At 43.5% G+C, this 57,671-nt stretch carries 48 protein-coding genes (1 of these 48 only partly in view); 27 read left to right on the top strand and 21 right to left on the bottom strand.

Annotated features, from left to right (window positions below; all coding sequences use genetic code 11):
- The first annotated feature begins 50 nt into the window (after positions 1-50).
- Positions 51-1,145: a dual-specificity RNA methyltransferase RlmN gene (rlmN, locus tag ACOMA8_RS00755; protein ID WP_161899211.1), complete on the top strand. Its 1,095-nt coding sequence runs from the start codon at positions 51-53 to the stop codon at positions 1,143-1,145.
- A gap of 556 nt (positions 1,146-1,701) precedes the next feature.
- Here rlmN and ACOMA8_RS00750 read toward each other — a convergent pair.
- The 4 genes from ACOMA8_RS00750 to ACOMA8_RS00735 all read right to left on the bottom strand — a co-directional run bounded on the left by ACOMA8_RS00750 (position 1,702) and on the right by ACOMA8_RS00735 (position 5,160).
- Positions 1,702-2,646 (bottom strand): RNA-guided endonuclease TnpB family protein, encoded by a 945-nt coding sequence (locus ACOMA8_RS00750; protein WP_421367571.1) that lies wholly within the window; start codon positions 2,644-2,646, stop codon positions 1,702-1,704.
- Positions 2,647-3,011: 365 nt separating this feature from the next.
- On the bottom strand, positions 3,012-3,584 hold the full coding sequence (gene aac(6') / locus ACOMA8_RS00745; protein ID WP_161899209.1) for an aminoglycoside N-acetyltransferase AAC(6')-Ii: 573 nt from the start codon (positions 3,582-3,584) through the stop codon (positions 3,012-3,014).
- 340 nt (positions 3,585-3,924) lie between these two features.
- Positions 3,925-4,755, bottom strand: a complete 831-nt coding sequence (locus tag ACOMA8_RS00740) for an NUDIX domain-containing protein (protein ID WP_421367567.1) — start codon at positions 4,753-4,755, stop codon at positions 3,925-3,927.
- Between the two features lie 129 nt (positions 4,756-4,884).
- Entirely contained in the window at positions 4,885-5,160 is a 276-nt protein-coding gene (locus ACOMA8_RS00735) for a hypothetical protein (protein WP_161899207.1), read from the bottom strand.
- A gap of 366 nt (positions 5,161-5,526) precedes the next feature.
- On the opposite strand from ACOMA8_RS00735, the gene metG reads away from it, so the two are divergent.
- Positions 5,527-7,533 carry a methionine--tRNA ligase gene (metG, locus tag ACOMA8_RS00730; protein ID WP_161899206.1) on the top strand — a complete coding sequence of 669 codons (2,007 nt, stop codon included), beginning with the start codon at positions 5,527-5,529 and terminating at the stop codon, positions 7,531-7,533.
- A 311-nt stretch (positions 7,534-7,844) separates the two neighbouring features.
- Here the strand turns inward: metG and ACOMA8_RS00725 are convergent, their stop codons facing one another.
- Both ACOMA8_RS00725 and ACOMA8_RS00720 read right to left on the bottom strand, forming a co-directional pair.
- Positions 7,845-9,593 (bottom strand): ABC transporter ATP-binding protein, encoded by a 1,749-nt coding sequence (locus ACOMA8_RS00725; protein WP_421367565.1) that lies wholly within the window; start codon positions 9,591-9,593, stop codon positions 7,845-7,847.
- A complete protein-coding gene (locus ACOMA8_RS00720) occupies positions 9,586-11,331 on the bottom strand; it encodes an ABC transporter ATP-binding protein (protein WP_421367563.1) in 1,746 nt (581 codons plus the stop codon). Before ACOMA8_RS00720 ends, ACOMA8_RS00725 begins: the two co-directional genes overlap by 8 nt.
- A 1,316-nt stretch (positions 11,332-12,647) precedes the next feature.
- Between ACOMA8_RS00720 and ACOMA8_RS00715 the strand changes: the two genes are divergently transcribed.
- The gene (locus ACOMA8_RS00715) at positions 12,648-15,329 is read left to right on the top strand and encodes a calcium-translocating P-type ATPase, PMCA-type (RefSeq protein ID WP_421367560.1); all 2,682 of its coding nucleotides are present in this window, start codon (positions 12,648-12,650) and stop codon (positions 15,327-15,329) included.
- Positions 15,330-15,419: 90 nt separating this feature from the next.
- Here ACOMA8_RS00715 and ACOMA8_RS00710 read toward each other — a convergent pair whose 3' ends face one another.
- Positions 15,420-15,596 carry a hypothetical protein gene (locus ACOMA8_RS00710; RefSeq protein WP_161899202.1) on the bottom strand — a complete coding sequence of 59 codons (177 nt, stop codon included), beginning with the start codon at positions 15,594-15,596 and terminating at the stop codon, positions 15,420-15,422.
- 176 nt (positions 15,597-15,772) lie between these two features.
- Here ACOMA8_RS00710 and ACOMA8_RS00705 point away from each other — a divergent pair, with 176 nt between their 5' ends.
- Positions 15,773-16,204, top strand: a complete 432-nt coding sequence (locus ACOMA8_RS00705; protein ID WP_161899201.1) for a hypothetical protein — start codon at positions 15,773-15,775, stop codon at positions 16,202-16,204.
- 523 nt (positions 16,205-16,727) lie between these two features.
- Here ACOMA8_RS00705 and ACOMA8_RS00700 read toward each other — a convergent pair.
- The 3 genes from ACOMA8_RS00700 to ACOMA8_RS00690 all read right to left on the bottom strand — a co-directional run bounded on the left by ACOMA8_RS00700 (position 16,728) and on the right by ACOMA8_RS00690 (position 18,397).
- On the bottom strand, positions 16,728-16,889 hold the full coding sequence (locus tag ACOMA8_RS00700; RefSeq protein ID WP_202622171.1) for a hypothetical protein: 162 nt from the start codon (positions 16,887-16,889) through the stop codon (positions 16,728-16,730).
- Between the two features lie 33 nt (positions 16,890-16,922).
- Entirely contained in the window at positions 16,923-17,273 is a 351-nt protein-coding gene (locus tag ACOMA8_RS00695) for a hypothetical protein (RefSeq protein ID WP_161899200.1), read from the bottom strand.
- A 101-nt stretch (positions 17,274-17,374) separates the two neighbouring features.
- Positions 17,375-18,397: a lactonase family protein gene (locus ACOMA8_RS00690; protein ID WP_421367555.1), complete on the bottom strand. Its 1,023-nt coding sequence runs from the start codon at positions 18,395-18,397 to the stop codon at positions 17,375-17,377.
- A gap of 450 nt (positions 18,398-18,847) precedes the next feature.
- Between ACOMA8_RS00690 and ACOMA8_RS00685 the strand changes: the two genes are divergently transcribed.
- A complete protein-coding gene (locus ACOMA8_RS00685) occupies positions 18,848-19,222 on the top strand; it encodes a PTS glucitol/sorbitol transporter subunit IIA (protein WP_421367553.1) in 375 nt (124 codons plus the stop codon).
- The gene (locus ACOMA8_RS00680) at positions 19,212-20,414 is read left to right on the top strand and encodes an AI-2E family transporter (RefSeq protein WP_161899197.1); all 1,203 of its coding nucleotides are present in this window, start codon (positions 19,212-19,214) and stop codon (positions 20,412-20,414) included. The genes ACOMA8_RS00685 and ACOMA8_RS00680 overlap by 11 nt, the downstream gene beginning before the upstream one ends.
- Before the next feature lie 162 nt (positions 20,415-20,576).
- On the opposite strand, the gene ACOMA8_RS00675 is transcribed toward ACOMA8_RS00680, so the two are convergent.
- Both ACOMA8_RS00675 and ACOMA8_RS00670 read right to left on the bottom strand, forming a co-directional pair.
- Positions 20,577-20,879, bottom strand: a complete 303-nt coding sequence (locus ACOMA8_RS00675) for a rhodanese-like domain-containing protein (RefSeq protein WP_161899196.1) — start codon at positions 20,877-20,879, stop codon at positions 20,577-20,579.
- 349 nt (positions 20,880-21,228) lie between these two features.
- Positions 21,229-23,088, bottom strand: a complete 1,860-nt coding sequence (locus tag ACOMA8_RS00670) for a DUF2264 domain-containing protein (protein ID WP_421367550.1) — start codon at positions 23,086-23,088, stop codon at positions 21,229-21,231.
- 209 nt (positions 23,089-23,297) lie between these two features.
- Between ACOMA8_RS00670 and ACOMA8_RS00665 the strand changes: the two genes are divergently transcribed.
- Positions 23,298-24,131: a hypothetical protein gene (locus ACOMA8_RS00665; protein ID WP_421367548.1), complete on the top strand. Its 834-nt coding sequence runs from the start codon at positions 23,298-23,300 to the stop codon at positions 24,129-24,131.
- Positions 24,132-24,181: 50 nt separating this feature from the next.
- Positions 24,182-25,858 carry a heparinase II/III domain-containing protein gene (locus ACOMA8_RS00660; protein WP_421367545.1) on the top strand — a complete coding sequence of 559 codons (1,677 nt, stop codon included), beginning with the start codon at positions 24,182-24,184 and terminating at the stop codon, positions 25,856-25,858.
- Between the two features lie 239 nt (positions 25,859-26,097).
- On the opposite strand, the gene ACOMA8_RS00655 is transcribed toward ACOMA8_RS00660, so the two are convergent.
- A complete protein-coding gene (locus ACOMA8_RS00655; protein ID WP_161899192.1) occupies positions 26,098-27,144 on the bottom strand; it encodes a LacI family DNA-binding transcriptional regulator in 1,047 nt (348 codons plus the stop codon).
- Between the two features lie 187 nt (positions 27,145-27,331).
- Here ACOMA8_RS00655 and ACOMA8_RS00650 point away from each other — a divergent pair, with 187 nt between their 5' ends.
- The 7 genes from ACOMA8_RS00650 to ACOMA8_RS00620 all read left to right on the top strand — a co-directional run bounded on the left by ACOMA8_RS00650 (position 27,332) and on the right by ACOMA8_RS00620 (position 34,138).
- Entirely contained in the window at positions 27,332-27,730 is a 399-nt protein-coding gene (locus ACOMA8_RS00650) for a hypothetical protein (protein WP_421367542.1), read from the top strand.
- Positions 27,731-27,792: 62 nt separating this feature from the next.
- Entirely contained in the window at positions 27,793-28,944 is a 1,152-nt protein-coding gene (locus tag ACOMA8_RS00645) for a glycoside hydrolase family 88 protein (RefSeq protein WP_421367539.1), read from the top strand.
- Positions 28,945-29,008: 64 nt separating this feature from the next.
- Positions 29,009-30,280 (top strand): ABC transporter substrate-binding protein, encoded by a 1,272-nt coding sequence (locus tag ACOMA8_RS00640; protein ID WP_161899190.1) that lies wholly within the window; start codon positions 29,009-29,011, stop codon positions 30,278-30,280.
- Positions 30,281-30,407: 127 nt separating this feature from the next.
- The gene (locus ACOMA8_RS00635; RefSeq protein WP_161899189.1) at positions 30,408-31,310 is read left to right on the top strand and encodes a carbohydrate ABC transporter permease; all 903 of its coding nucleotides are present in this window, start codon (positions 30,408-30,410) and stop codon (positions 31,308-31,310) included.
- A gap of 125 nt (positions 31,311-31,435) precedes the next feature.
- Positions 31,436-32,176 (top strand): carbohydrate ABC transporter permease, encoded by a 741-nt coding sequence (locus tag ACOMA8_RS00630; protein WP_237580428.1) that lies wholly within the window; start codon positions 31,436-31,438, stop codon positions 32,174-32,176.
- A 47-nt stretch (positions 32,177-32,223) separates the two neighbouring features.
- Positions 32,224-32,892, top strand: a complete 669-nt coding sequence (locus ACOMA8_RS00625; protein WP_161899187.1) for a DUF624 domain-containing protein — start codon at positions 32,224-32,226, stop codon at positions 32,890-32,892.
- A 217-nt stretch (positions 32,893-33,109) separates the two neighbouring features.
- Positions 33,110-34,138: an aromatic acid exporter family protein gene (locus ACOMA8_RS00620; protein WP_161899186.1), complete on the top strand. Its 1,029-nt coding sequence runs from the start codon at positions 33,110-33,112 to the stop codon at positions 34,136-34,138.
- 79 nt (positions 34,139-34,217) lie between these two features.
- On the opposite strand, the gene ACOMA8_RS00615 is transcribed toward ACOMA8_RS00620, so the two are convergent.
- Positions 34,218-34,736, bottom strand: coding sequence for a hypothetical protein (locus tag ACOMA8_RS00615; protein ID WP_421367535.1), 519 nt, complete (start codon positions 34,734-34,736; stop codon positions 34,218-34,220).
- 284 nt (positions 34,737-35,020) lie between these two features.
- Here ACOMA8_RS00615 and ACOMA8_RS00610 point away from each other — a divergent pair, with 284 nt between their 5' ends.
- The 4 genes from ACOMA8_RS00610 to manA all read left to right on the top strand — a co-directional run bounded on the left by ACOMA8_RS00610 (position 35,021) and on the right by manA (position 38,644).
- On the top strand, positions 35,021-35,431 hold the full coding sequence (locus tag ACOMA8_RS00610; RefSeq protein ID WP_421367533.1) for a DUF4430 domain-containing protein: 411 nt from the start codon (positions 35,021-35,023) through the stop codon (positions 35,429-35,431).
- A gap of 159 nt (positions 35,432-35,590) precedes the next feature.
- Positions 35,591-36,421: a VOC family protein gene (locus ACOMA8_RS00605; protein ID WP_421367531.1), complete on the top strand. Its 831-nt coding sequence runs from the start codon at positions 35,591-35,593 to the stop codon at positions 36,419-36,421.
- 148 nt (positions 36,422-36,569) lie between these two features.
- Entirely contained in the window at positions 36,570-37,604 is a 1,035-nt protein-coding gene (locus ACOMA8_RS00600; RefSeq protein ID WP_421367529.1) for a serine hydrolase domain-containing protein, read from the top strand.
- A gap of 86 nt (positions 37,605-37,690) precedes the next feature.
- The gene (gene manA, locus ACOMA8_RS00595; protein WP_421367526.1) at positions 37,691-38,644 is read left to right on the top strand and encodes a mannose-6-phosphate isomerase, class I; all 954 of its coding nucleotides are present in this window, start codon (positions 37,691-37,693) and stop codon (positions 38,642-38,644) included.
- A gap of 103 nt (positions 38,645-38,747) precedes the next feature.
- Here the strand turns inward: manA and ACOMA8_RS00590 are convergent, their stop codons facing one another.
- From ACOMA8_RS00590 to ACOMA8_RS00575, 4 genes are all read right to left on the bottom strand, one after another.
- The gene (locus ACOMA8_RS00590; protein WP_161899181.1) at positions 38,748-38,945 is read right to left on the bottom strand and encodes a hypothetical protein; all 198 of its coding nucleotides are present in this window, start codon (positions 38,943-38,945) and stop codon (positions 38,748-38,750) included.
- Between the two features lie 159 nt (positions 38,946-39,104).
- Entirely contained in the window at positions 39,105-40,484 is a 1,380-nt protein-coding gene (locus ACOMA8_RS00585) for an MFS transporter (RefSeq protein ID WP_421368242.1), read from the bottom strand.
- A 311-nt stretch (positions 40,485-40,795) separates the two neighbouring features.
- Positions 40,796-41,812 carry a LacI family DNA-binding transcriptional regulator gene (locus ACOMA8_RS00580; protein ID WP_421367523.1) on the bottom strand — a complete coding sequence of 339 codons (1,017 nt, stop codon included), beginning with the start codon at positions 41,810-41,812 and terminating at the stop codon, positions 40,796-40,798.
- 298 nt (positions 41,813-42,110) lie between these two features.
- Positions 42,111-44,381 (bottom strand): glycoside hydrolase family 65 protein, encoded by a 2,271-nt coding sequence (locus tag ACOMA8_RS00575; protein ID WP_421367521.1) that lies wholly within the window; start codon positions 44,379-44,381, stop codon positions 42,111-42,113.
- A gap of 465 nt (positions 44,382-44,846) precedes the next feature.
- Between ACOMA8_RS00575 and ACOMA8_RS00570 the strand changes: the two genes are divergently transcribed.
- Positions 44,847-45,689 carry an endonuclease/exonuclease/phosphatase family protein gene (locus ACOMA8_RS00570; RefSeq protein WP_421367519.1) on the top strand — a complete coding sequence of 281 codons (843 nt, stop codon included), beginning with the start codon at positions 44,847-44,849 and terminating at the stop codon, positions 45,687-45,689.
- 183 nt (positions 45,690-45,872) lie between these two features.
- Here the strand turns inward: ACOMA8_RS00570 and ACOMA8_RS00565 are convergent, their stop codons facing one another.
- From ACOMA8_RS00565 to ACOMA8_RS00555, 3 genes are all read right to left on the bottom strand, one after another.
- Entirely contained in the window at positions 45,873-46,610 is a 738-nt protein-coding gene (locus tag ACOMA8_RS00565) for a type 1 glutamine amidotransferase (protein WP_421367517.1), read from the bottom strand.
- The gene (locus ACOMA8_RS00560) at positions 46,603-47,955 is read right to left on the bottom strand and encodes a MurT ligase domain-containing protein (RefSeq protein ID WP_421367515.1); all 1,353 of its coding nucleotides are present in this window, start codon (positions 47,953-47,955) and stop codon (positions 46,603-46,605) included. The genes ACOMA8_RS00565 and ACOMA8_RS00560 overlap by 8 nt, the downstream gene beginning before the upstream one ends.
- Positions 47,956-48,228: 273 nt before the next feature.
- A complete protein-coding gene (locus ACOMA8_RS00555; protein ID WP_421367512.1) occupies positions 48,229-49,650 on the bottom strand; it encodes a TrkH family potassium uptake protein in 1,422 nt (473 codons plus the stop codon).
- Between the two features lie 373 nt (positions 49,651-50,023).
- On the opposite strand from ACOMA8_RS00555, the gene ACOMA8_RS00550 reads away from it, so the two are divergent.
- The 7 genes from ACOMA8_RS00550 to cas5c form a co-directional block, all read left to right on the top strand.
- Positions 50,024-50,461 (top strand): NUDIX domain-containing protein, encoded by a 438-nt coding sequence (locus tag ACOMA8_RS00550; RefSeq protein WP_421367509.1) that lies wholly within the window; start codon positions 50,024-50,026, stop codon positions 50,459-50,461.
- Positions 50,462-50,594: 133 nt separating this feature from the next.
- On the top strand, positions 50,595-51,215 hold the full coding sequence (locus ACOMA8_RS00545) for a thymidine kinase (protein ID WP_161899172.1): 621 nt from the start codon (positions 50,595-50,597) through the stop codon (positions 51,213-51,215).
- A gap of 112 nt (positions 51,216-51,327) precedes the next feature.
- Positions 51,328-52,404 (top strand): peptide chain release factor 1, encoded by a 1,077-nt coding sequence (gene prfA, locus ACOMA8_RS00540; protein ID WP_421367507.1) that lies wholly within the window; start codon positions 51,328-51,330, stop codon positions 52,402-52,404.
- Positions 52,394-53,284 (top strand): peptide chain release factor N(5)-glutamine methyltransferase, encoded by an 891-nt coding sequence (prmC, locus tag ACOMA8_RS00535; protein ID WP_161899170.1) that lies wholly within the window; start codon positions 52,394-52,396, stop codon positions 53,282-53,284. The genes prfA and prmC overlap by 11 nt, the downstream gene beginning before the upstream one ends.
- 210 nt (positions 53,285-53,494) lie before the next feature.
- The gene (locus ACOMA8_RS00530; protein ID WP_161899169.1) at positions 53,495-54,538 is read left to right on the top strand and encodes an L-threonylcarbamoyladenylate synthase; all 1,044 of its coding nucleotides are present in this window, start codon (positions 53,495-53,497) and stop codon (positions 54,536-54,538) included.
- A gap of 600 nt (positions 54,539-55,138) precedes the next feature.
- Entirely contained in the window at positions 55,139-57,523 is a 2,385-nt protein-coding gene (cas3, locus tag ACOMA8_RS00525) for a CRISPR-associated helicase Cas3' (RefSeq protein WP_421367503.1), read from the top strand.
- A 94-nt stretch (positions 57,524-57,617) separates the two neighbouring features.
- Positions 57,618-57,671, top strand: partial view of a type I-C CRISPR-associated protein Cas5c gene (gene cas5c, locus ACOMA8_RS00520; RefSeq protein WP_421367500.1) — the beginning only. Its footprint extends 672 nt past the window's final position; 54 of the gene's 726 nt are visible here — the first part of the coding sequence; its start codon is at positions 57,618-57,620; its stop codon lies off the right edge, out of view.

Here is a 57,671-nt window from a genome sequence, read left to right as displayed (position 1 = left end):
AACGATGTTTTTACTTGAGCAAAGGCCGCTGAGAATACTTTGCCAATCATATGAAACGAGGGAACGACTTGAATCCATCTATTTACGGAATGACCAAACCTCAGTTGGAGGAATGGTTCATCGATCATCAGGAAAAAAAATTTCGGGCTGCCCAGGTCTGGGAATGGTTATACGAAAAGCGAGTGCAAAGCTTTAGCGAGATGACCAATCTTTCTAAAGGACTGATTGAAAAGCTGACAGAAAACTTTGTTATCAATCCGTTGAAGCAAATCGTAGTGCAAGAAGCCAAAGACGGCACTGTGAAATATTTGTTCGAATTGCCGGACAAAATGATGATTGAAACAGTTTTAATGCGTCAAGAATATGGAATGTCTGTCTGTGTGACGACTCAAGTAGGCTGCAATATCGGTTGTACTTTTTGTGCTAGTGGTCTGCTGCGAAAACAACGGGATTTGACTGCCGGTGAGATTACGGCTCAGATCATGTTGGTACAACGTTATTTCGACGAACGAGGGCAAGAAGAACGGGTTTCTCATGTGGTCGTGATGGGGATCGGGGAGCCTTTCGATAATTACGACAATGTTATGCAGTTTATCACCATCATCAATGATGCGAAGGGACTGGCGATTGGTGCTCGTCATATCACCGTTTCTACAAGTGGCTTGGCCCGTAAAATCCGCCAGTTTGCCGATAATGGGTTACAGGTGAATTTGGCAATCTCCCTTCATGCACCGAATAACGAAGTGCGTTCTTCCATGATGCGCATCAACAAAAGCTACCCAATTGAAACGCTGATGGAGGCGGTAGATTTTTATCTGTCGAAAAATAACCGACGCATCACCTTTGAGTACATCATGCTTCACGAGGTTAACGATCGCGTTGAACACGCGCAACAGTTGGCAGATCTTCTGCAAGACAAAAAGAAACTAGCCTATGTTAATTTGATTCCTTACAACCCCGTCAGTGAACATGACCAATATTCTCGTAGTGACAAAGAAGATGTCCTGAAGTTTTATGATGTTTTGAAAAAGCGGGGCATTAACTGTGTTATCCGAAAAGAACACGGTACTGACATCGACGCTGCTTGTGGTCAACTCCGCAGCAAGCAACTAAAAAAACAAAAGCAAAAAAGAACGGCCAGCTAATGACAGCTCTGACATAGGCTGTGACAATAGTTGAGTCACCGTCCTACGAAGCGAACAATACCAAACGTGAGCCTTCAAAAGCCGACGATCTTCCATTAAAATCATTGGAAGATCGTCGGCTTTTCATTGCTAAAAATTTCAAACACCGACTCACCTTGACTTCATCAAGAAAAGTCAGCCTCATTCACTTCTCTTTACACGTATGGGATTGTTCTCTCTTCGGACTAAGACATCAAGAGGGTCCCAAATTTTCCTCACCCGTATACTTTTTATTAATTGTGATTAAACATCTGCTGCTTAGCACTTGGAAATTACTTAAGTCACCTTCCATTTTTTTGAAAAATCGGTATTGAGTAGTGGTTTTTCTGTTGGGCCGGCAGCAGCTGGCAGTTGGTGAAAACACAAGGAAAGCCGCGAGGGGATCGCGGCTTACTTAAATGGTTTGTTATAATTAGTGGACAGTGATTCCTAGAAACAAAAATACTGTGATTTTTTCTATACCCTAGGCGATCCCTGGAGTCCCTTCCAGTTCATAAGCAACTGCTGATTTATCAGTTCAGGCATTTTTGCTGAGGGTTTGGAGATTGACGGTTTTGCCGTACCAACGTGCTTTGTATTTTAACTTTTGCAGGAACTTTTGCCAATCTGACCAGTTGAAAGCTACAGCTGACTGCTTTGGCTCAAAGCAAATAATAATCTCATCAAAATCTTTGACTAAGGTCAACGAGAGCTCGTCCATATAGGCCTTTTGCCGAGCCCGCTTGTGGCGTTGGAGATCCATGACGCGATTTTTTTGCTTCTGATAATTTTTGGCTTCCTTTAGTTTTACCAATCGGCGGCGGGCGCTGAGGGCTCGAATTGCCAAGCGTCGTTCTTCTTTGAGGAGTTTTTCGGACAGCTCCTTTTGACAAAAGCCAAGACCAGAGAGTGGCGCATCGGCCAAAACCAATTGTTGGGGACAAAAGCGGATACTGATTGTGCGGCTTGTCTTGGGTAGGTGTGCCACTTGCTCTTCGCATAAAAGGGAAACATAGAATTCTTCGAGGTTTTTGGCAGAAATAGTCGCAGACTTGATTTCACCCTTGATTTCTCGATGCAACAGCAGCGGGATCAGTGTTTTGACCTTGGGTAGCTTCAAGCGGCCGGTTTCAATGCGAATTGTCCCTTGTTGATTGTTAGTAGTGTACGATTGCCACATCGCCTTTTTGGTTTTCAATTTGGGATGACTGCAACGACCGGCATAGTAGTTGCGAAAGGCTCGATCCAGATTTCGTTGGGCATTGGCTAACGCCAGACTGTCGGTTTTTTTCAAAAAAGGATGCTTTTGTTTCAGCTTTGCAGGGGTTAACAGCTCGCCAGGATCATCTCGAAGATCACGATATTCCCGATTTTTTAGCAGGGAGTTATACGTAAAACGAACGCATCCAAAGGTTTCGATAAAAAATTGACGTTGCTCAGAAGTCGGATAGATTCGAAATTTATAGGCCTTCAAAACCTTCAAATGGTTCACCCCCGTTATGCTGATTGATTGGCAGCTCAAAGCTTCCAGTGAATTATCTGAAAATTAAATACTTTCAGAGTTGTATAAAATATTAATGAATGTTTATGAAAAAAGCAAGAGGGTTTCGGATATTCTTGATAAAAAAACAGCTGTAAATCGTTTGGAAGTTTCTGGATAATCGCTAAAGATAGCTGTAATAGCCGACTGGATTCGCTAAAAGAGAGTATTCAAATTGCAATAAATAATTTGTGACTTCTTGATTTTTTCTTGTGAAAAATAAGAACCAATTGCTGATAAGGTTAACATAAAAAAGAAAAGGACCAGCTGCTTAAAGAATATCCAGCAGCTAGTCCAATTTCTAGCAATCAGTCCGTTGTGGGCTGTTTTTTATTCAGATCATATGGCGGCTGTAAGATGCGTTTAGCCATCAGAATGTCGGGTTTGTTCCAACCGTTGGCATCCGGGATCACACCGACAATTTTATAGCCCTGCTTTTCATAGAACTCATAAGGATGATGATCGAGATTTTCGATTTTAGAAATCGCAGTCAATGGGTCTTCAAACAGATCCAAATGGCTGAGACTGGTCTGTGACTTTTCATCATCGGTACCCAAATAGACAGTGATGCCGCCGCGAGTCTCAATCTCATCTTCAATAAAAGTCATCAAACGAGCACCGATTCGCTGCTTGCGGTGGCTGTCTCGTACGACCAGTGGATGAATCTCCCAGCCCGTGTTGCCGTATTGCGGAATTGCGCCGACAAAGCCTACCAGTTCATCATTGTCGATAGCAGCGATGGCTAAACGTTCACTGCTCATCAGATGATCGACTTCTGTGGTGGCATTGGCACCGTATGTTTGAGGCCAAGTCAACGCTAGCATGTCTGCTAATTGGACTTTCATTGAAGGGTCTTCCCGATCGAATTCTGTTACGATCATTTCATCACCTGCTTTTTCATTTAGTGCTATTTTACCAGTCTTAAGAAAAAGCCGGTAACGATTCGCCTTTACAGAAGCCGGCTGAAAACTTAAGTAACTAAAAGGGAGTCAAAATTCATATTTTTAAGCGCAAAAGGCAAATCCATTAGTCTATTCAAGGGTGAACACAGGCTTAAAAATTGGGATGCTGTTGGTTTATGATTTGAAATAAGAAAAAGACGACTAGGTGCCACTGATTTTAGTGGCGGCTAGTCGTCTTTTCCTTACAGTTCACATTTACTCGTGTGTGCCTTTATAAGAGGGGGACAGAGTTAGGGTCAACGCGTATGAATTATTCAATTTATCTTCTGCCAGTAAGCACTTCTTTTTTTAGCTGGTAAATCTTGGAAGGACGCCCAATTCCCAATGGCCGTTCACCAATTTCATCAAAGTACTGCAACATGGCCTTTTTGTAATTGGAATGATCAATGGAGCGAAAATCCACGCCCCAGAACTTGGCAAATACTTTGCGGGCTTCGGTGATGGTAAAGGTGTCACCTAGAACTTGCAAAACCAACGGCTCATGTTCCATTTTATTCGCCACGCGTTTGAAGGCTTTCAAGATGATCTGGCTATGGTCAAAGGCCAACGTGTCGTGCCCGGTGGAAACCCCAGTATTTAAGTCCAAAATGATTTCAACACCGCCGGAATTCAAGCACAGCTGATTGCCGCGACGTTCCATATTGAACCAACGAACTTCATTGGCGTCGTCACCTGCGATGAGGGGCTCTTCTCCAATAAAAGCCAGATAACTGACTGTCACGACCCAGCCTCGAGGATCCCGATCAGGAGTGCTGAAGGTGTGGAGTTGTTCGATGTTGTGTTGGCCAATGGTGACGCCGGTTTCTTCTTTGGTTTCCCGAATAACACTGTCATCAGTGGATTCACCTTGTTCAACAAATCCACCCGGTAAAGCCCATGAGTTGCGATATGGATGACTTTTACGACGAATCAGCAAAGTTTTTAATTGATCTTCTTCCTTGTTGTAACACATGAGAACCATGTCAACAGTCAACGAAGGTTTGATGTATTCTGGGTGATCCTGGCGATGATACCAGTCCAAAAATTCTGCTTCTGTGGCAGATTGTTCGTAATATTGTTTTTCGGCTGCTTTATCAGCAAATTCTTTCATGAGAGACCCCCACATTTCTCAGATGGTAGACCCATGGACTGGCTGTTCTTCACGCAGCACCAGGCCTAGTTCTTTCCTATTTCTCATTTATTGTACCATGTTTGGCAAGCAGTGTTCGGTGAAAGGCGACTAACGAAAAATAAATGGAATCACCAGGTTGAACAAAAAGAGGACTAAATAAAAGGGCACAATCTTTTTGGCACGGTCTTTGATGGCGATAAAGCCGCTAAAGGCAATGCCGGTTAAGAAGACGGCACGAATCAGTTGAACAGCGGTTAAAAAGCTGCGCAAGTGATCGTGAGTATTGAAATAGGCGGAAAGCGTCGGGTAGAAGGTACAAAAAACCATATGCACGAAGGTCAATACGGTAATGATTGTAATTAAATAGCGGTGTTTTTTTTCCATAAGCAGCTGCCGAAAAACTGGCAGGGGTCAGCACTTCCTTTTATAGAGAATGGTCACAGCCTAAAAGGCGGACCTCGAATTTTTATTATAGCATTTAATGTTTCCAAGGGCGATGGGCAAAGGGTCCAGCGGGTAAAAAAGCAGTTAAACATCAGGTGATTTGTGGTATACTAGCAAAGAATGAGTGCCAGTCAGAAGGGAATCTCGACAGAAAATCCAGGGTGCCGATCATCTGATAGGACAAGCTGAATCTCTCTTGACAGACTGAACTTACTTATCTGAAATCCCGCAATCTGACGGTTGAGCAATACGCCAGGCCGGCTGAATGCCAAAAAGGATCCAAACGATCATCAAGGAGGAATCAACGTGACTGAAAAGAAAACTTTTTATATCACGACACCAATCTACTATCCTAGCGGGAAACTGCATATCGGTAACGCGTATACGACAATCGCCTGTGACGCAGTGGCTCGCTACAAACGTTTGATGGGTTTTGACGTCTTTTATTTGACCGGTGTCGATGAACACGGCCAAAAAATCGAGAAAAAAGCGGAAGAGCTTGGGGTAGCCCCTAAGGAATATGTTGACCGCATGGCAGCAGATGTCCAGAAACTATGGAAATCTTTGGACATCAGCTATGACAAATTTATCCGCACGACAGATGACTACCATCACGATGCGGTTCAGAAGATTTTTCAACAGCTTTTAGACCAAGGGGATATCTATTTAGGTGAATACGAAGGCTGGTATTCGGTTTCTGATGAGGAATACTTCACTGAAACACAACTAGCTGAAGTTTATCGGGACGAAACGGGCAAAGTCATCGGCGGAAAAGCGCCAAGTGGCCACGAAGTTGAGTTGGTGAAAGAAGAATCTTACTTCTTCAAGATGAGTAAATATGCGGATCGTTTGCTGGAATACTATGAAACGCATCCGGAATTTATTCAACCTGAATCCCGTAAAAATGAAATGGTTAATAATTTCATCAAGCCGGGGCTAGAAGATTTGGCGGTATCTCGGACTACCTTTAAGTGGGGAGTTCCAGTTAAATCTGATCCAAAACACGTAGTCTATGTCTGGATTGATGCTTTGAGCAACTACATCACGGCTTTAGGCTATGGTTCTGACGATGACAGCTTGTTCCAAAAATTCTGGCCAGCGGATATCCACATGGTAGGAAAAGAAATCGTGCGTTTCCATACGATCTATTGGCCAATCATGCTGATGGCATTGGATCTGCCTTTGCCGAAGAAAGTCTTCGCTCACGGCTGGTTGTTGATGAAAGACGGCAAGATGAGTAAATCAAAAGGTAACGTTGTCTATCCGGAGATGTTGGCAGAACGCTATGGTTTGGATGCTTTACGTTACTATTTGTTACGTTCTGTACCTTTTGGCTCAGATGGGGTTTTCACACCGGAAGATTTTGTTGCTCGGGTGAATTATGACTTGGCCAATGATTTAGGAAATCTGCTGAACCGGACCATTGCTATGATCAATAAGTACTGTGACGGCCTAGTACCAGATTACAAATCCAAGGTGACTGCTTTTGACAGTGAGCTGTCCACCACAGCTGCCAATGTTGTCGGCCGCTATCACCAAGCAATGGAAAAAATGGAATTTTCTACTGCCTTAAGCGAAGTTTGGGCGTTAGTTTCCCGGGCCAATAAGTACATTGATGAAACTGAGCCGTGGGTTTTGGCAAAAGACGAAGCCCGAGTGGATGAGTTGAATTCAGTAATGGTTCACTTGGCAGAATCACTGCGAATCGTAGCGATTTTACTACAGCCAATTATGACAGAAACTCCGAAAAAGATTTTCAAACAATTAGGTTTGGATCCGGAAACGATGAACTTGGAGGGCTTGCATTTCGGCGAATTCCCAACTGGTACCAAAGTCGTTGCCAAAGGGACACCAATCTTCCCACGTTTGGAAATGGAAACCGAAATTGCTTATATCCAGAAGAAAATGGCAGAAGGTGCCGGGATTTCCTCTGAGTCTGTCAAATGGGATCCAGAGGCCACCGATTTGACTTCTGAAAAAGGCGAGATCAAGTTCGATGATTTCGAAAAGCTGGACTTGCGAGTAGCCGAAGTTATCGACTGTAAGAAAGTCAAAGGCGCCGACAAGTTGTTGCAACTGCGGTTGTCTGCGGGTGACAATCAAGACCGTCAGATTCTTTCCGGCATTGCCGAATACTATCCAGATCCATCCTCTTTGATTGGCAAGAAAGTCGTTATCGTTGCCAACTTGAAGCCGCGAAAGATTCGTGGTTTGGTCAGCCAAGGCATGGTGCTTTCTGCTGAAGATGACAAAGGCAATTTGAAAGTTGTCGAAGCGCCAAAAGGAATGCCAAACGGTGCGGGTATTGCCTAAAAATTTAAATGAATACTGGATGAATGTTAGATGAATGATACGTACCTTGTGAGCAGTTGTCTGTTCACAGGGTACTTTTTTGTATGAAGAGAAGTACAGGATTCATTGAAACTCGCGTATAAGAATAGAAGCGGGTTTCGCTTCTTTCTATCTGTGGCAAATTTGGCGTAAGCGATACCCGCTAGTTTTGTAAAAGTCCATTATCAAAAAACGCTCCGGCACACAGTTTAACTGGTGCCGGAGCATTTTCGATTGGGCGGGGTACTTTCTTACTTCATAAACAGGCAGCGACGATTCCTGGAAACCGCCGATTACAACTGTTCGGCCTGCATTTGATACATCTGCTGATAGATGCCAGCCTGTTGTAAGAGGGAGTGGTGATTTCCTTGCTCAACGATACGTCCTTTATCTAAAACTAGGATTTGATCGGCTTCTTTAATGGTAGACAGACGATGGGCAATCATGAAGGTCGTCCGGCCTTTTTGCAACACCTGCATCGCTTTTTGAATGATGGCTTCTGTTTCAGTGTCTACGTGACTAGTGGCTTCGTCCAAGATTAAAATCTTAGGATCAAATACCAATGCTCGGGCAAAGCTGATCAATTGACGCTCGCCGCTAGAAAATTCATTCCCCTTTTCTACGACAGGATGATGAATTCCTTGATCATAACGTCCGATCAAATAGCCGGCACCGACTTTTTCTAAGGCGTCTGTCACCATGTCATCACTGATGGCGGGGTCTCCCATGCTGATATTTGTGGCAATAGTCCCAGTAAAAAGATAGGGGTCTTGCAAAACGATAGCCATGTGACGTCTGACACTGTGACGGTTACAGGCTTCAATTACCTGCTCATCAATCACAATTTGTCCAGCTTGAGGATCATAAAAGCGGAATAACAGATTTAAAATACTGGATTTTCCCGAGCCCGTATGCCCCACTAAAGCAATTGTCTCGCCGGCCGCCGCAGCAAAATCAATCTTGTGGAGAACCGGAGTCTTCGGCAAATAGCCAAAGGAAACCTGCTCAAAGCGCACAGCACCGTCCGTGACGACTAATTCAACACCCTCTTGATTTTCAATTGGTTCATCGGCGAATTCAAAGATGCGGGTACCAGCTGCCAGGGACTGCTGGATATTGGCAAAAATTTGGATCATGCCATCGATGGGGTCGAAAAGACGGTTGATATAATCAATAAAAATATACAGCAAGCCGGCAGATAGTGACATACGACCATCTAGAAATAAAGAGGAGAGGGCGTAGATCACCGCCAAAATGGTGCCGTTTCGTAAGACGTTGGCAAAGCCCCAAGCAACTGCTGAATCAAGACGTAGATATTTCTTGCCGGCATCGTGCCATTTTCCAACAGTGTCCTTAAATTCAGCTAACAGCTGCGTTTCCCGTTGGAAGGCCTGGATTACGGGCATGCCTTGTACAAATTCATTCAACTGTCCGCTGATCTGGGAGGTATATTCTCGGATATCCAAGTTATAGCGAGTAGCGTATTTGGTGTAAAATCGCTGCCAAATCAAAAGAATTGGCACCAAAATCAATAACGCTAGACCTAACCAGCGATTTAAGAGGGTGATGGCGATGAAGACGCCGATAATTGAAATCAAATTGCTGAGCATGTTACTCAAGACATTGACGTAAAAATTGGAGCGCAGGACCTCAGTATCATTCGTAATACGGGCAACGATTTTTCCCGCTGGAATACTGTCAAAATAAGACACTGGCAAACGATGCATGTGATCAAAGAGTTCATCCCGCATTTGTTTGACAATCATGTTGGCCATTTTCCGCAAGCGAAGGATACTGATGTAGCGAAACAGTGAACCAATCAGATTGATCAGCAAGTATCCGGATAGCAGCATCACTAAGAGTTGGGTGTTCAATTGGCCAGTTTTAAAAGCAGGAGTCATAACATCATCGAGGGAACGTTTTGCTAAAAGCGGCGAGCAAAGTTCCAAGGCCGCTGCGGTAATTAATAGAACTGTCCCTAAGATGAAGGTTCTTTTATGGTATTTCAGGTAGCTGAAAAGACGGAGAATCGTCTTAAACATGAACGCCACCTCCTTTGATTTGTTGATGATGGTATTGTTCTTGATACCAACCAGGCTGTGTAATCAATTCAGCGTGTCTGCCCCGTTGAATGATGCCGCCGTCTTCTAAGACAATAATTTTATTGGCCTGAGTAATGGCAGACAGACGGTGGGTAATGATTACCAAGGTGGGAGACTGCTCGAGATTTCGTAGATTTTCGATGATGCTTTGTTCTGTTTTGGCATCTACTGCCGACAACGCATCGTCTAACAGCAGAAATTCGCTGTTTCGTAAGAAGGCCCGGGCCAATGATAAGCGCTGTTTCTGTCCGCCGGAAAGTGAAACCCCTTTTTCGCCGACCATAGTTTCCAGACCGTCTTTCATTTCCCGAACTTCAGTGGCAAAACAGGCAGTTTCTAAAGCCTGCCACAGCTGCTCCTCGGTTGCATTGGCGTCTCCGAACAACAGATTTTCGCGAATTGTACGAGAAAACAGTGTGTGTTCTTGAGGCACTTCAGCAAACTTTTGCCGCAGGTCGTCAGTCTGATAATCGGTCAGAAGCTGCTCGTTGATGAAAGGGACTTGATCTGAATAAGGATAATGATGACCAAATTGTCGCAAGAGCGTTGTCTTCCCGCTGCCGGTCTTGCCTACAATCCCGATGATATCCCCTTTAGCGATGGTTAAATCAACAGCATTAAGAACGGGACGGGAGCTTTCTGGATAGCGAAAACTGAATTGTTGGAAACGAAAGGTATCGACTGTGGCAAGTTTATGTTGCCCGTCTTTTTCGAGGCCGTCACCGGTATGAAGAACTTCACTGATCCGGCGCCATGAAGCGGCACCTTGCTGCATCACATTCACCAAATCCCCAGCTGAGATCATCGGCCAAACCACCATACCCAAATAGACTTGAAAGGAAACCATTGCTCCCACGGTAATCTCTTGTTTGGCTACCAAAAAGGCACCAGCACCGAAGCTCATGACAAAACTAATGGCCAATAAAATCGTAATCAAGGGCCCAAAACGGGAGTCGATTTCAGAGACTTCGTTGTTTTTGGCTAAGGTTTCCCCGGTTTTTTCGTTGAATTGACTAGTGGTAGCAGACTCCAAACCGAATGCTCGCACCACGCGAATGCCATCAATGATTTCCAACACTTCGCTGTTCATTTCAGAGACGGCGTTTTGGGCTTCAGTAAATTTGGCATCTACCAATGAACCCCATTTGAAGATGAAATAAGCTAGAAAAGGCATGGGAATCAAGGCAATCAAGGTCAGTTTCCAACTAACTGTGACGGCCATCATCCCCACAATGAACGCCAAGTAGACACTAGTGTTTAAGAAAACCATCAGGCCGTAGCCAATCGTCATCCCCATCACTTGAACATCATCATTGGCTCGAGTCATCAAGTCCCCCGTGCGGAAGCGATGATAAAAAGGCGGGCTCATTTTCAAAAAGTGTCCCATCATCTCGCCCCGGAGCTTTCTTTGCATGTCATAAGAGCCGATAAACAAGTAATAATTCCAGACGAATTCAGTGAGATAAGCCACGAGAATGGAACCCAAGAACAAGCCAGTATAAAAAAGCAGTGTCCCGTGATTGAAGTCGTCTTGCAAAATAGCATCGATAAACAGTCGTATGAGGTAGGTAGGCGCCACATACATGGCGCTGGCCACCAACATAAAGGTCACAACGACTGTGTAGCGCCCTTTGTGCTGTTTAAAATACGACCAGAGATAAGCAAAAATATTTTTCATGATAATAAGTCCTCGATTCGATAAATTAACAGGAAAACTCCTGTGATACATAAATGACAATACCCGGCAGTTTAGTTAGAAAAGCTGGTAAGACTAACGCCATACTCAAAAGCATCAAGTTTTCAAAAAGCTTCACTTTGAAAACAGACAATCTCCACAACAGCCCTCGCCTTTCCGAAAAACCCGTTTTGCAGGAGCCAGGCGTCCATTTCTCTCAACCGCCATACTCAAAAGCACCAAGTTTTCAAAAAGCTTCATTTTGAAAACAGACAATCTCCACAACAGTCCTCGCCTCTCCGAAAAACCAAAAAGACTCCACCCACAAGTGGGTAGAGTCGAAAAAAGGCATAAGTATACCAGTTCATTCAAGCGTCAGTATGCAAGGAGACCTTAAGTAAGCGTAAGAATAGACACTGAGGTCAAAGTGCAGCGTTTGAAAAGACCCATCCAGGTTGTAAGGATAAGGAAGCTGATTTAATTAGGTGTAGATGCAGATTAAAGCCGTTCAGTTTGTTAATGAATTTTTGCATCGTTGCTTCCTCCCTTCCTGATTATTTACCGCTTTTTACGGCTGGGTCAACTAAGCTTGAATTCCCTTTTTATGAGGAAATTGGTTTTATCATAGGCACCTGATTGAGACGGTAGTCAAGATCGGGTGGGTGACAAAACGTTTTCATTTACGAAATCGAGTATACCGAAAGTCATTGTAAAAAACAAGAATTATCTTACAAATTTTCAAAAAATGTTCGGAAAGCAGTTAGATGATTGGCAAATACAAAAAAATCAAACAACACAATTTGATGCTCTTAGCCAAAGAAAAAGAGCTGATTGAATGCGGTTTCTTAACTTTTTTCGGGAAATCTCCTGCGAAAAGGTTTGCTATAAATAACCTACTCCGATATAATGTCAGTTGTACTTATATTGTTTTCATAGGGGAGTAACTGGCAGCATAAGCTGTGGCAACATCACCAGCCGAAAAGTGTCTTTTTCTGGTGTTGCCTTAATTAGTGAGACTTATGTATGTTGTCGCATACACAAGTCTATTTTTTTTACTTTCGGAGTGTATGGTGGGAAAAATAGACGAAAGTAGGCGATGACGAGGACGTTTTACGTTCGCTGCTGCTACACCTCGACAGCCGAGAGCCGACTATCATTTAGAGTTGGGTTTCGATGACCTGGCGTTTCAGCAACACTTACTATTGGAAGTCTCCGATAATAGTACAGCAGAGACAAAGAGTGGAGAAACGATTTTTTCATTCTTCTGTTGTATGGAATCTATTGTAGGCTTGCAGCACACAACACAAGGAGGAAACAAAGTGTCAGAAGAAAGTACAAAGAAACAGCAACTGCAAAAGAAGTTCTATGCGCAAACAGAAGACGTGGTTTTGCAGGAGTTGGGCAGTTCTAAAGACGGCCTAACCAATGAGGAAGCTAAAAAACGTTTGTCTGATTTCGGTCCTAATGAACTGGAAGAAGGCAAGAAAAAATCAATGCTGCAAAAGTTTTTCGAGCAGTTCAAGGATTTGATGATCCTGGTGCTGTTGGTGGCAGCAATTATCTCTGCAGTAGTCAGCCATGAAGTCGTGGATGCGATTATCATTTTGGCTGTGGTAATCATCAATGCGGTGATGGGTGTTATTCAAGAAGCGAAGGCTGAAGAAGCTATCGAAGCGTTACGGGACATGTCAACGCCTGATGCCAACGTATTGCGTGGAGGCCACGCACAAAAAGTCAAAAGTACTGAACTGGTACCCGGGGACATGGTTCTTTTGGAAGCCGGCGATGTGGTGCCAGCAGACATGCGTTTGATTGAAGCCAGCTCTTTGAAGATTGAAGAAGCAGCGCTGACCGGTGAATCTGTACCCGTGGAAAAAGAATTAGGGGTATTGGAAGACACTGAAATCGGAATTGGTGACCGTGTCAACATGGCATTTTCCAACTCCAACGTAACTTATGGTCGCGGGAAGGGCCTTGTCGTTAATACTGGGATGAATACCGAAGTTGGTAAGATTGCCGGTATGTTGGCTGAAGCAGACGAAACAGAAACACCATTGAAGAATAACTTGAACCATCTGGGTAAATTCCTGACTGCAGCTATCATCGTGATTGCTGTGGTGATGTTCTTTATCGGAACAGTCATCAATGACAAAGACTGGACTGAAATGCTGTTGACCTCCATCTCATTGGCTGTTGCGGCGATTCCAGAAGGGCTGCCGGCCATCGTGACCATCATTTTGGCGCTGGGTACTCAAGTAATGGCAAAACGAAATGCTGTGATTCGCAAGCTGCCAGCAGTAGAAACACTGGGTTCTACAGATATCATCTGTTCTGATAAAACAGGGACTTTAACACTGAACCAGATGACAGTTGAAAAATTGTATACCAACGATCGCCAGTATCCTTCTTCACAACATATTCCAGATGGCAATATGGCGTTGAAGATTATGAACTTTGCCAACGATACGAGAATTGGGCAAAATGGCGAACTGATTGGTGATCCGACTGAAACGGCATTGGTAGCTTTCGGTAACGACCAAGGGTTTAATGTAACTGAAAAAGTCAAAGCACAACCACGGGTAGCAGAACTACCTTTTGATTCTGATAGAAAATTGATGTCTACCATCCACCAAGAAGCTGATGGCCGTTACTTAGTAGCTGTCAAAGGTGCACCAGATGTCTTGTTGGGTCGCTGTAATCAAATCCAAATCTTCGATGAAGTCAAAACATTGACCAATGAAGAAGAACAAAAAATCTTGAACAACAACAAAGACATGGCAAAACAAGCACTGCGGGTGTTGGGAATGGCCTTCAAGTATGTGGATGCAATTCCTGAACAGATGGAATCAGAAATCGTGGAAAATGATTTGATCTTTGCCGGGCTTGTAGGGATGATTGACCCAGAGCGCTCTGAAGCAGCTGATGCCGTGAAGGTAGCTAAAGATGCTGGTATTCGACCAATCATGATCACAGGTGACCACCGTGACACTGCTGAAGCAATTGCCGGACGTCTGGGAATCATCAAACCTGGAGACGATGCCGCTGTCTTGACTGGTGCAGAATTGAATCAGATGTCTGATGAAGAATTTGCTAAAAAAGTTGAACAATACTCGGTTTATGCACGGGTATCTCCTGAACACAAAGTCCGTATCGTTAAAGCTTGGCAAAAAGAAGGTAAAGTTGTTGCCATGACTGGTGATGGTGTCAATGACGCCCCTGCTTTGAAGCAAGCAGATATCGGTGTCGGCATGGGGATCACGGGTACAGAAGTTTCCAAAGGTGCTTCTGATATGGTCTTAGCTGATGATAACTTTGCGACAATCGTCGTAGCCGTAGAAGAAGGCCGTAAAGTCTTCTCTAACATCCAAAAGGCTGTTCAATACTTGTTGGCTGCTAACTTGGGTGAAGTACTGACCTTGTTCATCGCAACTATGCTGAACTGGGATACGCTGTTACCAATTCATTTACTGTGGATTAACTTAGTAACTGATACCTTCCCAGCGATTGCTTTGGGGATGGAACCGGCTGAAAAAGATTTGATGAGCCACAAGCCTCGTGGCCGTAACTCGAATCTCTTCTCCGGTGGTGTCTTCAGCTCAATCATCTACCAAGGGATCTTGGAAGCTGCCACAGTTCTTTGGGTTTACTGGTCAGCCATTCAATGGCCGGTTCACGCAGGGTATGATGCTATTCACGCAGATGCACTGACGATGGCTTTTGCAACCCTGGGTCTGATGCAACTCTTCCACGCATTTAACGTGAAATCTGTGCATCAATCCCTTTTCAAAGTGGGACCTTTCAAGAACAAGTCCTTTAACTGGGCGATCTTACTGTCCTTCTTCCTGATGATGGTTATCATCATTGTTCCAGGATTGAACGACATCTTCAAAGTGGCGCACTTGGACTTGTACCAATGGGCAATCGTGGTAGGCTCTTCCTTTGCGATTATCCCAATCGTAGAAATCGTCAAATTCTTCCAACGCAAGATGGGGGCAGAATAAGACATTATCTAACAGTTTACGAAAAAACGCTGACTCGGATTTTTATTCCGGGTCAGCGTTTTTTGATAGTAGATCGAAGAGTAGCTGGTCTCAGCGCTTTTCTTCTCGATTTTCGCGCCGTTTGAGGGCTTTTAGCCGACTGTTGACTTGTGCGTTGGCACCAAACTGGTTGAAGGGAGTATCTACGTGACGATCTCGCTCAGAGGAACGAGTTTTGCGGGATTCCAGATAAAGACGGATTCGTTGGAAGAGAGTTGTTTTTTTCATTGCAATCAGCTCCTGAATTCATTTTAAAAGAGAATAGCTTTCAAGATAAAAGAGGACTTTTCTTTATCATAACAAATTTGAAAGTGAGCAGCGATGTTTATGGTTAGCCAGGGGCTTTTCTTAGTGGATAAAAAACGCTACAATGAAGTTATCTTAATGAAAGTAGGGATCGACAAGTGAGACCAAATCTGGGCTATTATGTACAAACTATCAATGATATCGTTCAGGACACCGAGAAGATCGGCGAAACCATGAATCCTGATTATGAAGTGATCCGCCAGGCGATTAACGATGATAAATTATCGGAAATAACACCGGAAAAAATGGCGACAACTATTGAGAGTTTCCAAGCGGGGACAGCAAAATACAAAACCATGCTGGAAAAAATCGGCAGTTTGCGTCCACCAGCAAAAGTGATGGGTATCCACAAAAAATTCGAACGTTCTTATCAGAAATATGTAGCAGGTTGTGAAGAGATGATCTTGAGCCTGCAGGGGGATGCAATCGATGTAGCTCTTTTTGACAGTTCTGAAAAAAAACAAGATGAAGCGACAGATGAAATCAGCTTTTCTATTCAGCGCATGACGAAATTATTAATGGGTCGTTAAAACGAGAGTTATCTAATTTAAATATAACGTTATTTTTATGACGGAAAGGTTGTTGTCGGTTATATTATATACATAACCAACAACAACCTTTTTATTTTTCATTTTACTCCGTTCGAGAGTAATTACTCCTTTTTCCACCGGACCTAACCAACCCGGTGGTTTTTTTGTGTAGTAAAAACCTTGATTTATAAAGCTTTTGCTGAGGTTCGTCCATATTGTGGTCAACACTGGCACTCCAACTGTGTGGAAGCTAGTTTTCAAATAGATTTTCCAAAAACAGATTTCTACTCATTTTATAGATGATTTTGTTTTTCTATTCTTTTTATATTTGTTATCTATAGTGTTCTTTTGGAAATAGGAGAAACTTATTTAAATCAAAGTCCCTTTAAAATAAGTGTTCATTTATTTAAATAAAAAAACGAATATAAGAAAAAATAAGAGCTTTGATCCTGATCTTCCGGAAACTGGAAGATAGAATCAAAGCTCTATTGTAATCGATTGTGCAATGGGTAACGTGTTGATTTTAGTTTTCTACATTGCGAACGTAGTCTTCGAAGTATTGAAGAAGATCGTTTTTCAATTTTTCATATTCTTCTTCGGTGTATTCTTTTTCCTCCAGCTTGCCTTCAAAACGGGGAATCCCCAGGTCCTTTTTCAAGCGGTCACGAACTTCTTGCGTATTCATGAATGGTTCCTCCTTTGTGCTGCCATCACTGGATCAGATTTCGTTAAAAGAGGCAGTTAAGATTTCGTATTCTGTTTGCATTCTTTTTAGGCTGGTGCGGAAGGTTTCAAAATCATCGTCATCGTGGAACATGATCTGTTTCAATTCAAAATAAAACTCATCAAAAGCGTTGACGAAGTTTGAGACTTCTTTTGTTTGTAATTCGGGATTCTGGTCACAGCGAACATAGGCTTTTTCGGCAATCGCATACCCTTCGGCAGTAGTTAAAATTGCCAAGTATTGATTGTAGCGGCGATTGGTGACCAAATCATAGCAGGATTGACATTTGTTCAGCAGGTTGGAAAAGTCCTTCAATAATAACTCAGTAGGGGTCTTGGTAAACATAGGCTTCCTCCTTAGTCCACAAAATCACGTAGGCCGTCAAGCACTTGACACACTAGGTTTTCTTGCGGGGACAGTTTAAAGTGATAAGAGCTTCTCAAGATTTACTTGGAAACATAGACGCAAACAGCTTCTGGTGCAAAAATATCTTTTTGTATCAGAGATAAAATCCCAGTCTCGACATCGCGACTGTACAATGTCAGGTTATCGCTGTTTTGATTGGCGCAGATCAAAAAGTTTTCAGTTTGATCCAAGTTGAAATCGCGAGGAAAATCTCCTTCAGTTGAGATCAATTGACGACGGATTAAAGAGGTTCCGCCTTCGAAAGTTTCAAAGACTGCGATGGAATTATGGCCGCGGTTGGAGGCATAGACGAACCGACCGTCAGCAGAAATGCGGATTGCTGCGCCACCATTGAATTCATTAAAGTCTTCTGGCAGAGTTGAAAGTTTTCGCAACTGGGTGAAGCTGCCGTCATTTGCATCGTAAGCAAGAACCGTTACTGTACTGTCCAGTTCCCCAAAAAGATAGGCAATTTGGCCATTAGGGTGAAAGGCTAGATGACGAGGGCCAGTTTGGTCTTCAGCAAGATAGATAGCCGCTTCGGATAACTTACCTTCAGAAGAAATGTCGTAAGTATAGATGCGATCTGTGCCTAAATCACAAACAGCAAGGCGACCATCTGGCGTTAAGTCTGTAAAATGAACGTGGGGCTTGTCTTGGTTTTCATGACTTCCGCAAGGTTCATCGTGATAAACGGCATCAGCGGCTTCCAGGCTGCCATCTTCTTTGATACGGTAGACGTTGACTTCGCCTTTATGGTAATTGGCACCATAGACTAACTGGCGCTTTTCGTCCACGGCTACGTAGCACAAGGGAGCCCCTTCTTCTGTGACAGCATTCAAAAAATGCATCTCAGCGTCATAGGCCGAACAACCGCCTTTGTCTTCGACTGTTGTTACCGAGTAAAGACGACCGGCTGCACTCTTAGTCAAATAAGTAGGGCTCTTTTCTGGTACCACTAGCTGTAAGTTTTCCAATGTTTTACTATCAGTATCCAAATCAATCTGATAGATTCCTTGACTTTTTCGGCGGGTATACGTGCCCAAAAGCAATGTTTGTTTCATGTATAAATCTCCTTTTAGTAGTGATGATTTTTGCTAGGCTTTCAGAGTAGATGTAACCATTCTGCCACATAAGACAAACGGTTGAAAAGTCTGCTGGAAAGCCTGCGAAAGCGTTCTTTAATCTTCCATTATTGTAACATACTCTGCAGCATTTGCCTGACATAAGTCTCCTTGTGCTATACTGGATGTAACGTGATGTTCGGTTTTTTTCTTGCTGTTTGGCCAGCGTCAACCGTTTTTTCGAAAGTGAAAACTGTACGCCCTACAGTGAGTGTTTTCTGCGTAAAAAGCTGGCCGACGCGGGTCATAACTAAAAGTGGCTAGCTGCAAGTAGTACATTTACAGAAGGCTACTGTGACCAACAACCGTTTCACAATGAAATGATCTGCTAGGCTGGAGAAGTTCAGTCAAAATGGATCTTTAGGATTTGAATGGAGGAGTGGATTTTTAATGATCGAAGGAAAAATCCTTGAAATAGGACAGCAGGCTTATGATCCGAAAGAGCCACTAGTGATCCTTTTCGGGGAAAAAGTAACAGCCGGATTGCGGCCGTACAGTATTGTGCAGCAGATCCCTCAACGAGAAAAAATCAAGCTGGTAGTCGGTGGCCAATTGCAGATTGGTGAAACACAGTACACTATCGAAAATTTTGGCCGACTGGCAGAGAAAAATCTACATGACTTTTCCCATACGGCCTTGCTGTTTGCACCGCCTGCTGCAGAAGATGAGTTGCTAAATGCAATCTACTTGTCTCCGATGCAGATGCCTCAAATCAAGGTGGGAGATAAGATCAGCTATCCAGGAGGTGACGAAGATGGAGCCTAAAGGGAAGCTTAAACACAGTACCGAAGAACAAGAGCCAAAACGTTTGTCTTGGTTTTGGAAATGGTTTTTGAACAATCAAGTGGTGACAGCACTGCTGATTATTCTTTTGATCCTCTTGATATTGAATGCTTTCACCAAAGTTTCCTATCTCTTTGATCCCATCTGGCAGTTTGCGGCAGTAGTGGGGCTGCCAATCGTATTAGCGGGAATTTTTTATTACCTCATGAACCCGGCTGTGGACTATTTGGAGAAAAAAGGTCTGAAACGAATTTACGGCATCATTCTGCTGTTTTTGGTGGTGCTGGGATTGATTATCTGGGGTGTGGTGGTTATCGTACCGAAAATCAGAGAGCAGAGTATCAGCTTTGCGACGAATTTTCCTGATTACCTGGATACGGTGGACAGCAAAGTGCGGGAAATTCTGCAAGATCCACTGTTTTCACAATTTCAGACGCAGATTGAAAGTTATTCCGACAAGCTTATGAGTTGGCTGACAGATTTTATCCAAAACTTTTCTAAAACGACGATTAATGGTATTGGTCGGTTCGTGGGAGCTGTTGCCACAGTTGTTGTTGCTATCGTAACAGCCCCTTTTATCTTGTTTTACTTACTGAAAGATGGGCGAAAAGTAGCGCCTTATTTTGTAAAATTCTTGCCGAATCATTGGCGCAAGCCAACCCTTGATGTAATCACAGAGATGAACGGCCAGGTTTCTTCGTATATTCGTGGCCAATTGACCGTAGCTTTTGCAGTGGCGATCATGTTCATTATCGGCTTTTCCATCATCGGGTTGGATTATGCAGTTACTTTAGGGATTGTCGCCGGCTTTTTGAATCTGATTCCTTATCTGGGTTCATTTTTAGCGATGATTCCGGCGATTTTTTTGGGAATTGTCGGTGGGCCAATCCTATTACTGAAAGTGATTGTCGTCTTTGTGATCGAGCAGACATTGGAAGGTCGCTTTATTTCTCCTTTAGTATTGGGAAGTCAATTGGCGATCCATCCGGTGACGATCTTGTTAGTGTTGTTGACTTCAGGTAAGCTTTTCGGATTGGTGGGCGTCGTGTTGGGGATTCCCATCTACGCTGCTGCCAAAGTCCTGATTACACATCTATTTGAGTGGTACAAGGAAGTGTCACAGTATTATTATGAGGATGAAAAAACGGTGGAGGATCCGCCTAGTGAAAAATAGGTTTTAGATATGAAGAAGCTTGCCGACGAGTTCAAATCGTCGGCAAGCTTTTTTGCTGTGTAGTCAATGGAAAGCAGCTCACCAAGGCGAGCAAAAAAAGCCGCAAATACCGTGATGGCATTTGCGGCTTTTGCTTATTCAAATTTCTCCCATTTTTGCTGTTTAAGCAGCTGCTTCAATGGTGTTGCGGTAGGCACGCATTCCCCCGATAACGTGCACGGCATTAAAGCCATTGTCTGACAAGAAACTTGCCAAAATTTCTGAACGACGTCCTGAATGACTCAAGACGAAATAAGTTTTACTTTTATCCAGTTCTTGTAAGCGATTCGGTAAGCTTGTTGCCGGCATCGAGATTGCTTGTGGCAAATGTCCTTCTTCATACGCAGTGTGATCGCGGGTATCAAGCACGACAGCAGATGGTTCTTTGAGCTGTGCGGCAAAGTCTTGTACTGAAATTGATGTCATCTTCCATCCCAACTTTCTTATTGTAAGATGCTAGAATTTTATTGCACTTTCGTAAAATATTCAACGATTTTGACTAATCTTAATAAAATAATGAAAGAGAACTTCACACAAATAACAGGAATCGTTTTTGTAACCGTTTGAGAAGATGGATAGAGCGGAGATTCGCAAAAAAAGACGATTATGAGAAGAAGTATCTTGTCTTAAACTGTTGTAATTGTCAGACACAAAAAAATTCAAAAATGAGCAGCATTTTATTGAGAAACAAGCGTTCTTTTTTTGCGAGTTCGCTGTGCGTCGTTAAGTGACTCTGCTGCTTTTGTGATTGGCGCAGCTTTTTGTGCTTGTAATGTTAATTGTTTGTGGCTAATTGGCTCAAAGAAAGGCGATAGTCTTGCTGCCCCATTTGCCACATAAGCTGGCTGCCTTCTAAGCGGGCATTGAGAAGTTGTGGACTGTTGGCAGCATTTCCCCCCTGACCAAGACAAGCCAAAAGAATTACGTGACGACCTGGTGCTAGTTTGTAGGCGGCTTGCGGCAGGACCGTTTTTTCGAAAAGCAGATTGGTATTAGGTTCAGGACGGGTCAATTCGAGTTTGTCCGCCGGAGTAAATATCTTGATTCCGATGGTGCCGACTTTTGAACGGTAGCGGATTTCGTCAATGGATTCTATCAGGCTTTCGCCGTAATCTGGTGCGGAAAAGCTGCCGGCTAACAGATTGACCTTGCGCTTAGTCTCTACGATATGCAGGCGCAGATGCCACGGGTAACAAGGGATGATAAAGCTGTCGATTTGACAGTCTTCCCACGGCTGCCAACGCCCATAAGTATACTCATCGCAAATTTGATAGTCTTCGTAACCAAAAACGGTGCGATAATGCGTCGTGGTTTCCGAGATTGCCAAGGTATTGTCAAAAGCTCCTTGTTTAGGGAGAACGCTGCCTTTTGCCACGCTGAAGCCAAATGTTGCAGAATAGACAAATTTTTCATATTTAGATTCTCCATGGGCGTGCTCATGAGAATGTTGGCCACAGGTAAACGCCTGCAATTCATTACCTGTTTCACTGTGAACCAACAACATACGGCTATAAGGATTACGAGTTTTGGCATCAAAAGTTGGTTGGATGGCTTCAATTTGCCAGAAAGGGTCAGCTTCCGGTAATGCCAAAATGATGAAATTTTTGAGAGCCCAATAGGGAGAACCCGGGGCGTTGTAACCTTCTGCCATTACTAGATTCGGATAATGATAGCCGATTGATAAAAAGCCTTCTTCCGTAAAAATCGGCTGAGCAAACCAATGGCGCATGTTTGCCAGCAGCAGGTATTTGGCTTCTGCCAGTGAAAAATCAGTAAACTCAATATGGGCGAAGGCTGCTGCCGCAAAGTAGGCAGACTGAGCGAAACGATAGGTCTGGCTGCGACCAAAAGGTAAAGCCGCTCCTTGATTTGTAAACCAGTTTTTGAAGTGCTTGGCAAAGATGGCGCCGCGCTTGCGGTAGTTACTAACTGTCGGTGAACTTTGATTGGGTGTTAACACGCTGAATAACAAGGGATAGTATTGCAGTGCAAAGGGAATGTAATAATCAATCTGATTTTCATAGCCGTCAAAGTACCAGCCCTCAGCTAAATAATAGGTCTCGATAGCTGCTAGATCGGCTTGCAGCTGTTCGTGAGGAAAGAGGAGTCCGGCTTGTTGACAGAATGTGTTCACCAGAATGCGGAAAAACAACCAGTTTGTATTGGGAATCTTATGAATGTTAATCTGCATCATCCAACTGTGAAGCTGTTCTTTTTCTAAAACAGACAAGGTGTCCCAAAAATGGTCTTTTGTCAGCAGCAGATACGTCGCTAAAGCGCCCATTTCAACGAAAAGCTGGTCGTAATCCTCCAACTGTCCCCAATAATACGGACTGTTGGGGTTACATCCGGCCAATATTCCTTCATTGGCAGCTGCAAAATATTCGTTGAACTCAGCCGCTTTTTCTTTTGTGGCACACAGCGGGCCAACGCCCCACAACGTGCGCAAAAAACCTTCGATATCTTGACGACTGCGATCATAGACAGCTCCAGAATCGGCGAGATGAAATCGGCCTGGGGTCTTTTGTTCCTTCATGACTTGATAGACAGGAGCAATCAGCGCCAACAATGCTTGTTCCATGTCACGACGGGAATGCAAGGAATTTTTCTTAAGCGCTTGGTTGAATGGATCCATAAAAAATGCCTCCTTTTAGACTGGGGGATAGTCAGTAAAAATAAAAAGCGAAAATTTCTGAAGGTTAAGTAAATCTCTGAATAAATTTTTACTAAAAACTATCTTTAGATTATACATCATTTTCAAAAAAATCAATAGACGGGCTGACATTTTAGCAAGAGAAAGGCTATAATATAAGAAAATAGTATCAGGAAGGAATTGAAGTAAAAATGACGAAAATTTTACTTGAAATACTCGACAAAGAAGGCGTTGTGAAAGCGGGAAAGAATGATTATGAAGGAATCACTCGTCTTATGACTGCTGTTGGCGAAGACTTTGTTGACTTGGCGACACAGGATCTGGCTTTTGAAGAAGGCGATCAGATTCGGGTAACCGTGGATGAAGCCAACTGCTATTTGGCGGCAAAACTAGATGAAACACTGGATACGACGCTGATCTTTTTACCGGAAAAAGTTTGGACCTACATCATCAGCATGACAGCCAATGCCATCGATGCCCGTCCTGACAAGCGCTTTATGAGTAAACGTCATTACCTCAGTGTGCGAACTGCCACAGCTGAAGAGGTGAGCACGTATCGCAATTGGGCGTTGAACCCTCACGATCAAAAAGAGTTCAACGGTGCTTATCCTCACGCCCATGCAAATGTCGAAACAAGAAACGATGCCACTTTCTTTGCTTGCAATGCTATCGACGGAATCTTCGCTAATTTTTCTCACGGCGAATATCCTTACCAGTCGTGGGGAATCAATCGGCAAGCAGATGCAGCCTTGACCATTGATTTCGGTCGTCCGGTCACTTTGGATAAAGTCGGATTCACCTTGCGTAATGATTTTCCTCATGATAGCTACTGGACACAGGTGAGCTTGAGCTTTTCCGATGGTTCAAAAGAAGTTTTCCATACAGAGAAAAAATCACAGCCGCAATATTTCTCATTTGCCAAACGAACCGTAACTTCGGTAACCTTTTCAGAGTTGATCCAAGCAGAAGATGAGTCACCATTTCCAGCGCTGACGGAAATTGAATTGTTCGGACAGAATGCCTAAAGACCTTGAACCAAGTTGTGGAGAAGACCAGTTTTGAGGGGAGTCAAAAAATGAAAACAGACTTAGTGAGAGAAACTGCCCAAGCTGCCCAAGCGTACCTGAAAGCAGGACATGTGGAAGCTTTGCCTTATGAAGGCTACGAAGCCTATCTGCAGCAGGGGAATCGAATCGATTTTGAAAATCATTATTTTGCTCGGCGGCGACAACTGGCTGTCTTGGGACTTGCTATGATTACTGACCCAAAGCCAGAGCTGCTGAAACTGTTAGAACAAGTGATTTGGGAAGTCTGCAATGAATATACGTGGGCGTTGCCGGCACATCTTCCCCTCATTGAAGGACGGTTTGCGCCAGAGAGTCGTACCTGTTTGGATTTGTTTGCAGCTGAAACCGGGGCAACACTGGCAGAGCTTTTCGAACGTTTGGAAGATCAGTTCTCTCCTTTTTTGAAAGAGCGGATGCTACAGGAGCTTGAGATCCGTATTTTGACTAGTTATGAATCTCGGCCCTGGGCTTGGGAGCAAAAAGAAAACAATTGGAGCTCAGTAATAGGCGGAGCTGTCGGGTTGACCGTGCTTTCCGTCGTACCTAAAGGCTCACCACGACAGCTGCAACTGGTGAAACGCTTGGATACGGCCATGCAAAGCTACCTGCGGGGCTTTGGAGAAGACGGCGCTTGTGAAGAAGGTGTCGCTTATTGGAGCTATGGCTTCGGCTATTTTGTCTATTATGCAGATAAACTGGCAAAAACTTTAGGCGATCCCCGCTATATCCAGTTGACAAAGGTGAAGAAGATTGCGGCGTTTCCTTATTATGCCATGATCAACGAAGAGGAATATGTCCCATTTTCCGATTATTCTCAGTCAGAGCTCCCCAGTGGTTTGGTCAGTTGGTGTCATGAGGTAATGGAAGTGCCGATTCCTACTTTAAAAGGAATCAGTTCTTTGGACTTTGACCACTGCTACCGCTTTGCACATTTGCTGCGTAATTTAGAGTGGACGACTGCTGCTGTAAAAGATGCGCATGAAGAAAAGGCCGTCCACTATTTTGACCATGCCCAGTGGTTGACGCTGAGAGACCCGCAACAAAACTTCTATTTTGCAGCTAAGGGCGGAACCAATGTGGAAAGCCATAATCATTTGGATGTGGGACATTTTGTAGTGGGAACGACGGCAGAGTTGTTTCTAACGGATCTCGGTGCTGGGGAATACACCCGTGACTATTTCAATGAGCGCTTGCGATATGATTTCTTTGTCAACGGCAGTGCTGGTCACGGACTTCCCACAATCAATGGAATCAGCCAACAGCCTGGACCGGCAGGCGCAAAGGTAGTGGCTTTTGTGTCTGAAGATGAGCAGCTTCGTTTTGCTTTGGATCTGACAGCAACTTATGGAAAAACGCCTTACCTGACCGAATTTCAGAGGACTTGGCAAGTATCTGCCGCGGAAAAAACAGTTTTGTTAACGGATGACTTTGCTTTTTCCGCGACTGGAAATCAAGTCGAAGAACGTTTTATTACAAGAATTCGGCCCCAGATAAAGGGAACCGAAGTCTTGTTAACGCAAAAATCAGGAGCAACTTGCCGACTGGCGCTGGCTACTGAAGAAATCACCACTGAAGAAATCATATACTCAGATCACGAAGGACGACCGGCGACGGCGTATGTCATCAAAGCCGGTTATCATCTGGCAATGAAGGCTGCTCTCGTAGTAAAAATCACGATTGACTAACTGAGATTAAAGGATCACCACAAAAAGCAGTAATCTGAACTAGGTAAATAGTATTTCAGGTAGCGCCGCTTTTATGAACGATCTGAAAGAAGACCAATAAAGCCCGCTTATTGCACCATTTTGGAAGCAATAAGCGGGCCTTTTTAGCAGGACGAGGAAGCTGATTCATTTTCCCAACGTTTTTTCTATGCAAAACTTGTTGAAATGAAGGATCTCTGTTATATTTCTGGCGGAGCGGACTAGGATTTACGGGGAGCAGCAGTGGAACGTCGTTTGACCAGTTCAGCACCGAAAAAAACACGTCGCGAAATTTCCGGGTTAGTCAGCTGCATATGAAGCAGATCAACCCCTTGTTCACCCATTTCTTCGGTGAATACTCGGACGGTAGACAAAGGCGGCGAAACATAGCGGGAAATTGACAGATCATTGATACCCATCACGCTGATGTCCTGCGGAATACGCAGTCCGGCTTGAATCAAGGTGTGAATTACACCGATAGCTACCGGATCGTTGGCAGCCAAGATGGCAGTGGGCAGTTTTTCGCCCCACTGGTCGAGAGCATTTTTGGCCAAACGTTCGCCGGTTTGAACATCTAAACGCCCATTTTCCTCCACCATGAAATAGTCTGGTTCAAATAGTCCTTTGAAGGTCATGAAGTCAATATAGGTATTGGTAGTCGGTGTCTTATAACGGCGGTAACCATACATATTAGCGGTCTCTTCGGCGCCGAGAAAGGCAATTTTTCTATGTCCAAGATCAATCAGATGTTGAAGTGCTAGTTCGGCTGCTTGAGTGAAATCACTATTGACGGAATCGTAGTTTTCCAACGGGAAATTACTGCCGATGACGACCAGTTTCGGATGTTTGCTGCTGAGGCGATGGAGGGTTTCCTGTTTGAATTTGCCAATAGCGATCAAACCATCTACACTGGCGATGGACTGGTCTTCCAATGTAGGAATCTTCAGCAGATCATAGCCCAGCTCCGCCGCTTTTTTTTCCACACCTAAGCGGATCGACATGTAATAAATATCGTCCAGCTCTTCGTTATCGCTCCGCCACTGAAAAACACCGATTTTTCGATTGTTGGTCGGAGCAGTTTTTTTGCCGGCAGCAGGTGCATTTTTCTTTTTTTTCTTGAACTTTGTGTAATTCAGCTGTTCAGCCGCTTCGAAAATTTTACGTTTCGTATCCTCGGTCACTGACAAGGTAGGATCATAATTCAAGACCCTGGAGACGGTAGAGATAGATACTTCGGCGACCTTTGCGATGTCGGTAATCGTTGCCATACTGCTCACTCCAAACTTTCCATATAGGACATCTAATATCAGTATGCCTATTTTAGTAAAAAAAAGCAAGGGATTCCAGTGCAATCTAGTAAAAACAAATTGAGTTATTTTTACTAAAAGGCTTGTAGTTTTGGTAAAAACAAAGTAAAATAAAAATCAAGAAAGCGTTTTAAAAAAAGGTGACGTCATGAAGAAACGATTTCAGAAATTAGGTATACTTTTATTGGTTGGCTTATTAACCGGGTGTTCTTCCGCTAGTAGCACACTTTCTTCACAAGAAAAAGATTTTACTAAAAACAGTAAAATGAATTTACGTGAAAAAGCCGTTGTTTATTCAGAAGAAGACTTGGTAAAAGATGAGATTCCATTGAACAGTTACATTCGCTGTACTGGGAAAATTCTTCGAAAAGATCGTAAAGGAGATACCCTTGAAAAAGGTGATCGGTTCATTTTGGAAATCGGCGAAGCCAAGATCCAAGTTTTCAATGAACAGTCAGAGGCTTTTAAAGTGGGCCAATATGTAAACGTATACGGTGAGTATTACGGGTTTCTAAAAGGGCAGTTGATTGAAGACGCTGATCGGTAATTTCGAAAGCTTCTATAATTATATGAAGATGATCGCTGATCGTCAAAGGGGAGAAAAAGCACATGGCAAATCAAAGGACGCCTTTCGCATTGGAATGGCTGCCGTCAGAACTTGAGTTTATCCTGAAAAAGATCAGGGAAAACCAAAAAGAATTTACCAATCTGGTACCGCCCGCGGCTTCCGAGAATCTGGTTTATATACCGGAAGAAAATACAGATTGGACAGCCAGCTTTTGGGTAGGAATGTTGTTTTTGGCAAAGGAATACACCGGTAGCAGCGATTTTGATGAGACGATCATGCATCAGATGGCTTCTTTCAAACATCGTCTGGATCATGAGATTGCCTTGGAAACCCACGATATTGGTTTCTTATATGTTTTATCAGCTATTGCCGATTATCAAGTAAATCACAACGAGGCCGCAAAAGAGCTGGCTGTCAAAGCAGCTGACTTATTGATGAAACGTTACTCTCCGAAAGCGGGAATCATTCAAGCGTGGGGCGACCTTAACGATCCCCAGCAACAGGGACGGATGATTATTGATTGCTTGATGAATCTGCCGCTGTTGTATTTTGCGAGTGAAGTGACTGGTGATGAATCCTACCGGAATGCGGCTTATACCCACGCAAAACAAACACAAAAATATATCGTACGAGATAATTTTACTACCTATCACACGTATTATTTTGATGTAACTACCGGTGCTGCTAAATATGGTCGTACGCAACAAGGCTTTTCAGATGACTCTTGTTGGGCTCGGGGACAAGCTTGGGGGATCTACGGATTCACGTTAAGCTGGCTGCACACTGGTGATCGGAGCTTCTTAGAAACAGCGAAACACTTGGCTGATTACTTTATCGATCATTTACCGGCAGATCAAGTAGTTTATTGGGATTTGATTTTCGGCGATGGTAGCGGCGAGGAGCGTGACAGCTCGGCAGCAGCGATTGCGGCCTGCGGTCTTTTGGAACTGTCACGGCAGTTGCCTTTGTCTGATCCGAAGCACGATAGCTATGAAGTGGCAGCCTTGATGATGTTGACAAGTCTGAAAGACAACTACACCACTAAAAACCATCCAGAGTCAAACGGTATCTTGGTGGAGGGAGTCTATGACAAGAAGTCTGACAAAGGTGTTAATGAGTGTATGATTTGGGGCGACTATTATTATATGGAAGCGTTGGTTTGCTTGTCGATCTCCTGGTACAGCTATTGGTAATTTATCAAAAGGCATTTGGGACTGAGAGCCCTTTGTAATCAAAAAAGATATGGAGGAAAAGTAAATGAAGATGTGGAAAAAAGGTTTGACCGCAGCAGCGTTGTTGGCAATGGCAGTAACGATGGGGGCTTGTGGTGGAAAAGACGATTCAACTAAAGACAGCGGCAAAGGCGGTTCTGATTCCAAAGAAGTAACGATTACTACTTGGAACTACGAAACAACACCGGAATTCAAAGCGCTATTTGATGCATTTAAAGAAAAAACTGGTATTACCGTCAAGCAAGTCGATATCTCAGCAGATGACTATGATACAAAAGTAACGACCATGTTGTCTGGTGGCGATCAAACTGATATTTTGACCATGAAGAATCTGCTTTCATATTCCAATTATGCCTTAAAAAATCAGTTGCTGGACTTGACTGACCACATCAAAGACATTGACACTTCAGCAGCTGATGAAACTTATAAAATGTATGAAATCGACGGTAAAACTTATGCTCAACCTTACCGTACCGACTTCTGGGTATTGTACTATAACAAAAAAATGATGGAAGAAGCTGGCATCACAGACGTGTCCAACCTGACTTGGGATGAATACGAAGCAGCCGCTAAGAAAATGTCTAAAAAAGACGGCGAAGTATACGGTGCTTATCAACATACTTGGCGTTCTACAATCCAAGCAATCGCTGCTGCGCAAAACGATGGCAACTTAGTGAAACCAGACTACGGTTTCATGGAAGACTATTATGATCGGGCATTGCGAATGCAAGATGACAAATCACAGATGGACTTTGGTACAGCTAAATCCACTAAAGTGACCTACGCTTCTCAATTTGAAGGTTCTAAAGCTGGCATGATGTACATGGGTACTTGGTACATGGCTGGTGTTATGAATCAGAAGAAAGCCGGCGCCACAGACGTTGATTGGGCGATTGCTCCAATTCCTCAAAAAGAAAAAGGCCAGATTACTACCTTTGGTTCACCAACGGCATTTGCCATCAACAAAAATGCTAAAAACTCAGATGGCGCACAACAATTTCTCGATTTTGCTTCCAGTGAAGAAGGAGCTAAAATCTTAGCCGGTGTCGGGGTTGTTCCTTCCTTCCGTACCGATGAAGTCAATAAGATCTACTTTGGTCTTGAAGGCATGCCTACTGACGAAGTTTCTAAGAAGGCTTTTGAACCAGACACCATTAAATTGGAATTCCCAATCGATGAAAACGGCTCTGCTATCGACAAGATTTTGCAAGAAGAACATGACTTGATCATGACCGGCGACAGCAAACCAAAAGATGGTATCAAAGAAATGGAAAGCCGCGTCAAAGCGGAAGAGTAAGTCTGTTCGCGCCCCGGTTTCGGGTCATCTGAAACCGGGCGTGATCTTTAATCGCCTCAAAAAGAAGGGAGGGCCTGTTGAGGATATTTCCTGAAGATGGTAGGAAGTATCTTGAACAGGAGTATGTATGGAGAATGTACAGAAAAGCAAAAAATCGAAAAGCTTGAAACGTAAAAATACGCTGACGGCCTATTCGTTTATTGCACCGAATTTTATCGGATTTTTCATTTTCACACTGATTCCAGTAGTATTCTCATTGATTTTGGCTTTTATGAAGTGGGATTCTTTTACGACACCGGAATTTGTTGGAATTAAAAACTTTACCAAAATGTTGAGTGATACGACATTTCAAATCTCATTGAAAAACACCTTTTTATATGCCTTCGGGGTCGTACCGCTGACTTTGATTTGCTCGTTGACCTTGGCTATTTTGCTGAATCAGAAGATCCGAGGAATGAAATTTTTCCGGACAGCCTTTTTCTTCCCTTACGTAACTTCGCTGGTTGCGATTGCCGTCGTTTGGAACATGCTGTTTCATCCGACTATGGGACCAATCAATGGCTTCTTGCGACACTTTATCGAAAACCCTCCAGGTTGGACTTCTAGTTCTCACTGGGCATTGTTTGCGATCATTATCGTGTCTGTTTGGCGAGGCATGGGCTATTACATGATTTTGTATCTGGCTGGTCTGCAAAGTATACCAAAGGAATTGTACGAAGCAGCTTCAATGGATGGTGCGGGCAAATGGAAACAGTTTTTGAATGTCACGATTCCATCTTTGCGACCAACGACCTTCTTTGTGACAATCATGTTGGTAATCAACTGTTTCAAAGTATTTGACCTAGTGCAGGTAATGACCGATGGCGGTCCTGGACGGGCAACCAACGTCTTGGTATATCAGATCTATAATGAAGCCTTCAAGAAATTTAACTTCGGTTATGCTTCAGCCATCTCGCTGGTATTGTTTGTGATTGTATTAGGCGTCACTGTGATCCAGTTCAAATGGGAAAGCAGAAATTCAAACGCGTGAGGAGGAGCACAATGGAAGCGCATGTTTCAAAACCAAAATCTCAATCCGGGTTTAAAGTGGGGAAAGCAATCACATTTATCCTGCTGACGCTGTTGGCACTCTTTACTCTGATCCCGTTTTTCTGGATGATCTCATCATCCTTCAAAACAAATAACGAAGTCTTTTCCGTTCCTATTCAATGGATTCCTAAAACTTGGCATCCGGAAAATTATAGTGCCATTTGGGATCGTATTCCGTTGATGACCTTTTTCAAAAATACGGCTATCTTAAGTGTCGCCATCACTTTGATTCAACTGTTTACTTCTAGTTTTGCCGCTTATGGATTCTCAAAAATGCAGTTTAAGGGCCGGGATGTTTTATTTCTGGCTTATATCGGAACTATCGCAGTACCGTGGCAATCTTATATGATTCCACAATTTATCATGATGCGTCATCTGCACCTGACGGACAAATTGCTTTCACTGGTATTGTTGCAAGCCTTTAGTGCATTCGGTGTTTTCTTGATGAAGCAGTATTATAGCAGTATTCCCGACTCTCTTTGTGAAAGCGCCCGGATTGACGGCCTTTCTGAGTGGGGGATCTATCGACGAATCATGTTGCCTTTGACAAAACCGGCGATTGCTTCTTTAACAATCATCACATTTGTCAATACTTGGAACGATTATATGGGACCATTTATCTATCTGTCTTCCACGGAAAACAAGACGATCCAGCTGGGACTGAAAATGTTCGTTGGTCTCTACGATGCTGAGTACGCGCTGATTATGGCGGCATCAGTCGTTTCAATCTTGCCGGTGGCCCTTTTGTTCTTGTCAATGCAAAAGTATTTCGTAGAAGGTATTGCCACTTCAGGGATGAAAGAATAAAGGAGCTTATTGGTTTATCGGTAAAGACCAGGAAAGAAGGAAAGACAATGTTTCGCAGACCGAAGTTTGAAGACAATATCTATATGAAAATGTTTCGTTGGGCGTACATTTTATTGATAGGCAATCTGTGCACACTTTTGGCGGCACTGCCGTTTACGGCTGCTGGGCTATTGTTAGCCATTGATGTCCGCAATCTGCCGGCATTTTTCATATGTGGATTGTTTGCCGGGCCAGCACTGATGGCGTTGTTGGCACTGCTAAATGAGTTCAAAGAACAAGGCGATGTCGAGCCTGTTGTCTTTTATTTCCGCGCTTACCGGCAGTTTGCTGCCCGGGGCTTGCTTTATTGGTTGATTGGCTGGTTCGGAATTTTAGTTTCCCTGACAGATATCTTGTTTTTTGCCTCGCTGCCAAATGGTCAATGGGTAGTGCCTTTCTTTTTACTACTAGGAATTTTGACGACTGCCCTCAGCTTAAATTGCTGGTATTTTCAAGTGCGCAATCCAAATTCCGGGGTTAAGGATGTCTTGCGAATTGCTGCATTCTACACCTTTAAAAAATGGTATTTTTCACTGCTGAATACGGTCTTGTTTGTTGCCATGATTGGCTTGATGTTGCTGAAACCACAATTTGGCTGGCTGTTGACCCCCGCTTTGTTTTTAGGGCTGATTTATTTGAATTGCGGCTTGCTGCATAAACAGACGCAAGTTTCATAAGGGCAATTTGTCAAAAGGGATACCGACTCGTTACTTGACGAAGGTATCTCTTTTTATTTTGGTAGGAAGCTACATGCAGGAAAACGCAGAAAAAAGAAAGCGTTTTACAAAAATCTTTTAATGAGCAAAAAAATCGTGTAAACTAGAAGTATAATGAGAAATCAATCAGTTGCTTTGTCCCTTTTGCAGACCCCCAAAGAAATGGAGGCCTTTTTGTATGAACTTTTTACGACGTTGGACCATTAGTAATCACCTTTTTTATGCATTGAAGATTGGTATTGGTAGTGCTGTTTCGATTTATTTGGCAGAGCTATTGCAATTGGAGTCTTCTTCTTCTGCTGGGATTATCACCTTATTGACTATCGCCGGTACTAAGACGGAGACCTTTCGACTGGGAGTGAATCGCATTGCGACCTTTTTTGCGACGGTGGTGTTGTGCTGGGTGATCCATTTGCTAGTTGGACCGGAATGGATTGGTTATGGAATCGTGATGGTGATTGTGACTTTCTTTTTGAGTCTGCGCAGTTTGTTGACGACGCTTTCAGTCAATGCAGTTTTTGTCAGTCATTTTCTTCGTAACCCTGAGCAAAATATTACTTCTGAACTGGTACTCAATGAGTTAATGCTTTTGCTAATTGGTTTGCTGATTGCCGTTTTGGCAAACTACTTTCAAAATTATGAAAGTCAAAAGCGCTACTTGGATCAGGCCGCAGCGCTTACTGAAGCGAAAATGCGTGCGATTTTTATGAAGCTTTCGGAATATTTAAAGGATCCGGAAGTAAACAATCAAGTATGGGAAGATATTATTCAATTGGAAAAAAATATTCTTTTGCATACCAAATCGGCCTTTCAATATCAGCAAAACCGGCTACCGAACATGGATAATTACTATGTTGATTATTTTGAAATGCGTCTGCAACAGTGTAGTGTTCTACATAATCTACACTACGAAATGAAAAAAATCCGCGTATTTCAAAGTGATTCACAGATTATCGCTGGCTTTTTGGACGATATTATCGATCATCTGCCAAAGATGGATGCTCCAGAAAGTCAGTTGGCCAAATTGGATCAGTTGATTTTGCAGATCCAAGAAGAAAACTTGCCAGGCTCCAGAGAAGAGTTTTTAAGTAAAGCGCGGCTGTATCATATCTTGATGGATTTAGAAGAATTCCTGAAGTTCAAACAGCGTTTTGTTGCTGGATTGGCACTTCCACAAGAGTTGCAACGAATACCTCTAGGGTCATAAAAAAGAGTCGAAAAACCAGCCACTACCGAGAAATATGCTCAGGAAGTGGCTGGTTTTTTTGTGGCTAAATGTATGTGGCTTATTTACGATAGAGTGCCATCACTTTTTTGATAGCCTCCTGATGCGGTGCTTTGGGGATGATTCGAGCGACATAGGTGATGCCGTCTTTTTCAAAAGACAGATCAGACGCAGTAATATCATCGTTATCGTAGCGGGCAATAAAGTCAGCAACATAGGATTCCTGCATCCAAATGATATCTATTTCTCTGGCGGCAAGTTGATTGGCGAAAACTTGCTGTGATTGTGGATCATCTAGATTAGAGATGTCGACTTGGACTTTTTCCTTACCTGCTGGTTTTAATAGATCGTTGTACGCTTTTTCCATTTCCAGAGATATGCCGGCATCTTGATTACTTTCAGTCATGATCTTAACATCAAGGATTACTTCTGTTCGTGAAGCGTAACCAAAATAGACAAAAAGAAGGATGGTAAATGCGACTAAAATACCGATAAAGTATTCTTTATAGGCGTATAAAAAGTAGAGTGCTTTGTCGATTCCCTGTTTTTTTTCAAGTGTTTCTTTAATAATCGGTTTCATAGGCGGGCCACCTTGCTGTTTTTTGCAAATAAAAAAGTTCTTGTAATTAGAGTATTATATCACAAGCAAAGGGTAAAAGGGATTTAGCAGTTGTGAAATATGCGGTAAGTCTGTGTCCACCTCGTGAAATTACGAGATAAAATATCTTTAAGAAGGGAGCTTTGTGCTGACAATTTTAGCTCATCAATGATCGTAGAAAAATAAATCGTCGTATCTTTTTGATTGCTTGTCTGTTCAGCGGCAGCACTTTTCGGTACAATTAGCAAAAAGGGGGCGGCAATAAAATGAAGAAAAAATGGCTAATTGCAGTATCCAGCTTGATTATGGGTGGTGTATTGAGCGCTTGTAGTACCGGGAATGATAAGCAGATGGCAGGTACTTCCCAGGCAGGGACGACGACTACCAGTGAAGCACAAAAACTACTAGTGACGATTGAAATTAAAGAAGACGGAAAACAGCTGGTTGAAAAAAAGATCCAAGTGCCCGTGGGAACTTCGGTGTTTGATGCACTAAAAGACAGCTTTGAAATCAAAGATGATAAAGGGTTTATCACCGCAATTGATGGAAAATCCCAAGACGAAACGGCTGGAAAATACTGGATGTACACTGTTAATGGAGCCGAAGCGACTGTAGGAGCAAAAGATTACGTTCTCAATGACAAGGATACGGTGGTCTTCGAATTAAGTAGTATGTAAGCAGGTTACGACAGCTTTGAATAGGTGGTAAGATGTCTAAGTTTCAAAGTTATTTTACTGTGGCATTTTTGTTGGTAACAGCTTTCGGATAACAAGGGTTAAAAGTTGCCGGATTGTCCTTTTCTCAGTAAAATGAAAAAGAAGAGGGGCGTGGAGAACTTGAAATTCAAATTGGGGAAAGAAACGCAGCTTGAAACAGTTGCAATCCGAGTAAAAAACCGAGATGCGATGATCCAGTTTTACCGTGATGTCATTGGCTTTACTCTGAAGCGAGAAGAAAATGAATTAGCCATCATGGGCAATAGTAAAAACAAAAACGAAAGTCTCTGGCTGGAAGAAAGTCCGCGGGCAGAAGACTATTTCGGCGAGGTAAAAAAACTGCGCCGAATCTGTTTGGTGATTCCGTCTGAAGGAGAAATGGCGGATGTTCTAAGTCGGATTGATGGGGCTGGTTGGCCCATCATTGATGCCTTATATGACGAAGGTGTGATGGGTATCTTGCTAGAGGATCCTGAAGGCAATCAGTTAGAGTTGTACTACGGTGCAAATCAACAGCCGGTGTCAGGTAAGCCTGAGCCGTTGAACCGCAAAAAGTTATTGGCAAAAGCAGCGGGAGAGTTCCCAGTGCTGTCTGATTGTGTCTTTTTTGATAAGCTCCATCTAAATACTGCTGTGTTAGAAGATGAAAGCCGCTTTTTAGCAGAGGTGTTGGGATTTGAAGTACGAGACGAAACAGCTGGCATCCATGTGCTTAATGAAGGGTTATTTCACATTGGCCTTACTGAAGCTCGTGGTGGTACAGTAGAGTTGCCGACAGATAAAGTTCTAGGACTGGACTTTCTAAAATTCCGTCTCAGTCAGGAAGATCTTGAGGCGCTGGCGGCTCATTTGGAAGCTCTAGGGCAAAGCTTTTATAAAGATAAACGAGGAAGTATCGTGACTGTTTACGATCCTACTGGTCTTGAATGGTGGTTCGTCAGAAAAAAATAATCAGTAAACTGTTGTCGAAAAAACGGCAGCAGTTTATTTGTGCTGCCTCATTTTTGAAACTGTGGAATTTGAGATAGTGGCAGTGGTGTAAAAGATGAGAACAAAGAAAGTGGTCGATTTTTAATAAAGAAGGAAAGAGGACGGTCTTTTGTATAAACAAACACAACAACTGATTATGACTAAACGTCTAAGTGGTATCTATCCCGGCGTGGTATATGGTTTTATTAATCAGCAAGGAGAAGAGGTAAAAGCTCAAGGGCTAGCCCAGGTGTTTCCAACGGAAGAAAAAATGACGCCTAACAAACGTTTTGATGTCGCTTCTCTGACGAAAGTTGTCTGTACGACGACAGTGTTGCTTAAGCTTTGGGAGGCAGGGGCTATCGATTGGGATCACCCTTTGCAACGATATCTTCCGGCATTTAAGAATCAAAGAATCACACTTCGACATCTGCTGACCCATACCTCGGATATTCGGACGTGGATTGCAAATAGAGATCGTTTGTCAGCAGAGGACTTACGCGAGGCATACCTGGCACTAGAACCAGGGAGTAGCTTGGGACAAGTGGTGCAATATACTGATGCGGGGACAATTTTATTGGGATTTATGCTGGAAGAACTTTATCAGCGGCCGGTAATTGAGGTCTTTCGTCAAGAAGTATTGGTGCCTTTGGGGATGGACCATAGCGGATTTCTTCCCGAAAAAGGGGAGCTGACTGATATCGTGCCAACTGAGCGACTATCAAAAAATCAAGTGTTGCGGGGAGTAACGCATGATCCCAAAGCGAGAATTTTAGGAGCACATGCCGGAAATGCTGGGCTTTTCACGGATGTCGAAGATTTGTTGATTTTTTGTCGGATGCTTTTAGCCCACGGAAGAGCAGCGGATGGGCGATCGTATTTACAACCGGAGACAGTGGCACTGCTGCAACAAGACCAGACGCCTAGTGGTCTTGGCCATCGCAGCCTGGGGTGGGACTTGCGCCCAGGTGCATCAAAAAAGGCAACACCTGCTTTGTTTCATACTGGCTATACCGGTACTTTTTTATTAATTGATGTCGCCGTTGGAGAGGCTTTCGTGTTTTTGAGCAATCGCGTTCATCCGACAGACCATCGAGAAGTTTACTTGAAAGAGCGGGATGAACTTATTGATGTGTACCAAAAAGAACGGGGTGCAGACTCGTAAAAAAATGTTATAATATCTTCGATCGTGATTAAAACGTTTGCGTCCTGGATTTTTCAGGACGAATCTGAAAGGAGCTTTCTACGTACATGGAACCATTATTTATGAAACCTGTTTTCCAAGAGAAGATTTGGGGCGGAAATAAACTGCATACAGTCTTCAATTTTGACTTGCCCTCTGACAAAATTGGTGAGGATTGGGCGATTTCGGCGCATCCCCACGGTGTTAGTGTGGTGGAGAATGGTGAGTTTGCCGGCAAACAGCTGGATGACCTATGGAAAAATCATCAAGAACTCTTTGGGCATCAATCAGAGCCGGTCTTCCCGCTGTTGATTAAGATTTTGGATGCGGAAGATGATCTTTCTGTCCAAGTCCATCCAGATGATGCTTACGGCTTGAAACACGAAGGTGAGCTTGGTAAAACAGAATGTTGGTATATCATCGATGCTGAACCAGGAGCAGAGATTATTTATGGTCATCATGCCCAAACCCGAGAAGAATTGGCAGAAATGATCAATGACGGTCGTTGGGATGATTTGTTGACGAGAGTACCTGTTAAAAAAGGTGATTTCTACTATGTACCATCAGGAACAATCCACGCGATTGGCAAAGGAATCATGATTTTAGAGACTCAACAAAGTTCTGATACGACTTATCGGGTCTACGACTATGATCGAACAGACGATCAGGGCAATCCGCGGGAATTGCATATCCAACAGTCAATCGATGTTACCACCGTTCCAGCGCTGACACCAGAAACCAATGTGACTGAAGTGAAACACGGTTCGTCAGCTGTTGTGACTTATTTGAAGACTGATTTCTTTAACGTCTACGAATGGCAAGTCCGTGGTTCATTGGATTTGAAAGCTGGCGCCGCTTATACACTAATGACTGTGATTGATGGCTTTGGCAAGTTGATTGTAGACAATAAGAGCTATGACATGGCCAAAGGAACCAGCTGCATCATTCCAAACGGCATCAGCCAATGGCGAGTGGAAGGTGATTGCGATATTATCGCTTCTGAACCAGGCACTAAAGAGTAAACTGAGCTTCTGAACGGTAAATAAAACGTCTCAGTACCGCAAGCTTTCAACAAGCGGTACTGAGACGTTTTTGTTTGGTATAAGGTCATTTAAAAGCTGACAATCAATCTTCTGAGGGGCCTTTTTTAGAACGGGTCAAAATCAGCATGTAGTGGACAAAGGCAATGGCAGACGCGATGGCTAGTGTCATGAATACTGGGTCCCAACCAATCTCTCCTTTTGTGACCAGTTGATAAATCAGGAGCAGAGCTAGCGCAGCGAACAACAAATAATACAAGTAGGGTAGGATCCGTATTTTCATTTTGAGCACTCCTTTCTGCTGGAAGAGCAGTCGGCAAGTTCAACTATCAGATACAAATACAGGGACTCTTTCCTCAAGTTTATTATAAACGCTAATGCATAAAAAAAGAAACGATGGCCCCCGACAAGTCGTTGTAAGGAGCCGACTTGTCGGCAAAACTCAAGAATATTTTTTGACGGAGTCGCTAGCGTTGTGGAAATAACGTAGAACCGCTACTAGGATGAAAAGCAACAGGATCAGTAGAAAAGCTGCTGCTAGTTGGGAGCCTAAAATTGTTCCGTTGCGGTAGTCCGCAGAATGGTGTTGGACTTGATTGATGATAGTCGCAGCAATGGCTGTAGAAACTGCACCGGAAAACTGCTGGAGCGTATTGAAAATCGCATTGCCGTCGGTGTATTGCGATTGCTCTATGGCGTTCATCCCGGTAGTCATCATGTTGCTGTAGGATAAGCCGATTCCAATCATATAAAAAACGTGTCCTGCCACAAAGCCAGCTAAAAGCGGCCATTGCAAAAATAGCGTCAATGCTAGCCAACCGATTGCAGCCAGTAAAAGACCGATAGTAATCGGTTTTTTCGCACCGATAGTATCCAACAATCGTCCGGACAACGGAGCTAAAATCGCCCCGGTAGCTGCCCCTGGTAACATCATCAAACCGGCTACAAAGGCATCCTTACCCATGACAATCTGAACATAATTCGGCAAGATAAAGCTGATCCCCAAAAGCAGAAACTGACACACGAGAAAGCCAGCCAAAAAGAGCCGGTAGCTGCTGTTTTTCAAAACTTCCAGTCGAATAAGCGGTTCTTTAGCGGTACGGGAGCGGCGGTAAAAGAGATAAAAGCCCGCGATTCCTACTAGCAGTGCTATCATTCCGGAGACCGAAGTGATTTGATCCAAGAACAGCAGAAAACCGCTGAACATCAATGTGATTCCCGCCAAGCTTATCCAATCCAGCGTGCCGCCACCAGCAGCCGGCATCTCGGGAATCGCTTTGAGACCAAGAATCAAAGAAATAAATAATACCGGAATCAAAAACAAAAAGATATAGTTCCAGCCCGTCGTTGAAGTGAGAATCCCGCCATAAGTAGGGCCGATAGCCGGGGCAATGGAGGTCGTCAAATTACCCACGCCAATCATTGCTCCTCGTTTTTCTATAGGGGAGTAAGTCAAAATGATATGGAACATCAATGGCAAGGCGATCCCCGTACTGATTCCTTGCGCCAAGCGTCCCAAGAGGAGAATTGCAAAACTAGGAGAAAGAAAGTCAATCAGCAAGCCGGCGATGAAAAAGAGATTAGCGGCTAAAAACAAGCGGCGCAAAGAAAAGTGTTTCAGTAAATAAGTCGACAAAGGGACGATCACAGAAATCACCAGTAGATAAATCGTGGTGACCCATTGGACTTGTCCGGTGGTAATCCCGAATTCAGTTATCAGTGTCGGGAAGGTGACATTCATGGCGGTTTCGATCAGAACACCGGCAAAAGACATGATTCCAGTAGCCAGGACCGCCAATAATAATTGTGGTTTTTTGTGCATCAGTTTCACTTCCGTTGATTCAAATTTCGTACGATCTGGGGTGAACCAGCAGACAAAAAAAGAGAGAGTGGTTTCTATTTTCATAGAAACCGCCTCTCTCTCGACATCGCCTCAAGACAAGGGGATGTTATCTGTACGATTACGTTTGCTATTCTATTAAATTTTTCGGAGTTGGTCAAGAAAGAGTCAACTTTTTTTGAAAACTTTCCGAAAAAGGAAGCTTTTTTTACGGGTGCGGCCGTTTTTTAGCTGGAGTCAGCTATTCCGTCAAAAAATGACAAGCAGCTCAGCCCCTTGCTCATTATCCAGGATCACTCTTTTTCATTTTGGATGACTGTTTCTCGGACAATTAATTTATGAGGGACGATGACTTTGATACCATCTGTCAGCTGGTGATTGATCTGATCCATCAGTTTCTGGGTAGCTAATTTTCCCAAGCGAGCGACATCCACGTCGATGCTGGTGATATAAGGATGAGTTAAAGTGGAAAAGATGGAGTTATTGAAGCTGATGACTGACAGATCATCAGGTACCTTATAGCCATACATGTTGGCCAACTGCATGATACGAACGGCAAATAAATCATCGATGACCACTAGGGCCGTGGGACGATCTTTTTTGAGGATTTCTTCAAAAAAGACGAAATCAGCCGGTTCTTCAAATTTGACGGCTGGATATGTTGGTAAACCAGCCATCATCAGCGCTTTTTGATAGCCAAAGTAACGCTCAAAGTAGAGATTTTCCCGAGTAGTATTAGTGGCAAATAAAATCCGCTGGTGGCCTCGTTGGATCAAAAACTCTGCCGCTTGCTTGCCTAAAAGCTGGTTGTCATTGTCTACAAAGACAATTTTTTCTTCATGCTTGTAGGGTTGTCCAATCAATGTGAAGGGAATCTTATGGGTAAACAAGTAGTCAATGACTGGGTCGTGATTGTCGGAATACGTCAAAATAAACCCGTCCACTTGTTTTTGCAAATGCATGCGCGAGACGTTGGCCAGTAAAGTCTCAAAATCCGGTGCGGAGGCGACTGCCACCGACATTTGGAAAAGACTGGCCTCTTCGTTAATGGCTTCGATAGTTTCCAGATAAAAGGGGTTACCTAGCCGTTCTTTCGTATCCAGCGGTGGTAAGATGACCCCAATGGAGCTGGCTTGTTGCTTACCTAGGTTGCGGGCGGCAACATTGGGAACATAGCCCATCTCCTCCATCACTTTGCGGACCTTGCGCTTGGTCTCTTCGGAAATACTAGGATGGTCATTGATTACCCGCGAGACCGTGGAAGTTGCAACGCCGGCTTTTTTGGCAACATCTTTAACGGTGATGCTCATGAAACTTCACCTCTTTTCAACATGTTTCTGAAGGTTCCCGTTGAAGTGACGGGAGTGGAAAAATGGGAAGGAAGAGGCTCGTCAATGCCTGTTTGAGGGCAAATGGGGGCGTTTTCGCTTCCAAACTCTTTTAATAATAGCAAAACCTGTGACAAGTTACTACTGCAACGAGAAATAATCTTTGGTGTTCGTTGATCTAAAAAAGTAGTAAAAAAGAGCAGTGCAACGTCCGGAATATGAAAATGAGGATACCGATCAATCTAGCAACCTGCTAAAAGAGGATCGGTATCTCTCGGTGTTAAGCGTGCTTATTTTTTACCTGAATGCTGTCAGTTAAAGTCATTTTTTCGTCGTACAGACGCAGCTCCAAGGAGTCGCCGGTGACCAGCTTCAGACTGATTTCATCTGCTGAGACTTTGACGAATAAAAGCCGTCCGCGATAGTTGACGTGGAAGCTGTAACCAGACCAGGCTTTCGGTAAGAATGGTGCAAAACGCAACTGACCATTGTCGGTTTTCATTTGAGCAAAGCCTTGAACGATAGCCAACCAACTGCCGGTCATGGAGGTGATGTGCAGGCCGTCTTCTGTATCATTGTTGTAGTTGTCCAAATCGAGACGAGCGGTGCGTTCGTACATTTCCATCGCCTTGTCTTCCATTCCCAAATCAGCTGCCAAAATTGCGTGAACAGAGGCGGAAAGGGAAGATTCATGGACAGTCATAGGTTCATAGAATTCATAGTTGCGGCGCTTTTCTTCTTCTGTGAATTCATGGCTCAAGAAGTAAAGACCCTGCATGACGTCTGCTTGTTTGATAAAGCAGGAGCGTAGGATATGATCCCAAGACCAATGCTGATTCAAAGGCAGTTCAGAAGGATCAAGCTCACTTACTGGCATCAAGTCTTTGTCTAGGAAGGTATCGTGTTGAACGAAAATTCCCAATTCAGCATCTTCTGGGAAGTACATATTATCAATGATATCTTGCCATTTGGCTTGTTCTTCTTCTGAGATGTCCACAGTGGTGACTGCTTTGAATTTATTGTAGTTTTCCAACGTGTAACGCAAGACCCAGGTAGCCATGGTGTTGGTGTACCAGTTGTTGTTAACGTTGTTCTCATATTCGTTGGGACCAGTGACACCGTGAATCATGTAGAGTCCTTTACGTTTAGAAAAATGGACCCGATCTGCCCAAAAGCGAGAAATCGCTGTCAAAACTTCCAACCCTTCTTTTTGGATGTAGCTTTCATCACCAGTGTAGTTGGTGTAATTGTAGATAGCATAGGCGATGGCACCATTTCGATGAATTTCTTCAAAGGTGATCTCCCATTCGTTGTGGCATTCAATTCCGGTAAAGGTTACCATTGGATACAATGCCCCTTTTAGCCCTTGCTTGCCGGCATTGATGTGAGCTTGTGGCAATTGGTTGTGACGGTACTTCAACAGATTGCGGGTCACGTTAGGCTCAGATAGCGCCAAGTAAAGTGGAACCGCATAAGCTTCGGTATCCCAATAGGTGGCACCACCGTATTTTTCGCCAGTGAAACCTTTAGGACCGATGTTTAACCGCTCGTCTTCACCATAGTAAGTAGAGAAGAGTTGAAACAAGTTGAAACGAATCGCTTGTTGGCCGGCAGGATCGCCATCAATTACCACATCAGCCAATTCCCAGCGTTTTTGCCAAGCGACTTGTTGTTCGGTTTTCAAAGTGTCATAGTCCGCGCTGTACTCAGCAAACAGCTCTTGAACTTTGGTCACTTGCTGATCGGGTTCAATATCGCGGCTAGTAACGATTATGACCTTTTTTACCAGGCTGACAGTTTCACCAGCCTTAGCATTCAAGGTGAAGGTCTCGCTGACTTTCAAAGGGAATTTTTCATAGTGACCGCCAGTTATGTCATGTTGCATTGCAGCCGTTACAGTGAAACGATCAATCCCAAAATTGTTGGGAATTGTCCGCACAGTCAAGTAATCAAAGGCTTGTTCTTGTCCGGCAGCAATCTCTTCCCAAAATAATTCATCATAATTGCTGTCTTCATTGGTTACGTGAGAATCCAATTTGCTGGTGACTAAGATTTCAGCAGCGCCTGTTAGAACCTCTGCTTCTAAATGGATGAGTCCCAGCTCTTTTTTCACAATGGATAAGAAACGCTGGAAGGTAAAGCGGACTTTCGTGTCGTCGAATGTGACGGTGAAATTGCGGGTCAAAATCCCTGACTGCATATCCAACTCCATGTAAAAGTCTTCGTAAGGGACTTTAGCCAAATCGATGGAATGACCATTCACTGCGATATCCATGGCGATGAAATTCACCGCATTGATGACTTTGCCGAAATAGTCCGGATAACCGTTTTTCCACCAGCCAACTCGAGTTTTGTCTGGATACCAGACACCAGCGAGATACGTGCCCAGATGATGATCGCCGGAATAACTTTCTTCAAAGTTGCCTCGCATTCCCATATAGCTGTTGCCGATAGCCGTCAGTGACTCTTGCAGCCGCCGATTTTCTTTGTCTAAGGTTGTCGTAGCGATCTTCCAAGGATCGATGTCGAATAAACGTTTAATCTGATTCATAAATTTACCTCCTGCGCTTGCGCTGTTTTCGGTGGCAGTGGCTGTAAAGGCCGCTGTCGGAGCGAACTTTGTTTTCTTTCTTCTCCATAATAAACGCAATCGATTGCATTAGTCAAGTGGCTTGTTGCGAAAGGCGTTGCAAAAATAGTAAAAATAAAGAGGTTGCTATCAGAAAGACAGATGTTCAAAGGAAAAGCTGCCCTTAAAAATACAGGGAACAGATATAGGAATATTTTACAACATCAGAATGAGATAGTGTAGGTAAAATAATTTGACGGAACCGATTGCGCAAAACAGACTTCTTTTGTGCAAATTCTTAGCCTCTGGTATGATAAGAAGGCGCAGAAAAGCTAAAGCCTGTATTTGCTTGATTATTGGGGGAGAAGACTAGATTAAGCAATACTTTGCGGAGATCAGCTTGCAAAGACATGTAGCCTGAAATAACGCTTTAGGAAAGGGATATGTATGAAAATATTGACATTGAATTGTTACAGCTTAGTGGAAAATGAAGGGACCCAGCAAGTAGCGGATCTTTCAAAAAAAATTGCGGAAGATCAATATGATTTGATTGCACTGCAAGAGGTTAACCAGACATTTGATGCCCGCGCTGCGGTGTTGGACGGCTTCTTTTGCCCGCCTACGACAGATCAGCCAGTAAAAGAGGATAATTTTGCCCTGCAGTTGATTGAAGCACTCCAGATTTTGGATCTGGAATATTATTGGACCTGGGCGTATACCCACGTAAGCTATGGCCGCTTTGAAGAAGGAGTGGCATTGCTGAGTAAAGCACCTTTGATTGCAGCTGACCATTCAGTAGCTCCAATTGCGCATTCTAATCCAGCCACAGACAACGTCCGCCGCATCCTCATCGGTTTGACGGAAGCTGATGGAGAATTGGTTCGCTTGGTCAGCACGCATTACAACTGGTGGGATCGGGGATTTGCCGAAGAATGGCAACGGACAGAAGAATTGTTGTCCGCGTCTGAAAGTAGCGGAAGTGACTATCCGCTAATTCTTTGTGGTGACTTCAATCAGCCGGCAGAAACACCTGGCTATCAATTGGTGCAAAAATCACAGCTGGAGCTGCAAGATGCCTTTTTGACTGCTACTCAGGTGACCGGAGGAACGGCTACCATTCCTGGAGCTATCAACGGTTGGAATGACAGTCCTTCACCCAAGCGAATCGACTATGTCTGGCTGTCTCCCAGCTTTAGCGTGGCTGCTTATTCGGTAACCTTTGATGGGAAAAATGGCGTACAAGTCAGCGACCATTTTGGCATCACGGTCACAGCGACACTGGAAGATTAGCGATTTGACAGGCAAAAAATCCGATTTTGTCAGTGTTTAAAAGTGTAATTTGTAACAATAAAAGACAAGCAGCTTCCACCGTTTCTTAATGGAGTTGCTTGTCTTTTTATTGTGGTTCATAGTTGGTAGTGTTCACTTTGGAAGCCGTGCAAGAGGAATGCCACCACAGTGAATGGTGCTATTTTATTGCTCCGGTCCACTGACGGCTTGTTGCGTTTTGTCAGCAATTGCATCGTATGTTGGCAGGTCTGTCAGATTGGCGGCGCCGTATTTTTTCTCCAGCGCGGTTTTCAATAGGCGATAAGCCAAAATTTCGTTTCGTGCCAGGATCGGCCCGTGGAAGTAGGAACCGTAGACGTTTTTGTAGATGACGCCTTCAGAACTGTCTTCATTGTTATTGCCATGCCCTTGTTGGACTTTACCTAAAGGGCGTTCGCCGTCACCTAAAAAGGTGCGGCCGTTATGGTTTTCAAAGCCGTAATAGGTTTCGTTGAATTCTTCGTTATGGATCACAATATCACCGATGTAGCGATTATTGTCTTGACTCAGTGTGTAGTGATCCAGTGCGCTGATGCCAGGGATTTTTTCACCACCAGCACCCATGTAATAGTGGCCCAACAGCTGATAGCCCCCACAAATCGCCAGCATGACCCCTTCGTTTTCGATATAACGGGTGATGGCTTCTTTTTTATCTTGAATGTCCTCAGAAACGATCAGCTGTTCAAAATCTTGACCGCCACCGAAGAAGACCAGGTCGTATTTGTCAGCATCAAACTCTTGATGAATACTGACAATTTCCGTGGTGAGGGCAATCCCCATTTTTTTTGCAAGGTAGCCAAGCATTAACAGGTTGCCATTGTCTCCGTATGTGTTTAATAAATTACCGTAAAGATGTGCTAGATGCAGCTCGTATTTAGCCACGATCCATGCCTCCTTTGATATACCCTTTATCTGCCAGTTTTTTGCGTAGCTGTAAGACAGCGGTGTAAGTTGCTAAGATATAAACGTGTTCGGTTGGCAGTGTGGGAATTGCTGTGATAACGGCATCCAAATCGGGGATTTCCGTCAATTTATCCTGTGAAATACCAGCGACTTTCAACCGCAGCGCCATATCTGTATGACGATCGCCACCGGCAATAACCGCAGGAATATTCATGTCAGCGAATGCCTCGTGATTGCCATCCCAAATCCAACTGACATCCACGCCGTCCGCATAATTGGCATTCAGCAATGCCACCAATGAGAAAGGATAGGGGGACAGACCGATCATATCAATCACCTGATTTAGACCAACAGGGTTTTTTACCAGTACCAAAGTACATTTTTTTCCATCAATTTCAATGACTTCTTGGCGTCCAAAAACTTTTTCATCGTAAGCCAGGCCGGCACGGATTTTTTCCGGAGCGACGTCGTACATTTCCGCAACTGCAGTAGCAGCCAATGCATTATAGACATTGTACATGCCGCCGACTTCGATTCCGTATGGCTGACCGTCAATTACAAAATCAGCCGAAGTATTGTCCATAGCGGTCATCGCTGTCAATTTGTAGTCCAGCTCTGGTCGCGCAAACCCACAGTTTGGACAGTAATAATTGCCTAGATTGGCGTAAGTGATCATCTTGTAATGCAGGATGTGGTGACAGCGAGGGCACAAGACGCCATCGGTATTGTAATGAGCCAATTGTTCTTTGTCCGGCAGGTGATCGAAACCGTAATACTTGCGAGGGTTCACCGTATCCAAAGAATTGAAGATTGGTGAATCCCCATTGGTTAAGATCGTTGCCGCAGGTGATTTAGCGGCACCTTCAACAATCAGGCGATATGTCGTGTAGATCTCACCATAGCGGTCCATTTGATCGCGAAAGATGTTGGTAAAGACGAATAGCTCTGGTTTGATGTATTCTGTGACCTTCGACAGACTAGCTTCATCAATCTCAAGAACGGCGAAGTTTTTCTGATTTTTCTTAGGCTTAGCCGATAAAAAGGTGGAGACGATTCCTTGTACCATATTGGCACCAGTGGGATTAGTCAGCACTTCGTCGTATTGCTGTCGCAAGATATTTACCGTTAAAGCAGTGGTGAGGGTTTTGCCGTTGGTGCCGGTAACCACCACTACCTCGTACAAATCAGAATAGTGATCTAAAACTTGCGGATCAATCTTCAGCGCCAATTTTCCCGGAAAACTGGATCCGCCTTTCATAAATGTTTTTAAAAACCATTGGGCACTTTTGCCACAAGCAATGGCAATGTGACTACGTAAACTCATACAGGTCGAGCCTCCAATAACGATTGTCAAACGGCGTGTGATTTTTCAATTGGAAAACCACAAGGCAAAAGTGCCGAGGAATTTCTTCATCAAAAACCAGCCGCCTATTATCAGGGATTTCCTGATAAAATTCCAACTTATCATACCATAGGAATAAAAAAACGAAAAATACCTTTGCTGATTCTTTAATTTTTCCTTTGTATCGAAGATGGATTCTGTCATCACGTAGTAAAAGGCGCCTGATGAGAAAAATCTCGCCAGACGCCTGCGTAATCAGCCAATGATGATTTGTTCAGTAGGATATTCGTAACCTAAATCTCGTGTTTCCTTTGGTACAAATAAGAGCAATGTGTACAACATGCCGATTCGCCCGATAAACATTAATGCTGCAATTACGGCTTGCCCCACACTAGAGAGATCACCGGTGATTCCCAGTGAAAGACCAGTGGTTCCAAAAGCCGAGCAGACTTCCACAATGATGGCAATCAGAGGCTGTTCTTCGGTGGCAGTTAAAAAGATAATAGAGAAAAAACACATGCTCATTGACAACATAAAGACGATTACAGACTTGCGGATATCAGCTTCCGGGATGCGACGGCCGAAAATATTGATATTGTCTTCACTCTTCAAAAAGGAATACATGTACAAACCGATGATGGCCATTGTCGTTGTTCGAATGCCGCCTCCCACTGAGCTGGGGGAACAGCCGATAAACATCAAGATTGAAAAAATAATTAATGTTGTGACCTGAAAATCGGTGAGGTTATGAATTTGGAGGCCGGCATTACGGGTTGTCATGGAGTAAAAAGCGCTATTGACCCAAGCCCCGAAGCCGGAGAGGCCACTGAAAAGATGATTTTTTTCTAACAGCCAGATAATGACAGTTCCTCCGATAAATAAAATCACAAATGCCAAAACTGCAATCTTGGTGAACAACGAAAAGCGAAATGGCAGGCGCCGAAGTCCTTTTTTTGCTTGAAATTTATAATGAATCCATTCATGGAAATCCATCAATACGGGAAAACCAATGCCACCTAGAAAGATCAAAAACATGATGCAAATCAAAAAGAAATAATCGTTGGCAAAAGGTGTGATGGAATCGCCGGTGACGTCAAAACCGGAGTTAGTCACAGCAGATATGGCTTGATAGAAGCCATAAAAAATAGCATCTCGCCAACTGTGATAGTGACCCCGGAGCATGAAATAAACAGAAAAGAAAATGCCAAAAATCAATTGGGCGGCTAAGAGCATGGAAAAGGTGATGCGAATTAGTCGCACGATTCCCGAAAGCCGGGGCTGATTCATATCCGTCATAATCAGTTGCCGTTGTTTCAGCGTGATCCGTCGCTTGGAGACAATGAAAAAAAACGTGGAAATCATCATAATTCCCAAGCCACCGATTTGAAACAAGACCTCCAGCAAGACGACTCCGTGATCGTTGAACACGCTATTGATGTCAAAGGTAGACAAACCGGTAACCGAAACAGTGGAAATCGCCATAAACAACATATCCATAAAGCTGACTTTGCCATAAGACTCTGCTTCTCTAAAAAAGGGCAGGTAGAACAAAATGAGTGAAATCACAGTCATTAAAACATAATAACTAACGATGATTTGGATAGAACTGACATTGTTGGAGACAAAATGCCGCCATTTGCGGATCTTCAGTTCCCAAAAACGTTTGAAAATATCCATAATAGCTGAACCCTCGAATCTATAGTTGGTAGTGTGCCGGCTGCCCATGAATCTAAAATTATTTACGAGAAAAAAGAATGCAAACAGTCAAAAAACAGCTGGCTGGCAACACTGTAAAATCTTTCTTAAGTATATCAGAAGAAAAAGGAAATGGTACTTTCAAACAGACGTCATGTTTTCTTCATAAATCCTCGTTATGATACTTTCATACCAACCAAAACCCTTTTTCAAAACTCCATTTTTTCCTTTTTCTCTCTTAAACATTCCTGAGTCGTCGGTGCAAAAAATGCCGATGCTTCAGGAATGTTTTTTTGTGGAACAGATTCTGGCAGAAAAAACATGGTAGGATAGAGAAAAAGAAAAAGGAGACGGTATGGACAAAACACAAGGTGCCTTTACGATTGTGACTGATCAGCAGCTGCGAGTTTTACTAGTCAAACGGCAAGATTTACCGATTTGGGATTTGCCTGGCGGGAAAATGGAAAATGACGAAGAACCTTGGGAGACGGCACAACGAGAATTATTTGAAGAGACAGGTCTCAGAACGGAGCATCTGTTGGTATTAGGACGTTATGAATTTTCCCAGCGAGCTGATCGCCAGTGGCTGTTTATCGCAACGGATGCGACAGGTATGTTACAGGTGCCAAATGAAGAAGTTCGTCAGGTAGGTTATTTTTCGTTACAGCATCTGCCGATAAATCTCGTACCAGAACGGCGGCAGCAGTTGCGAGACTTTGCAGCCGGAGCGGGAGATGTCCGCAAAACATTGACCGATCCTCGCTGGCTTTGCCTGTTGAAGAAATTTTTATAAAATCTGTCAGACTGTCTGTTACCAACGGCCACTTGGAAAATAGAGGTTTCTTGCAGGGCTTTACAGAAAGTTTCACTATAAAAAAAGGCCGCTTTCCGCTATAATGCTCTAAGAAGAAACTGGAGGTTTGAACATGGCACAATTGTTTTTCAAATATGGCGCGATGAACAGCGGCAAGACCATCGAGATACTGAAGGTCGCACATAATTACGAAGAGCAGGACAAACCGGTAGTAATCATGACTAGCGCGTTGGATACTCGTTCTGGAATGGGCAAGGTTTCCAGTCGAATCGGCTTGGAGCGTCCGGCAATTCCCATATTCGAGGAGACGGATATTTTTCGCATGATTGTTGAGATGGAATACAAGCCTTATTGTGTCCTAATCGATGAAGCTCAATTCCTAAAAAAAGAGCACGTCTTGGCATTTACTCGGATTGTAGACGAATTGGATATTCCGGTGATGGCATTCGGACTGAAAAATGATTTTCGCAATGAACTCTTCGAAGGCTCGCAATATTTGTTGCTGTATGCGGATAAGATTGAAGAGATGAAAACTATCTGCTGGTTCTGCCATAAAAAGGCCAGTATGAATCTCCATTATATCGACGGCCAACCTGTTTATGAGGGGGACCAGGTTCAAATCGGTGGCAATGAAGCCTATTATCCTGTCTGTCGCAAACATTACTTCCACCCGGAAATTAAGGGCCATGACCTAGTCGATCCTAAGAAGGATTGCGCCCATGCCCATCACTAAAAAGATTGACTGCTACTGCAATTTTACTATTTGAATCGATTTGTTGGCGGCTACTCTTTTTCTTTTGCAAAAGGCAGCTGTATCCAATGATCACCTACAGAAAGGAACCCACATGTACGATCAATTACAATCCATCGAAGACCGTTACGAAGAATTAGGGGAGCTGTTGAGCGATCCGGCTGTTATCTCTGACACCAAGCGCTTTATGCAGCTATCAAAAGAAGAAGCAAATACCCGCGAAACGGTAGAAGTCTACCGCCGTTATAAAGAAGTTGTGCAAGGAATCAAAGATGCCGAAGAGCTGCTTGGCGAAAATCTCGATGCCGAGCTGGCCGAGCTGGCAAAAGAAGAGCTTTCCGATCTGAAAAAAGAAAAAGAAGATTTGGAAGAACAGATTAAAATTCTGTTGCTGCCAAAAGATCCCAATGACGACAAAAATATCATCATGGAGATCCGTGGAGCCGCTGGCGGGGATGAAGCAGCTTTATTTGCCGGCGATCTTTTCAACATGTATCAGAAGTATGCCGAGTCTCAAGGTTGGAAAACTGAAGTCATGGATGCCAACGTTACTGGGATTGGCGGCTACAAAGAAGTCATCATGATGATTACCGGCGACAATGTCTATTCCAAACTAAAATATGAATCCGGCGCCCATCGAGTGCAACGCGTTCCTTCAACGGAATCTCAAGGACGAATCCATACCTCTACAGCAACGGTAGTGGTGATGCCGGAAGCCGAAGAAGTCGAGGTGGACATCGAGGACAAAGACATTCGTACTGATATCTACCATGCTTCCGGAGCTGGTGGTCAGCACGTCAACAAGACAGCTTCTGCGGTTCGCTTAACCCACTTACCGACTGGAATCGTTGTAGCGATGCAAGACGAACGTTCTCAGCTGAAAAATCGTGAAAAGGCCATGAAAATCTTGCGAGCACGGGTCTATGACCAAATTCAGCAAGAAGCGCAAAGTGCCTACGACTCAGAACGAAAATCAGCAGTGGGTACAGGGGATCGTTCTGAGCGAATCCGAACTTATAATTTCCCGCAAAACCGTGTGACTGATCACCGAATTGGTCTAACGATCCAAAAGTTGGATCAGATTCTAGCCGGCAAAATGGATGAAATCATCGACGCCTTGATTATTTATGATCAAACTGAAAAATTAGCGGAGATGCAAAATGGCTACTAGACCTACCTTGCGAGAAGTCCTTGATAGGGCTTCTTCTTTTTTAGAATCTGTCGGCGTAGAAGGCTATAGTGTGCTATACGTATTTATGGGACGTATGAACTGGACAAAAACAGACTGGTTATTGCAAATGGGACGACAAGCAACTGCCGCTGAAAGCGCGCAGGTTGAAAAAGATACCCGCCAACTGGCTCAGCATATTCCCCCTCAATATTTGCTGGGATGGGAAGAATTTTGCGGACATCGCTTCAAAGTCACTGAAGCTACCTTAATCCCGCGACCGGAAACAGAAGAATTGGTGATGCGGGCGCTAACGGCATTTCCTGATTCTGAAGAGACGAATGCTGTATGGCGTACCATTTCAGGGAAGCCCCCGCTGGTTGTCGACATCGGCACTGGTACCGGAGCCATTGCCATCTCTGTAAAACTGGCTCGTCCCCAGTGGCAAGTGCGAGCCTCAGATATTTCACCGGCAGCGCTTGCGATCGCCAAAGAAAATGCTGCCAGCCTGGGTGCAGATATCGCGTTTTGTTTAGGAGATACATTGGCCCCTTTTTTGACAGAAACAAACACAGAAAAAATCCAATTGCTATTATCAAATCCGCCATATATCTCCAAATCTGAATGGGACTTGATGGATGAAAGTGTTCGTACCTTTGAGCCTAAAATGGCTCTTTTTGCCGACAATAACGGATTGGCTATCTATCAGAAATTAGCCCGGCAGGCACCCAGCATTTTGGCTGAAGACGGACAGATCTTTTTAGAAATTGGTTTTGCGCAAGGTGAAGCTGTTAGAGGCATCTTTCAAGCAGCTTTTCCTCATAAAAGCGTTGAAATCATCAAAGATTTGGCAGGACAAGACCGTATCTTGCATGTGTTTTGATGGGGAAAAAGAAACCGCCTAGCTGTGGAAAAAAACTTTTTTATTTTGTTTCACAGAATCAAAAGGCGATAATAAGAAGTGTTCCACAGAAAAAAGACTTATCAACATAGTTATACACACTTGACAGATGAGTTGTCCACAGAAAGTGGATAACTACTGCCTGATTGTTGATAAAGTCCGATTCGTTCTGAGAAAGGTTGTGGATAAACTGTGGAAACAAAACGATACGAGGAAGAACAAATCACAGAGGCAGCAGGGATGTTGAAATCTGGCGGCTTGGTAGCATTTCCAACAGAAACAGTCTATGGACTGGGAGCTAATGCGCTTTTGCCAAATGCGGTAGCACAGGTTTTTGAGGTGAAAGGACGGCCGCAAGATAACCCGCTAATCGTCCATGTAGCTGACTTCCAGCAGGTAAACCAATTTGTGGAAAACTTCCATCCTTTGACGGAAAAAATCGTTGAAAATTTCTGGCCAGGGCCGTTAACGTTGATTTTTCCTGTCAAGGAAGGGGCCTTGCCACAGGTAGTCACAGGTGGCTTATCCACAGCCGCCTTTCGTATGCCCGACAGTCCAATGACGTTAGCTTTGATTCGAGAAGCTGGAGTTCCGCTGGTCGGTCCAAGTGCTAACACTTCAGGAAAGCCAAGTCCAACCACCGCTGAACACGTCTTACACGACATGAAAGGGAAAATCAGTGGTGTATTGGATGGAGGGGCCACCGAGATTGGTGTTGAGTCTACTGTGTTAGACCTCAGCACACCGGATGGCATCCCGACTATTTTGCGTCCCGGTGCTATTACTCAAGAAGCTTTGGAAGCTGTCTTAGAAACCCCTATCGCAGTCGATGCTCACTTGGTGAAAGAAAGTGAAACACCCCGTGCGCCAGGCATGAAGTATAAACATTATGCCCCGGATACCCCGGTTTGGATGGTGCGTTCGGAGGATTGGCCGTCAGTTCTCGATTGGATAAAAGCCAGTGGCAAACGAGTCGGTATCATTGCCGGGCCGACAATCTCTGAGCAGATGCGTTACGAGGCCGCAGCCGTATTTATGCTGCCGCAAGATACTGTCGCTCAAGCCGCCAAAGGACTCTTCGCAGGCTTGCGTGCACTAGACGAACCTCAGTTGGGGTTGGATGCTATTTTTGCGGAGACTTTTCCTGAAATAGGTCTAGGTGTCGCCTACATGAATCGACTCAGCAAATCTGCCGCAAAAAGATGGTTTGAAGCGGGAATGAAGGAAAGCAAATGAAAAGACAAACAGCCCCCTGTTGCAGGGGGCTGTTTGTCTGAATTAAATGGTGAGGATGTTGTAATAGTAATTGAAATTAGATAGTTATTGCGGAGATAATTGAAACACAATCAATTATCTATTAAAATGAAATTCTGAGGATCTGAGGATTCTTACAGCAGTCATGCTCAGCATGTGGATTGAAAGATAAGTGTATTTTTGTTAAGACCGGCTCATTTAGACCGGTTTTTTATTTTTATTAATTTTCTATATAAAACAACAATAATACACTTATGAATTTTTATTGATATTTTAGACATTGTATGGTAGCTTTGAGTTACAAAAGAAAGCGCTTTTTTTATGTTTGGATCAATAAATTGAATGAGGAGGATTTCTATCAAAAGATTCTATTTCAAAGCTGAATTGTATTATAGCCATACGGATAATTCTACAGAAAAAACCGGTATTCTGTTGGTTGTCCTGAAAAAGATCAAGGCAATAATATTGAGAAGTTTATCTCTCTTTTTCAGCTAAAAGTGGAGGGGAATTGCTCACTTGTAAAAGTGAGCAGTTTGTTCTCGTAGATCCTTTTGATAGCTATGAATAGTTGGGAGGGAGAAAATGTACATTGCTCATTTTAGGGAATCAGACGGTGCCAAACAAGCACTTGCCGACCATCTGCGGGAAACCGCTGAAATTTCTGAGAGTAACGGGGCTGTTTTAGGCATACCAACAATGTGTCGGATAGCTGGATTGCTTCATGATGCAGGCAAGTTTTCAACAGCTTTCCAGAATTACATTTTGGCAGCTCATGATGGGGAGACAGTCAGGCGGGGAAGTGTAGATCATTCTACGTATGGTGGACAGATGATACAAGCCTGTGCAGTTAAAACAAAATATGAAGCGATGGCACGGGAAATGATTGCGAACGCTATTTTTGCCCATCATAATCCTGGAGGGCTGTTGGATTTTATTTCTGGAGAAGGAGCGGCAGACTCTCCCTATCAGATACGATATCAAAAAGAGCTGGATGAATACGACAAAGTAAAAGAACTTTTCTTTGACACTATCCTGCCAGAAGAGAGCTTACAAAAACTACTTCAAGATTCTGGCAACGAATTGGCGTCATTGATCGGTGACAAACAAATAATAGAACGTACCGATCAGTTTTTTCTGACAAAAATGGTTTACAGTGCCTTGCTGGATGGCGATCGACGCAATACTCAGCTGTTTGAAGAAAAAGGTAAGTATACAAAAATTGAAACAGAACGATTATTCTCAGAGTTGGCGGATCGCTTGGAAGAGACTTTTTCCGAGTTTCAAAATGGTGAACAGACGACAATCAATTACTTGCGGCAAAAAATGGCAGATGCTTGTCTGGTTGCTGCAAATCGTCCGACTGGTATTTACCGATTATCTATCCCAACTGGTGGGGGCAAGACGTTGAGCAGTATGCGTTTTGCGCTGAATCATGCGCTATCAGCAAAGAAGAGGCGAATTATCTACATCATTCCTTTCAGCTCAATCATAGAGCAAAATGCCGAAGTATTCCGAGAAAAACTAGGAATCACAGATGCCGAAATTTTACTGGAGCATCATGCTAATCTGGTAGCAGAAGCAGATGATGAATCTGAAGAAAGTGAACGGAAACAAGCACTGATGCAGGATAATTGGGATAGTCCAATTATCGTGACAACGATGGTGCGTTTTTTAGAAAATGTCTTTGCAGGTTCTACCCGTAACCCTCGCAGAATTCACCAGCTGTTGAACAGTATTCTAATTTTTGATGAGATTCAGTCTTTGCCTCCAAAATGTTTATCAATGTTCACTAGTTTAATCAATTTTTTGAAAAACTATGGGCAAACTACGACTTTGTTATGTACAGCAACCCAGCCTACTTTGGAAAAGCGCAAAGTTGCATTAGAGTCTGCAATAGATTCAGAAATTGTTCCTGATTTAGAGGCAGTGAGCCATGCTTTCGAAAGGGTACAAGTTATTGATAAAACGATTGACGAAGGTTGGAATGCTGATCAATTGGCAGAGTTTGCTTTAGCTATTGCTTCCAAAGAGCAGAATTTACTGATGATTTTGAATACCAAGAAGGCGGTACGCAGTGTCTATCAGAAATTGCTAAACTCTGGGATGACAGTTTTCCATTTATCAACTGCCATGACACCAAATCACAGAAGTTTTGTTTTAGATAAAATACGGGAAGCCTTGAAGCTGAGTGAACCAATCATCTGTGTAACGACTCCATTGATTGAAGCTGGGGTTGATATCAGTTTTTCCTGTGTTATACGCTCACTTTCAGGCTTAGACTCTATTGCACAAGCTGCTGGCCGTTGTAATCGAAATGGAGAATCGGATCAATTACAGCCAGTATATCTGGTGAATCCAGTAAAAGAGTTGGAAAACATCGATAAAATGGCAGAAATCAAAACGAAGGCTGCAATAACCAGAGAATTATTGCAAGATAGGAAGTATCTCAAGGATGAATCTAGTTTGCTAACACCGGAATTGATGATGCGATTCTTTGATAAGTTTTACAGCCGGGTTGAAAAAACCGGTGAATCAGAATATCTGTTCAATCAAGGGTCGCAACAACTGTTTGATTTGATGCAAAAGAATAGTAATCGGCGTCTCTTTTATCAATCGATGAAGAAGCTAAAAGTGCCGACCTATCTAGTTAACAGCCCACAAACAATTGCTAGACATTTCAAAGTTATCGAGCAACAGGGCGAATCAGTCTTGGTGGAATTTGGAGATGAGGGGAAGAAGTTAGTAGCAGATCTTTTGGCAGCCGAAGAAGTTGTTTTTGATAAAGCATGGTATCAAAGGGCGCAAAGAAACAGCTTGAATTTGTATAATCACGAATTTATACGCCTTCAAAAAGACGGCTTGATTTCACTAACGGAAGCAGGAATTTATGTTCTTCATGAGAATGGGTACGATCCTCAATATGGATTGAATTTAGCAGGGGATTCCTTATCCAACTATTCGTTTTAATAACGTTGTATGAAAACGCTTTTCTGATGTTTGAATTTTTGATATAGTCGAATCAGGGATATGCTACAAAATGATTTTGAAAGGAGGGAATTTGTTGAAAAATCAAATTTGTTTTCGTGTTTATGGGAAATATGGATTGTTCACAGAT

This window comes from Enterococcus infantis, assembly GCF_049166715.1.
In the GTDB taxonomy this organism is placed as follows: Bacteria; Bacillota; Bacilli; order Lactobacillales; family Enterococcaceae; genus Enterococcus_C; species Enterococcus_C leclercqii.
The sequence above is the reverse complement of the archived record's forward strand: the minus strand, read 5'-3'. Positions and strand labels throughout refer to the sequence as shown.

Coding starts and splice junctions, on each gene's coding strand:
- ACOMA8_RS00625 (WP_161899187.1), top strand. CDS start 32,224: ATGTTTCGCAGACCGAAGTTTGAAGACAATATCTATATGAAAATGTTT.
- ACOMA8_RS00690 (WP_421367555.1), bottom strand. CDS start 18,397: ATGAAACAAACATTGCTTTTGGGCACGTATACCCGCCGAAAAAGTCAA.
- ACOMA8_RS00615 (WP_421367535.1), bottom strand. CDS start 34,736: ATGAAACCGATTATTAAAGAAACACTTGAAAAAAAACAGGGAATCGAC.
- ACOMA8_RS00585 (WP_421368242.1), bottom strand. CDS start 40,484: ATGCACAAAAAACCACAATTATTATTGGCGGTCCTGGCTACTGGAATC.
- ACOMA8_RS00630 (WP_237580428.1), top strand. CDS start 31,436: ATGATCTCATCATCCTTCAAAACAAATAACGAAGTCTTTTCCGTTCCT.
- manA (WP_421367526.1), top strand. CDS start 37,691: ATGGAACCATTATTTATGAAACCTGTTTTCCAAGAGAAGATTTGGGGC.
- ACOMA8_RS00545 (WP_161899172.1), top strand. CDS start 50,595: ATGGCACAATTGTTTTTCAAATATGGCGCGATGAACAGCGGCAAGACC.
- ACOMA8_RS00575 (WP_421367521.1), bottom strand. CDS start 44,381: ATGAATCAGATTAAACGTTTATTCGACATCGATCCTTGGAAGATCGCT.
- ACOMA8_RS00720 (WP_421367563.1), bottom strand. CDS start 11,331: ATGAAAAATATTTTTGCTTATCTCTGGTCGTATTTTAAACAGCACAAA.
- ACOMA8_RS00740 (WP_421367567.1), bottom strand. CDS start 4,755: ATGAAAGAATTTGCTGATAAAGCAGCCGAAAAACAATATTACGAACAA.
- ACOMA8_RS00610 (WP_421367533.1), top strand. CDS start 35,021: ATGAAGAAAAAATGGCTAATTGCAGTATCCAGCTTGATTATGGGTGGT.
- prmC (WP_161899170.1), top strand. CDS start 52,394: ATGGCTACTAGACCTACCTTGCGAGAAGTCCTTGATAGGGCTTCTTCT.
- ACOMA8_RS00560 (WP_421367515.1), bottom strand. CDS start 47,955: ATGAGTTTACGTAGTCACATTGCCATTGCTTGTGGCAAAAGTGCCCAA.
- ACOMA8_RS00550 (WP_421367509.1), top strand. CDS start 50,024: ATGGACAAAACACAAGGTGCCTTTACGATTGTGACTGATCAGCAGCTG.
- ACOMA8_RS00650 (WP_421367542.1), top strand. CDS start 27,332: ATGAAGAAACGATTTCAGAAATTAGGTATACTTTTATTGGTTGGCTTA.
- ACOMA8_RS00570 (WP_421367519.1), top strand. CDS start 44,847: ATGAAAATATTGACATTGAATTGTTACAGCTTAGTGGAAAATGAAGGG.
- ACOMA8_RS00620 (WP_161899186.1), top strand. CDS start 33,110: ATGAACTTTTTACGACGTTGGACCATTAGTAATCACCTTTTTTATGCA.
- ACOMA8_RS00695 (WP_161899200.1), bottom strand. CDS start 17,273: ATGTTTACCAAGACCCCTACTGAGTTATTATTGAAGGACTTTTCCAAC.
- ACOMA8_RS00670 (WP_421367550.1), bottom strand. CDS start 23,088: ATGGATCCATTCAACCAAGCGCTTAAGAAAAATTCCTTGCATTCCCGT.
- ACOMA8_RS00555 (WP_421367512.1), bottom strand. CDS start 49,650: ATGGATATTTTCAAACGTTTTTGGGAACTGAAGATCCGCAAATGGCGG.
- rlmN (WP_161899211.1), top strand. CDS start 51: ATGAAACGAGGGAACGACTTGAATCCATCTATTTACGGAATGACCAAA.
- ACOMA8_RS00660 (WP_421367545.1), top strand. CDS start 24,182: ATGAAAACAGACTTAGTGAGAGAAACTGCCCAAGCTGCCCAAGCGTAC.
- ACOMA8_RS00580 (WP_421367523.1), bottom strand. CDS start 41,812: ATGAGCATCACCGTTAAAGATGTTGCCAAAAAAGCCGGCGTTGCAACT.
- ACOMA8_RS00645 (WP_421367539.1), top strand. CDS start 27,793: ATGGCAAATCAAAGGACGCCTTTCGCATTGGAATGGCTGCCGTCAGAA.
- ACOMA8_RS00685 (WP_421367553.1), top strand. CDS start 18,848: ATGATCGAAGGAAAAATCCTTGAAATAGGACAGCAGGCTTATGATCCG.
- ACOMA8_RS00680 (WP_161899197.1), top strand. CDS start 19,212: ATGGAGCCTAAAGGGAAGCTTAAACACAGTACCGAAGAACAAGAGCCA.
- ACOMA8_RS00590 (WP_161899181.1), bottom strand. CDS start 38,945: ATGAAAATACGGATCCTACCCTACTTGTATTATTTGTTGTTCGCTGCG.
- ACOMA8_RS00700 (WP_202622171.1), bottom strand. CDS start 16,889: ATGAATACGCAAGAAGTTCGTGACCGCTTGAAAAAGGACCTGGGGATT.
- prfA (WP_421367507.1), top strand. CDS start 51,328: ATGTACGATCAATTACAATCCATCGAAGACCGTTACGAAGAATTAGGG.
- cas3 (WP_421367503.1), top strand. CDS start 55,139: ATGTACATTGCTCATTTTAGGGAATCAGACGGTGCCAAACAAGCACTT.
- ACOMA8_RS00725 (WP_421367565.1), bottom strand. CDS start 9,593: ATGTTTAAGACGATTCTCCGTCTTTTCAGCTACCTGAAATACCATAAA.
- ACOMA8_RS00640 (WP_161899190.1), top strand. CDS start 29,009: ATGAAGATGTGGAAAAAAGGTTTGACCGCAGCAGCGTTGTTGGCAATG.
- ACOMA8_RS00655 (WP_161899192.1), bottom strand. CDS start 27,144: ATGGCAACGATTACCGACATCGCAAAGGTCGCCGAAGTATCTATCTCT.
- ACOMA8_RS00735 (WP_161899207.1), bottom strand. CDS start 5,160: ATGGAAAAAAAACACCGCTATTTAATTACAATCATTACCGTATTGACC.
- ACOMA8_RS00665 (WP_421367548.1), top strand. CDS start 23,298: ATGACGAAAATTTTACTTGAAATACTCGACAAAGAAGGCGTTGTGAAA.
- ACOMA8_RS00710 (WP_161899202.1), bottom strand. CDS start 15,596: ATGAAAAAAACAACTCTCTTCCAACGAATCCGTCTTTATCTGGAATCC.
- ACOMA8_RS00675 (WP_161899196.1), bottom strand. CDS start 20,879: ATGACATCAATTTCAGTACAAGACTTTGCCGCACAGCTCAAAGAACCA.
- ACOMA8_RS00635 (WP_161899189.1), top strand. CDS start 30,408: ATGGAGAATGTACAGAAAAGCAAAAAATCGAAAAGCTTGAAACGTAAA.